The sequence below is a fragment of the Sporosarcina gallistercoris genome (assembly GCF_014836415.1).
Taxonomy (GTDB): domain Bacteria; phylum Bacillota; class Bacilli; order Bacillales_A; family Planococcaceae; genus Sporosarcina; species Sporosarcina gallistercoris.
Window position 1 is genome coordinate 114384 of record NZ_JACSQY010000006.1, and the last position, 57671, is coordinate 172054.

Consider the following 57671-nt stretch of genomic DNA (forward strand, 5'->3'; position numbering starts at 1 on the left):
GCTGTTTTTCTGCTGTCTTCATGTGTGCCTGATGAGCAAGACGGGAATACGGAAACAAGACGAGGAGGAGATTTGATGACGACTGAACTATTGGAAGCTGCCAGTCAGCAAGATACAGAGAAAGTGAAGGAACTGATTGAACAGCATGCAGATTTGAACATACAAGACAGCGAGGGACGAACAGCGCTAATGATTGCGACGTACAATCATGACCCTCATACAGCGAAAGCATTGATTGACGCGGGAGCGGATCTGAATATCCAAGACAACATGCAGAACAACTGCTTCCTCTATTCTGGAGCGGAAGGCTATTTGGATATTTTACGATTTGCGATTGAAGGGGGAGCGGACACAACCATTACGAACCGGTATGGGGGAACTGCACTCATTCCAGCTGCGGAGCGTGGACATGTCGAAGTCGTGGAAGAGTTGTTGAACGAAACGGACGTTGACGTGAACCATGTGAATCGACTCGGATGGACCGCGCTTATGGAAGCGGTGATTTTGAGCGATGGTGGCGTACAGCATCAAGAGATTATCAAGATTCTGCTAAACCATGGAGCAGATCAGTCGATTACGGACAAGGATGGCGTGACTCCATTGCAGCATGCGAAGGACAAAGGCTATTTGGAAATCGTGGATATTTTGGAGTCAGCCCAATAATAGATTCGCCAACCCGTTGCTCCTTGGCATTTCAGGAGGAGCGGGTTTTTACGTTCATTGCGAATAGTGCTTCTGCAAAAAAATCACGATCCTCTATCATTCATGTCTATTCTTATTTGTAATAAATGTTACAATTGAGTGAGAGATACGTGCAACCACTTGAACTCTCATTTTCAGATGGGTGCCCATGGAGGGATAGACCATGCCATGCTCAGCAAGGCTTCCATGGATAAACAACAATAATTGGGCGATTTCTAACGGGTGTCTTCAAGGAACGAGCAAAATAGAATATCTATAAAGACAAGAAAAGGAGGCGGATAAAGTGGGGAAATATCAATTGGATTACAAAGGATTGAAGGCTGTGTCGAAGTATCATGAAAAACGCAAGCCCGAAGTTTTCGATAAAAAGCAGCAACTGGAGAAAATCAGGATGGAGTATTTAGAAAGAAAGCAAAAACGAACAGATCAATCCCCTGAATGACAATCGGATCTTTATGAACGTGTAATTTTGAAAGTTTGTGCATAATGGTATTCTGGAACTAAACGTGTTCATCGTATTATGGGGGTTCGAACCATGGGGTCTTATTTACTCAAGCTGCCGTTTTGCCTATCCATCAGCTCACTTCTATTTACATATATCGTATACCTTTTTCAATTATTCACTTTTGGGGATGCCCATATGGGGTGGTTACTCATCAGTGTCTTGATGAGTTCCGCACTCCTTTTCAGCTCAACGCATCCCGAAAATCGGATGCATCGGCGCTGTGTAAAGAATATCCTTCTGGTGATTCATGCAATGCTTGCCGGCTATGGCACGTTTCTTGCACTTGGTATGCCGCGACCTTATTCATCTATTCTGTCGAATGCCGGTCTATTGTTATTGTTGGGAATCGTCGCTGGGATCTATCAAACAAGTCTGATTCCTAAACGGGCAGCCAGCGTAAACGTGCTGCACGCTCTCAATATTACAATTGGCATCGTTTTAGCAATCGGTACGTGGTACTTCGTCTATCTGTTCTATTTGTATAGTGAAGATGGAAACGGTGATCTATGGAAACTATTCGTACCTTTCGTGTTCTATGGAATTGCCTATATCGTTCAAATGAAGGTAATGGGAACACAGCAAAAAAGAATTGCGTATAGTGTTGCGGTCATTCAGCTCGTGATACCTATTGTGCTTTTGCAAATATGGAAGGCGCTCGCTGCTGGGGAGGGAATGCTGTGAGGAAAACCATTTTGTTCGCAGGTGTCATTGTACTCGTTACAGGGGCCTGTTTGCTGCTTGGCTTCACGTATAGTATTCCAGACGAAGAAAAACAGCAAGGACTGAATGGCCTGTTTGACGTTTCGAAACAAGGGGAGATTGCGTATGTCCAATACGAAAAAGGGCAACCGACAGTGTACGTGAAATCGGATCGCGTTAGGCAAGTCGTCCAGCTTTCTGCGGACCAATCCATCTTAGATCTCACAATCATGCCTGATAGGAAAACGGTCCTCTATGTAACTTCGGACAAAGAGCTGAACGAAGACAGCAACAGCGCACTCCATCAAGTGAATATCGAAACAGGTGAGGATGAAGTTCTTTTTACTAGAGAGGCAATCGTAATGGAAATCGTCATTGATCCGAAAGATGAAAACCAGCTATTTTATATCCAAGCAGACCGATTCTCTCCCTATTCACCTGGAGCAAGTTTGTATCCATACGACTTCGACGTACATAGCTACCAATTGAAGAGCGGCGAGCATCAGCAGCATACGGACCTGAACAAATACAGTATGGCATCCCTCCAAGTATCCAGTGAAGACGACTCGATTTATATTCAAATGGATGACGATGCAGATAGTGAAACAGAAGACCAATTCTTGGAAACAAAGGGGCGCGTTTTTAAAATCCCCGTAGCCAATCCGGATCGGCAAATGGTCATCAGTATTCCAGAAGACACCCAGGATCTATATGATTTTGTACTTATTCCTGACCGTTCTGAACTTGTTTATCAAGCCGTAGCAGGGACTGATTCAGAAGGCACCTATGAATACGAATTGTTTTCGTATAATTGGGATTCACAAAGTATTGACCAGCTAACAGAACTGCACGCTTATGCGGGTTACCCCATCTATGGAGCAGACGGTAAAGTCTATTTCATGGTCGATCAACAGTTTGGAGAAAGACGTCCGGATCATGCTTTGTATAAGATGAATCCTGATGGAAGTGATGTGGAAGAGATTTCGCTTGAAGAGTCGCAATAAGAGTGAAATGAGGTCAATAATAAAGCAGAGCCCACACGGTTACCACGTGGGTTCTGCTTTTTTGTGGAGTTAGTTGGATTGAACTCTTCCCATATATTCACCTGTTTCAGGATTATAATAGATCTCTGCTTGCTTGCCGTTGATCAGTCCATCCACGGAGATGAATATATTTTCAGCATCCCTTATTAGACGGTAATGAAAACCATTGGAAAACGAATCATTCTTAGGACTAGGTTCCAGATGGAATTCCTTGATAGCGGATTTCACGATTAAACTGCTATCGATTTTAATGGAAGAAGGTTTGATCGTCTTCTCATAGGAGATATCCCCAACCCTATAGCTAATTAACTTACCCTTTTCGATAGCGAAAATTAAACTTTTTTTGGTTTCTGTGAGCGAGATATACCCTTGCCAATTCCCGCGTTTCCCATCTCTTCCACTCACTTCACCATCATTTACACTATTCATAAAGACGAGTTCAGGATTCGGATCGAAATCCTTCGCTTTCTCCATACCAATAAAATAAGCATCCAGCAAGGTGATGTCTGTCTTTTCAAAGGCAGAAGGAAAGCATAATCCATGTAAGGATTTATCCGATACTAGCATGTTATAGCCGATGCATCCTGTAACAACCAGAACAGAAACGATGATTAGTTTCCATTTCAACGGCAATTCCTCACTCTCTAAAAGAAGTGATAACCAATGAAGCTTTAGAGAGCTTATGCTAGATGGAATTGAAATAGAAATTTCATGAAGATACAGAAGCAGGTATTTTTAAGTGGATGCCGTATCGAGTCTCTCTTCAGGATTCGCACCCGTCACTTGTCGGATGACAGAAGCTCTCAGAAGGATGAACACCGTCAAGATCAGTAATGCACTGGAACTGATGAGTATCCAGGGTGCCGGAAGAACATCGTACAAAAATCCAAATAGCACCATTCCGAGTGGCATGAGCGCCATTGCCATCGTTTCCAAGATGGAAAATACACGGCCTTTATAGTCGTCGTCGATCCGTTTCATCATGAACACTTGGATAGGCGTGTTAACGAGTGGCCCTAAGGCTCCGCTGACGAAAGAAAGCGTTAAGTAAAAAGTGAATATGCCGCCGTATGGCAGGGAAAATAACAGCGGCACTGCGATTAGACCCATCGACAGACCCATTGATGCAATTCCCCATTTGGATACAGACAAAGGTGAGGAAAACGATTTGCGTGCTGCAAGATAGATGGACATTAAAAGTATCCCGACCGCCATTCCCCCTTCAATCAGGCCGAAATGAGCGGGAAGTATCTTCAATTTTTCAATGAGGATGAACGAATAGCCGACTTGGACTGCACCGAACAGGAAGTTGACAAGCAGTGCTACCCAGATCACCGCCATCAATAATGGCTGCAGACGGGCATATGCTAACCCGGCTTTCATACTGTCGAACATCTTCTCTTTCGGTGTTCCTTCTTCCTTTACTTGACGCTTTGCAAATAAGTTGAAATCCATCGTCGACTCAAGTACTACAGCAAGAATTGAAGCACTCGCATATAGGATGAGAAATACCGGCATGGAAACTGCACCATAGAGCAGGCCGCCGACTGCCGGACTGCCAATCGCTGCAAAAGAGACAGACATTTGGTTCAGTGACATCGCTTTTTGGATCCGCTCTTCATCGACAAGACCTGTGATGGAAGATGTGAAAGCGATGCCTGAAAATGTGGACGCTAATGATAGGACCACGGTTGTTGCGTAAATGGCAGGCAATGATAATCCATTTGTCAAGCTAATGATAAGGAGGCCAATGATAGCGATGGTTGAGACGATCTGAGCAAGAATAACGATCCTTTTTCGAGAATACGTATCCGCAACGTAGCCTGCGAATGGCGCCATCAGGGTGCGAGGCAAGATGCTGCAAATGAGATTGGCTGCAAAACTCGTGGCAGAACCGGTCAGCTGCAAAATGTAAAAGCTGATGGCAAATGCGTAAATCTGCGCACCGAATGCACTGATCATCTTACTCGCAGTGAACGTCCACAAGTGATAGGTGGCGCGCTTTAGCTTCATACCGTTTACATCCGAAATAATCACTCCATTCAGAAAGTTTAATGATATTAAACAAAGAATACCACGACCACTCTTCCATTTCAAGAGAAAGTTTAATATAATTAAACTGAACGATGAGAGTAGGAGTGAGACGCGATGAAAACATTAGGAGAGCGGATCCGCATGCTCAGAAAAGAACGTAAAATGACATTGGAATCATGCGCAGGCGAGCAGATGACCAAAGGGATGCTCAGTCTGATAGAAAACAATAAAGCAAATCCTTCAATGGAGAATCTCAATTACTTAGCGGAGCGGCTTGGGGTCGAAGTTTCTGAACTGCTGGAAGAGGTGAGCGGCAGTGAGCTCGGGTCATTGCTGGATGAAGCTGAAGTCCTATACAAATCGGATATAGAAGCAAATTATGAGAAAGCGGTAGAGCTCATACGTCCATTCATATCGAAACTGAACCGAGGATATGAATCCGCCCGGTTGCTGGAAATTTACAGCCGCCTTTCGTTCCACTTGAAGTATCCGGATTGGAAACCGGCGGAAGAAAAAGCATGCGAACTGTATGAAGCCCTCAATATCCTCCCTCGGCGGGCGGCACTCGGCATTTTCCGTGCGATGGTTCTGTTCACGGAACACCGGTATGAAGAAGCTCTCACGCGACTGCTGGAGGAGAAAGCTGAAGTGGAACGCCGGAGTGGCTATATCGATCCTCTGACACGTCTGGATTTATACACCTATGAAGTGATTCTTCGTTTTGCGGTTAACGATACAGAACAAGCAACCCGGTTAATGGATGAAGCGATTAGGTATTCGAAAGACAAAACAATTTTCTACCAAGTCGACCAGTTATACAGGATGGCAGCTTATCGAGCGGTAATAGACAATGATGAAGACAAACTCAATTATTATGAGCAGAAACTTCTCCAATACGGGGACTTTGCAGAAGATAATCATGCAGTCTGGTACACGAAACTGATTCGTATCCATCAGTTGAATTCGTTCCATCAAGACTATGAAACGGCACTTGTAAAGCTAGCAAAACTGACGGGGCCGATGCCGGAACATGAATTTTTCCCGAATTTCTTTGCACTGGAGCGCGGAAAGGCCCTCTACGGAGTGGGCCGCTATAGGGATGCAATGCATTTGTTGCAACAAGTTGCAATCAGTGAGCATGTGCACCATCCTTTCGATCTTTCCATTTACTATGAAAAGGATGCCTACGCTGCATTGTGTGCAGAGCAGCTTGGTGAAGTAGCACACGCGCGCGAGCTTGCAGAACGTGCAGTTTCCAATATGACGCAGATGCCAGAGTCACCGTATACACAGTTTGTCAGGGAGACTGCTAAACATATAGCAGCACAATAAGTGCGAAAAAAGAGAATGCATCGACTGTCGATGCATTCTCTTTGGTGAGTCTGGATTTATTTGAATACATGCAACCGTTCTTCAATCGGCTGGAATTCCTTTTCGCCTGCAGGAGCGACAACTTTACCAAATGGCATTTGCGACATCAGTTTCCAAGAAGAAGGAAGATTCCATTCCGATTTCACTGCATCATCGATCAAAGGGTTGTAATGTTGCAGACTTGCGCCGTATCCTTCATCAGAAAGTGCTGTCCAGATAACATATTGCACCATACCGGAAGATTGTTGTGACCACGTCGGGAAATTCTCTTTATATTCCTGGAACTGTTCTTGTAACGACTCGACGACTTGCATATCTTCAAAGAAAAGAATCGTTCCATAGCCACTTCCGAACATCGTCATACGTTGTGCAGTCGATTCGAAATTCTCCTCAGGTACGATTTTCTTTAGAGTATCACTTGTTATATCCCAGAGTCGCTTGCTTTGTTCACTGAAAAGGACAACAACGCGTGCTGTTTGTGAATTGAAAGCAGATGGAGTGTGCTTTACAGCTTGCTGGATAAGTTCTTCAAGTTTTTCATCGGAAAGGATCGGTTCGTTAGTAATGGCATAAATGGAACGCCGGTTTTTTACAGATTCCAAAAATGATTGAGACACGATGAATTCCCCCTTATTTTTGCGTGAAGAGTCAATATAATACCTCTTCACTTCTCTGCTAGTATAGTCAGCTGATGACTTATATGGAAGTACGCACTTGAAAGTGCTATAGTATCCGAAAAGATACCATAGGAGGAGTTCATGTGGAAAGTGAAGTTTCACAGTGCAGAGTGGAAGAGGCACTCGGGATAGTTGTAGGGAAATGGAAGCCTGTCATCATCCTGTATCTGCTCCATGAAGGGACAAAACGGTTCAGTGAATTGAAGCGCAGCATGCCGGGGATTACTCAAAAAATGCTGACGAAACAGCTCCGGGAGTTGGAAGAGGAAGACATCATCAAGCGTGTCGTATACCCTCAAGTCCCTCCGAAAGTGGAATATTCGATGACAGATTACGGAAGAACGCTGAGTCCGATTTTAGAAGCGATGCACGAGTGGGGAACCAACCATGTTATTCACAAACAGACCATTAAGGTGGTTGAGAAAGAAGCATAAGAGATTTGTGATAGAAGCACATCATTCAATTTGTGTTGCTTAAGAAGGTGGCGGTGGCTTGCTGTTTTTAGTATGATAGCGAGTAGATGTGAAGTAGTGAAATATCCACTTCACTTGAATCTGGGAAGAAAGAATAGGTGTACATCATGAGTTTATTAACTGTAACGAATTTGAGTCATGGTTTTGGTGATCGTGCGATTTTTGAAGACGTATCGTTCCGACTGTTGGCGGGCGAGCATATTGGGCTTATCGGTGCAAACGGAGAAGGTAAGTCGACATTCATGAATATTATTACGCGCAAACTTGAACCCGATGCGGGAACGGTTTCTTGGGCGAAACGTGTCCGTGTCGGTTATTTGGATCAGCATGCTGCGCTTAAGCAAGGAATGACGATCCGCGATGTGTTACGGACCGCATTTCAGTATTTATACGATATGGAAAGTGAAATGAATGAGTTGTTTGCGAAGATGGCGGATGTAGATCCAGACGAATTGGAAGCCATTTTGGAAGAGACGGGCCAAATCCAAGACGACCTTGAGCAACAGGACTTTTACATTTTGGACGCTAAAGTGGAAGAAGTCGCAAACGGTCTTGGGCTGGATGAGTTCGGGCTGGACCGCGATGTGAACGATTTAAGCGGTGGTCAGCGTACGAAAGTGCTGCTTGGTAAATTGCTGTTGGAGAAGCCGGATATTCTGCTATTGGATGAGCCGACGAACTATTTGGATGTGGAGCATATTGAGTGGTTGCGGACGTATTTGCAAAACTATCCAAGCGCATTCATCCTCATTTCACATGATATTCCATTTTTGAATAGTGTCGTAAACTTGATTTATCATATGGAAAACCAAGAGATCACACGTTATGCCGGGGATTATGATGAATTCCTACGTGTGCATGAAATGAAAAAACAGCAAGTGGAGGCTGCGTTTAAAAAGCAACAAAAAGAGATTGCAGGGTTGAAAGATTTCGTGGCCCGCAATAAAGCGAACGCTGCGACAAGCGGAATGGCGAAATCACGCCAGAAAAAACTCGATCGGATGGAAGTGATTGAGCTTGATTCTGAAAAACCGAAACCACGATTTGACTTCAAGGTGGCGCGAACACCAAGTAAATATCTGTTTGAAACGAATCAGCTCGTGATTGGATACGATGAACCGCTATCCAGTCCTCTCGATCTGCAGATGGAACGAGGCCAGAAAATCGCGCTGTCTGGTGCGAACGGTATCGGTAAAACGACATTGTTGAAAAGTTTACTTGGAGAAATCCCAGCATTGTCTGGTACGGTTGAACGTGGCGAACATTTGGCAATCGGTTATTTTGAACAAGAGATGAAGTCAGATAGTGATAAAACATGCTTGGAAGAAATATGGAGTGAATTTCCTCACTTTACACAATATGAAGTGCGCGCAGCCCTTGCTCGTGTAGGTCTGACTACGAAGCATATTGAAAGTAAAGTGAAAGTATTGAGCGGTGGGGAACGTGCGAAAGTCCGTTTGTGTAAGCTTGTCAATCAGGAAACGAATTTACTTGTGCTGGATGAGCCGACGAATCACTTGGATGTCGACGCGAAAGCTGAACTGAAGCGCGCGCTGACAGAGTTCAAAGGAAGCGTTCTGCTCATTTCCCATGAGCCGGATTTTTATGAAGGTGTCGTAAACAAAATGTGGAACGGAGAAACATGGACGACAAAGATGTTTTAATAGGAAAAACTGTGAGTGTACCAACGGATGTTGGTATGCTCACAGTTTTTTTATGGACGTGTGAGTAGAGGGGTGACTTTCTTCCAGAAACTCCTTGAATCCTATGGAATTGTTTCCCGTGGCCGATACTTCCTCGGATTTGGCCGATTCAACGCTCCATCTGGCCGATTCTAGACTTCATACGGCTGATTCCATTTAGCGTGTGGCGATTCAGGATTCCATATGGCTGATTCCGTAACCGGAAACTAATGAAATGATAGTAAACAATCACTAAATATGTAGCAGGTTCCCAAACAAAGGGAATCTGCTACATGTTTGTCCGCAAAATGAGAAACTCTTCATTTATCAAATGAATGATTAAAAAGTATAGGTGTGGAAATACTTAGAAGCAGCGTCGGACAAATTAGGATAGACGACGCGCATTTTTAATCATTGAAGGAGGAACTCATTTGAGAAAGATTGTACAAGCAACTGTTTTCCTGTTGGCATTCATATCGCTGACAGCTCCCGTTACTGCTGAGTCGGAGGGATCTGTTTCAACAGACAAATCTGAAGTGGCCGAGGGTCGAGAAGTGTATCCATTTACACCAGCAGTTGGATCGGAACTTATTGCTGATAACCCTCTATTGGAAGAGAAGCCCTCACTTACGTACACCGTACAACCTGGAGACAATTTATACCGAATTGCGATAGCGCACGCTGTACCTTTGCAATCATTAATTGAGTGGAACGGGCTCGCAAGCGAACTCATACACCCGGGAGATGTGCTGAATGTCTCCGTAGAGGCGGCGGGTTCAACGACGAACATGAAGAAGATGAAACAGGCTGTCGCGGCTGCACCGGTAACGAAACAGAAATCGAATGCTGCACCTGCAGCTAAGCAAGTGGTGTCAACCAAAACTGCATCTGTTCCTAAGACGGTTCCGGCTTCAGCGGAAACAGGAAGAGAACTTACCATGACTGCAACTGCATATACCGCATATTGCAACGGATGTTCCGGAACGACCAAAATCGGCATAAACTTGCGTGCAAATCCGAACCAAAAAGTCATTGCGGTAGATCCATCCATCATTCCTCTTGGCTCCCGAGTATGGGTGGAAGGGTATGGTGAAGCAGTTGCTGGTGATACAGGCGGAGCGATTAAAGGACATAAAATTGATGTGTTCATACCAGGGCTGGATTCTGCCATGGCTTGGGGCGTTAAAAAAGTTCGAGTCAAAATTTTACATTAACCACTTAACCGGAGAGGAGACTCTCCGGTTTTTTCTGCAAAGAATGCGGTTCTGATGTAAACTATATAGTGGTGAAGCATGTACATATCAGAACGGGATGGGAGTATGAAAAAATGATGGATTGGAATAAGGAATTGAATCTTTATTTAATGGACAATATTACAACGATAACAGATGAATGGCTTGACCTCCGGGACTCAGGTAAGAAATCCATATACTCCAGTGATGCAGGAACTGCCACTGAGGAAACATTAAGAGAGCAAAATAATTTGACGAATCGAACGATTGCCAGCAGTTTGTTAGGTCCAAGTGGAAACTTTGAAGAACAAAAAGAGGAATGGGCGGAACTGATTGCGAAGAGCCGTCTTGCATCCAATACATCGATAGCTGAAGTGGTCGATGCCCTCAGTCGTGTACGAAAGGTATTTTGGCGACAAGTGGAACGATTTGTCGGACAGCAAACTGAAACAGTTCCTGTTACGGTTGTCTTGCAGTGGGGTGAGACAATCCATGTAGCTTTCGACGAATTACTGACAGCATTCTCTGCTATGTACTTCAAATTAATGACAACGCGTTTAAATGCCCAACAAAGTCTAATTGTTGAGCTGAGTTCCCCCATTATAAAAATAAATGAGACGATCGGGATTTTACCACTAGTTGGAGATATAGATACCGAACGAGCAAAAGCGATTTTAGAAGTTGTTCCTGCTAGATGTATGGAAGCGGGAATCATAAAATTATTTATCGACTTATCAGGTGTTTCAATTATCGATACAATGGTTGCCAACCAACTATTCGAAGTCATCCAAGTGCTTAACTTGCTTGGTGTTAAGTCGACCATCACTGGAATTCGTCCTGAAATTGCCCAGACTTCCATCCAATTAGGATTGGATTTCTCAACGATTGACACGCATAGTTCGTTGCAACAAGCGTTGAAAGACAAGTATATTGTGGAGAAAGTGGACTGAAGCATGTGCAAAATGAGCTTGGATGAACCTTGATCTTTTTCAGTTCATAATAGCTAGGAGGAATCGAAATGACCAATAAAAAAATCGTGTTTTTTGACTTGGATGGGACGTTGATGAGTCACGATAAAACCATCTTACCGTCAACAAAAGAGGCATTGCACGCACTTCGGAAAAAAGGAATTATTACTGTTATCTGTACAGGACGGGCACCTAGAATGTTCCAGGAACTGATTACAGAACTAGAATTCGATTCGTACATTTCGATGAATGGACAGCATGTAGTCTATGAGGGGAAAGAATTGTTCTCTAATCCGATGGATAAGGAAATCCTTACTGAATTGAGTAAGCATGCGAAAGAGAGAGGACATGGGATCACGTACTCCAATTCCGAAGTATTTGCTGTAAACGAGGCAGAGCATCCCCTTGTTGCGGGAAGTTTAGGACGTTTGAAACTGGATTACCCGAGTGTGGATGAAGCCATCTACTCACATTCCCCTGTTCACCAGATCCAGCTATATGGAAATGTGGAGGACATACAGCCCTATATGGACCGCTATCAAAATGATTATGAATTTATCCGTTGGGATGAAAACGCGGTGGACATGCTTCCTAAAGGGGCATCTAAAGCGGTCGGTATCCTGAAAGTGATGGAGCATCTTAACATCACCGTTGAAAACAGTTATGCTTTCGGAGATGGGCCGAACGATTTTGAGATGATTGAATGTGTTGGAACAGGAATCGCGATGGGGAATGCCATACCGGAACTGAAGGAAAAAGCGGACCTTGTGACAGATACGTGTTCCAATGACGGCATTATGAAAGGGTTACTAGCCTGTGGGCTGTTAGAAGAAGTTGATGTTCCTTTGTATCTTAAATCACTCATGTATCCTTCATAAGCTTTCGTTGTAAATGTATTCTAATAGAAAATGCACCTGCTATGCTTCGGCTCCAATAGCAGGTTTTTTTGCGTCCAATTCATCCTGTTTTCGATAAATACGAAGAACTGTTACCGTTCAATTCAAGGGCGTTCGAGAAGCAGTATGCGTTTTCACTCATTATTTGTATAACAGATCCGTGAGCCATAAAAGCTGGAAGGATACAAAAATAGTTTGACAGGTTACATTGAGAATGGTTATCATTGATATTGAAATTCATTCTCAATTAGAATCTGAGGATGCCAAGGAAACACAACAATACATATGTAGGGGGAACTGAATTGAGAAAGATTTTAATTGGATTATCCATTGGTTTGCTTGCAGTGTTAACTGCGTGTGGACCAACAGAGAAAGAGGAAGTTGAAAAAGAAACACCTGTAACGGGCGAAAATGAGCAAGTAGAGAAGACGGATGCGAATACAGCTGACGGTGTGGATGAAAAGGAACTGAAAGATACACTTGCCGAATTCCCGGAAGGTTCACCTGAACGGATTATCACCACATCTGTGCCTTTAGCAGAGATGCTTGATTTGCTGGATGTCACACCAGTGGGAGTGCCAACTTCGACAAACCCGCTACCGGCGAACTTTGAAAAGATCGATCAAATCGGATCTCCAATGCAGCCGGATCTTGAAGTGGTTACGAGTTTGACGCCGGATTTAATCTTAGGGGCGGAATCATTACGTAGCACGCTGGATAAAAGCCTAGAAGGCATGGATCTACCAACGGCTTATCTGCCAACTGATTCGTTCGATGATCTGAAACTCAGTTTCAAAGCACTCGGAACATACTTCGATAAGACGGAGGAAATGGACAAAGTACTTAACCAATTAGCTTCTAAAGAGAATGAATTAACAGAGCAAGGAAAAGGGAAAGAACTGCCTAGTGCATTGCTCGTTATCGGTACTGCAGATTCGTTCATGGTCATGAATGATGAATCTTATGTTGGGAGCTTGGTAAAAAAACTGGGTGCAGACAATATCGCGACGTCGGTCTTGAAAGTGAAAGATCGTTATTCACCGATTAATATGGAAGACGTTGTCGTTGCAGACCCAGACATTATCCTCGTACTAGCTTCAGGAGATCATGGTGCTTCAGAAGACGCTTTCAAAAAAGAAGTAGAAAGCAATGATACATGGACAAAACTGTCTGCTTATCAAAACGACAAAATCGAAGTATTGGACTACGGAGTATTTGGTGTCACGTCTATTAAAAATGCAGAAAAGGCGCTTACCGATATCTCAACTTATTTTTATGAATGAAGAGAGGTGAGCGTCGCATGACTAAATCTCGAAGCGGAATCATTGTTGTCATTACGTTTCTTCTAGCAATTGCGGCAGCGGTGATCGCGATCGGATTAGGAAGTGTTCGAATCTCAGTACCTGATATTTTAGAGACACTCCTTCACTCAACGGCGGGCAATGTAAATGACACGATTATTTTCAATATTCGATTGCCACGTGTGATTTTGGCATTGATTATCGGGGCGAATATCGCGATTTCCGGGGCAATCTTGCAAGCTGTCATGGGAAATCCACTCGCAGATCCAGGTCTAACGGGAGTAACGAGTGGTGCGGCTGTTTTTGTCCTAGTCATTATGCTTGCGAAGCCTGAGTACACCCACTTCATGCCGCTCGCTGCACTTATTGGTGGGTTGCTGGCAGCGACGATTGTCTATGCGCTAGCATGGCGAAGAAACGGGATATCTCCTATTTCAATTATCTTGGCGGGAGTTGCGGTCAATGCACTGTGTGGAGGGGTGGTTGGTTATTTATCGATTATTTACAGTGACCGCCTTCCTTCTGCCGTCCAATGGATGAATGGAAGTTTAGCAGCAAAGGGGAATTCAGTCGTTACCATGATACTTCCCTATGCAATCGTTGGTTGGATTTTATCCTTCTTTGCGATCAGAAAAGCAAATGTGATTCGAATGGGAGACCAAGTTGCCGCCAACCTAGGCGAAAGCGTCAATCGTATCCGAATTCTGCTTTCAATATTGGCTGTGTTTTTAGCAGCCATTTCTGTTGCGGCAATTGGAATGATTGGATTTGTCGGGCTCATCGTACCTCATATGGCTAGATTTTTAGTTGGCTCCAACTACAAGTATATGATGCCGATGAGTATGGCACTTGGTGCATTGGTATTGTTAGTTGCAGATACTGGTGGAAGAACATTATTTTCACCGCTTGAAATTCCTGCGGGGATCCTTATGGCGGTAATTGGAGGACCTTATTTCCTGTATTTGATGAGAAGGAGTGTGTTCTAAGATGTTGACGGTAAACTCAATTTCCATTCAATATGAACAGAAAAAGGTTATCAACGATTTCTCCTTTAATGTGGATGAAGGAGAAGTGGTATCGATTATCGGGCCGAATGGGTCAGGGAAGTCGACATTACTCAAATCGATTTCCCGTCAGCTGCCGTACGAATCTGGTTCAGTGGAACTGGACGGAATGAACATCAAGGCGATGAATCCGAAACAGATTGCCCGAAAGCTGTGCATGCTTAGTCAAAAAAATCAGGCACCAAGTGATATGACGGTATACGATCTTGTATCGTACGGGAGATATCCTCATAAGCGTTGGTTTGAAAAACTGACCAACGATGACCGGGACATTATCGAGTGGGCCATTAAAAAAACACATTTAACGGATTATCTAGAACGAACTGTCGTGTCCCTTTCAGGGGGTGAGTCCCAGCGTGCGTGGATTGCGATGGCACTCGCACAACGACCGCAAATCCTTCTTTTGGATGAACCCACGACATATCTGGACATCTCACATCAGCACGAAGTCCTTGAACTTGTTCGAGAACTGAATGAAGAGATGGGTATGACAGTCGTCATGGTGCTGCATGATCTAAACCAGGCATCGCATTATAGCGATCGAGTTATCGTCGTACATAGTGGTAAGAAGGCGATGTGTGGTACGCCCGATGAGGTCATGACAACGGAGATGATCCGGGAAGTGTATAGAATGGATTCTGAAGTGATATATAGCCATGCAGAACGAAAACCACGTATTCATTTATTACGGACAGCACGATAATTACTTTATTGGAGGGATGCCACATGGCGAAAGCAATCGATCTTGAAAAATACAAAAATTCTTATTTGGAATTTATGGAGACGCGTAAAAGTCTTGTCCTATCTATGTTAGATGGAGAAGGAAAACCGTTTACAAGTTGTGCTCCATTTGTGAAGAAGCATGGCAACCTGTACATTTACATAAGCCAAGTTGCAGAACATTATTACCATATGGAGAATAGTGAGTGGATCGATGCAATGCTGATTGCGGATGAATCTACAACGAAAAATCCATTTGCAACAGAGCGTATACGATTACGCTGCACACCAAAAAATATTGGAAACGATGGACACGATGACATTTTCGACTTGTTCAATGAACAGTTCGATTCGAAATTGCTGGATGTGCTCCGTGGGCTCGACTTTTCACTATTCGAACTGACACCATCAATGGGGCGTTATGTTGTTGGATTTGGAATGGCATTCGATGTGAACATCTCTGGAGATGTATTCACACACGTTGTTGTGGACAAAAAGAACAAAGCCAACGTCTAATTCTAACCTAGAGGAGAATGTCCAAATGTCTTATTCGACTGTACTCCCACTATGGGAGGCACTGCGACAACGATTTACGCATACAACTTCAGCGTTGCCGGAATCGGATCTTAATTTGACGCTAGGAAAGTCTTCGATCCGCGCGCTTCTCTATCATACGGCTGAAGTTGAATATATGTTTGCAGAGTGGTTCTTCGGAAAAACGAAACCTGAATATCCTGCTCAAACGTCATCCGATTCGATACAGCAACTTGTGGAGTTACTGGCAGCTTCTAATGCTCATTTCGTAGCTGCAATGAAAGAACTACCTGAAGAAGATTGGAGGGCTCCTATAGAATCGCCTATGGGAGTCTCTTCACCGCTAGAAGCAGTAGGACGTCTGATGTACCATACCGGCATGCACGCTGGACAGATTTCATTGATCCAGCAAAATGGCTCATGTGAATAGGATAGAAATACAATATAAAACACACCTTCTTTACGGAAGGTGTGTGAGACTGTAGACAAACTCCAGAAATCACGGGGATTGCCTACAGTCTTTTTCTTTTACAATAGTATTAACTAGGAAAAGTTGATTTCCGCTACGAGCGGACGCTTTCCGAGGGGCTTGCCCTCAGCCGCTTCCCTCGCTTTGCTCAGTCCAGGGTCTTCGAGCTTCGCTGATCCCTACGGAGTCGCCGCTCTCCGCTACAATCAACAGAATCTCCCAACAATCAAATGAGGTGATGGAAATGATGACGAAGAATCAAGTTAATGAACGGGAACAGATGGAAATGCTTACAATCGAACAGTTAGTTCCACAAGACCATTTGGTTCGTAAATTAGATGCAGCAATTGATTTTTCTTTCATTTATCCATTGGTTGAAAGACTGTATTCGGTATAGGGAAGATCTAGCATAAATATTGTTGTACTCAATAAAATGATAAACATTCAATACATTAAGTGCGTTCTGGGTTGTCCATCGCCAACTATGCTTCCTCTTTGCACCAGCAAAGACGCGTCCAACGGTCTCTTTACATTTCCATAGACTTTCTCTGATTTCATATCAGTTTCTCAAGTCTTCGGTTACATCTAGTTAGACTTGCTAGGTGGACAAGGAGTCCACCAACTGCATTCTTTGCTTGAAAGATATGAATGTCTCCTAAGAAATTCAGTTGATTGAAGTGCAGGACGGCGACTCCTGGGGATCAGCGCAGCGCGAAGACCCCGCAGAAGCGAAGCGACGAGGAGGCTGAGGGCAAGCCCCCGGAAAGCGCCCGTCCGGAACGGAGATCAACGGCCAGTTATCCTTCATTTTCAGAGTCAACTATGCAAAAAGACAAAAGGGCTGGAAATCAAATTGATTCCCAGCCCTTTTGTCTACAGTCTGACACCTCTTTTCCGGAAGGTGTGTTTTGTTGGTGAAACTTATTATCATAGACGTTTATCAAGAATACGAAAAATTTTCAATGCGATTTGAATTCGGAGTACGTCTTCGGAATGCTTAATATCGAGACCTAGGATTTCTTGGATACGCTCGATTCGGTAGATGAGTGTATTACGATGAATGAACATCGCTTTCGACGTTTCTGTGACGTTGGCGTTATTAGCGAAATAGTATTCGAATGTTTCAATATACGCTGTGCCGTTTTCCTGATCGTGCGCCAGCAACGGACCTAAACATTTTTCGAAAAAATCTTCAAGCGCTTGTTCTTTAATGTTCGAGTCCAGTAAATGGTAGACCGCATAGTCTTCGAAATGGGCGACGTCGCTTTTTTCATTCAGCTGTTGTGTGAGCCGTATCATTTCATTCGCTTCGGAAAAGCTCTTATGTAAAGAGGAGATTCCTTTAACTTGTCGTCCGATCCCAATCATGCACCGTTCTTTTATTTTCTCGGATAGTGAGTGGTGAAGCCCGTGCGCAAAGGCTTTAATCGTTGCAATAGAGTCTGCAGGGCTATCCTCTTTTTGACCGATCAGTACAATAATCCGGTTGCTTCTGAAAAAACACGTGATTTCCCCTTTCGCTTTATAGGATTGGCTATTTACGACATCCACACATTTTTTAGCGATTTTCTCCATTTTATATTTCCAAATAATCATATCCTCATATTGTTCCACTTCACTTGGTTTGATATTGATCACCATACAGTAGTATCGATATTGTGCATTCATACCATGTAAGTCACAAAGTGTTTGAAGTGTAGTCTCTGATTTGATTTTTCCAGCAAGTAAATCATCGAAAAAATCTTGTCTGATTTCCAATTTCACTTCCTCGATTTCTTTTGCTTTGATGCGCTCGAGTGCCATGATGGTGGAAGCTTGTTCCAAAACAATATAATCGAATTCAAGTAGATCACGCATCGTTTGCCAGACAATAATATAGCCATATACATTATTGGAAACAGCAATAGGCAAAATTCTGCAGACAATCGATGTTTCGTCTGTTGTAAAACTCCGCTTAATGGAGCGTTTCATCGTGCTAAAGTTTTTTGGGATTTGTCGAATGAACGACTCGTCAAATAGCGGAGCACTCTTCGATAAAAATAAGTAGTCTGCCATGGGGACTGGGTTGCCACCGGCTTCGGCGCTCGTCAAATATCTCCAATCCTGATCTACAATGAGTATTGGGTTTTCTATGGCTTCGGCAAGTGTAGAGGCGATTAAAGATAGACCGCCACCTTCTAATGAGGTTTTGAAAAAAAGATTATGGATATCCAGTGTCTTCCGATTCAACAAGTCATAGCGACCAGATGCTTTTTCGTTAATAATTGAAATGACATTGGACAGCGTATAGCTATACGGCAACTCCAGAAGAGGCAGTCCGAATTCATTCGCCTTTTCAATCATATTATCAGGCAGTTTGTCGAAGTAACGTTTTGTTTTCACAATGAGTCCTGAGCAATTGATTTCTGAGAGTTCCTGAATAATCCGGTTTTGAAGTTCAACGTTGTCTTTGAAAATATAACCGGTAGACAGCAATAGCTCATTGGGCGAGAGCCAGTCGAAGCCGTCTGGATTCTCCATGATATTCACGAGTGAAATTTGATTATCAAGGCCCGCATGACCTGCCACTACTTGCAGACCGTCAATTGCCTTGATTGTAAGTAAGTCTTTGACTTTCAACATATGTTATTCACTCCTGCCCGCTCATGCTGATTGTGCAATATGCACAATCAGCATGAGCGTTTTTTGGTTTCAGTAAACGATGACCGATTGTCAGCTTAGGAATATAGTGAGTATTGTAAGATTCAGTATAGGTTAAAGAGTTTTAAAAAGATATTCTTTTGTAGGTTTACCTAAACGGGGCTTCGAGAACGTGTTAGCGTCCGAAAAACCAAAAGGAGGCGGGGCATTGATAAAACTTAGTACTGTTTGTAGTGCTTCAATCAGTGAAACGTCATGAACCAATCCTCAGGAATGGAGTGACCGTCATGATCTTTGCGCTAACCGGAGATCGTCATTTCCTTCAGCACTTGAAGGAAGGGAGAATGACAGGATACGTCCACAGTATATTTAAAAGAACGATTAATATGGTGTGTTTGAATGATGGTCACTTATATACGTTCGCTAGTGAGGTAATTGACAACGCTCCGAATACATTGGTTCTGAATTGCACAACTATGGAGAACTTATCGGTTGCGGTCAATGATCGAATTCACTCGGACGGGCGAGTCGTTTGGATTGGAACTGCTCAAGGGATCTCATTCTCTGAAGCACAGCCTTGGGACACTGGACTGCCAGACTATCCACAAAACACGAATGGCATCAGCAAGAACTTGACGTATGTAAAGCAGAGAATTCGTGAAGTCGGTACAGCGGGGGGCATAAAACCCGGAGTGAACCAAACAACACCATTTGAACAAGAAGTACGTATGATGCTGTCAAAAAATACAGCATCTCTTGTTGATCATCTCGCAGCAGGTGACGTAGCAGGAGCATTGAGAGATGCACAATCCCTTCTTGGATTAGGCCCAGGGCTGACTCCATCAGGAGATGATTATTTAACAGGGATGATTGCGGTCTTCATGGTTCACAATCATCCGATACCCGAGCTGCAGCAATTCGGGAAGGAAGTCGCAGTGATTGCAAAAAAAGCAACCAACATCATCAGTTTTAGCGCGATTGAACAGGCATCCAATGGGAAGGTAAGAGAATCCATTGCCCAACTGATCTCGTATTTGCTGACAGGTGAAGAAGAATTCTTGTTTGCAGTGGACGATGTACTGCAGATCGGCTCCTCATCAGGAACAGACATTGCTTTAGGTATTGTTGCAGGAATTGAACTTACTATGAAAATCGGAGGTAACTTATGACTATTCAAGTACTTGTAAAATCCAATACGTATATCGATTCGGTATCTCTTATGTCCTTATCTACTAAGGCAAACGAAATTGCGGGAATCGAGCAAGCGATCATAGCAATGGGAACTGAAATGAATAAAGAAGTGATTGAAAATGTAGGTCTTATGACGTCAGAAGTGAAAGACGCTAAAACAAGTGATCTGATGATCATTGTGAAAGCAGCAGACGATGAAGCTTGTGAGAACGCTTTTAAAGAAATTGAAGAGCTGATGAATAAGAAAAAAGACGCAAGTGTAGGGAACAGTGAAATCACCTATTCCAGTATCTCTGCTGCAGCTGAGAATATCCCGGAAGCGAATTTAGCGGTCATCGCTGTAAACGGTGCATATGCTCCGCGTGAAGCTAGAAAAGCATTGGAGCAAAATCTCCATGTCATGATGTTCAGCGACAATGTCAGCGTTGAAGATGAAATTGCACTTAAACAATTGGCTCACGAAAAAGGGCTGCTCATGATGGGACCTGACTGCGGAACAGCAATCATTGGAAATGTCGCTTTGTGTTTTGCAAATACGGTTCGTAAAGGGAACATCGGGATTGTCGGGGCTTCTGGTACAGGAAGTCAGGAAATCAGTGTCCGTATTCATGAGTTCGGTGGCGGTATCACCCAGCTGATTGGTACGGGTGGACGTGATTTAAGCGAAGCGGTTGGCGGAATTATGATGATCGATGGCATTCGGGCGCTTGAGGAAGATGACTCTACTGAAGTGATTGTCGTTGTGTCAAAACCACCTGCTCCAAGTGTTGAAGAAAAAGTCCTTGCACAAATTAAGCAATGTAAGAAACCAGTAGTGGTTTGGTTTATTGGCGGGGATGAGGAGAAAGTGAAAGAGGCAGGTGGCCACTTCGCTAAAATGTCGAAGGAAGCTGCATTGAAAGCGGTCGTTCTTGCGGGTGCCAATGAGGATGAGTTGAACAAACGTGCGTTGAATCTTCCATTGATAGAGGAAGTCCGTGGGAAGTTAAAGCCAGAACAAAAGTACATCCGCGGATTGTTCAGTGGCGGAACGTTATGTGACGAAGCGATGCATATCGCAATGGAAAAGTTTGACGATGTCTACAGCAACATACAAAGAGATCCTGAATACCGTTTGAAAGATGTCTCGGTTAGCGAAGCACATACGTTCATCGACTTCGGAGACGATCAGTTCACTCAAGGGAAGCCACATCCGATGATTGATCCATCTACACGTATAGAACGGTTCAAACAAGAGGCGAAGGATCCTTCAGTCGGAGTCATCGTGATGGATTTCGTCCTTGGATTTGGGTCACACGAAGATCCGGTTGGGGTCATGCTTCCAAGTATCATCGATGCAAAACAAGCAGCTGAAGCAGAAGGACGTCATTTAGAAATCATCGGTTACATTCTTGGAACAGAATTGGATAGTCAGAACTTGGAAGGTCAAATTAGCAAGCTGGTGGCTTCTGGTGCCACACATGCAAGCAGCAGTCAGAACGCTGGTTTGTTAGCAAGAGAATTCGTCGTGAAAGGAGAACAATTATGAGCAGAATTCAAGAATTGTTTAACGAGCAATTAAATGTCATCAACGTAGGGATCGAGTCGTTTAGTGAGGATCTCAAGCAGCAAAATACACCTGTCAGCCACTTACAATGGGCACCTCCTGGAGGCGGGAACCAAGAGCTGATTGCGGCCCTTGATAAGTTGGAGGAAGCTGGGATTGCTGAGAAAATTGAAGCAGCGAATGCTGAAGCGGTTCAACGAATTATTCAATCACAACCGATTCTCATCGGATTTGACCAAGCCATCAATGTCGTACCAGGTATGACGAAGACAACCATTCTTCATGCAGGACCGCCAATCACTTGGGATAAGATGAATGGACCGATGAAAGGCGCAGTAACAGGTGCCCTCGTGTTTGAAGGATTAGCGAGTGATTTAGTAGAAGCTGCGGAACTTGCAGCATCTGGTGAGATTACGTTCTCCCCTTGCCATGAACACAATTGTGTCGGCTCAATGGCTGGAGTCACATCTGCATCGATGTACATGCACATTGTCGAGAACAAAACATATGGAAATATCGCGTATACCAATTTGAGTGAGCAAATGTCCAAAATCCTTCGGATGGGTGCTAACGATGAAAGTGTAATTGAGCGCTTAGTTTGGATGAGAGACCTGTTCGGTCCGATGTTGCGCGATGCGATGAAACTTCATCCTGAAGGGATCGACTTACGCTTGATGCTTGCTCAGGCATTGCATATGGGAGATGAGTGTCATAACCGGAATGTTGCAGGCACTACGCTTCTCATTCAAGCATTGACACCCTATATCATTCAAACGGATTACACAGTCCAACAGCAAAAAGAAGTATTCGACTTCGTGCTGAGCAGTGATTACTTCTCGGGACCTACGTGGATGGCGATGGCGAAATGTGCACTCGACGCAGCGCATGGCATTGAGCACAGTACAATCGTTACAACGATGGCGCGTAATGGCGTTGAGTTCGGAATTCGGGTAAGCGGTGCAGAAGGAAACACTTGGTTCACTGGCCCTGCCCAAAAAGTGGTTGGCCCGATGTTTGCAGGATACAAGCCGGAAGACGCTGGTTTGGACATCGGAGACAGTGCGATTACTGAAACGTACGGAGTGGGTGGTTTTGCAATGGCTACAGCTCCAGCAATCGTTGCCCTAGTTGGCGGTACGGTAGACGACGCGATCGGTTACTCGACAAAAATGAAAGAAATTACTACAGCTGAAAACCCGAACGTCACAATACCTATGCTCGACTTCATGGGAATCCCATCTGGAATCGACGTTCGTAAAGTGATTCAATCAGGCGTCCTGCCAATTATCAATACAGCGATCGCCCACAAAGATGCAGGAATCGGAATGATCGGTGCGGGGATTACACATCCACCAATGGAGTCATTCGAAAAAGCGTTGCTCGAATTGGCACAACGCGCATAACATCTTTTACTTCGTTTTACTGCTACATGCTCCATTTCGAATGGAAGACGAACTGGAGCATGTAGCCTCATAAGTACGAAAGGAGAGTCAATAATGGAGAATGATAACCTGCTCAGAAGTTGTGAAAAAGGCGATCTGACATCCTTCGAACGGGCATTGACTTCTGGTGCGGAACTGGAAGCCCGGGATGCACAAGGTCGAACAGCACTCATGATAGCCACTCAGAAAAATCACAAAGAGATGGTAGCGAAATTGATCGCTGCAGGAAGTGATGTGAATGCGCGTGATATTACACAACTTACTCCATTCATATGCGCCGCTGCGAATGGGTTCGATGAACTGATTCCTTTGATGGTTGAAGGGGGAGCGGAGTTAGCGAGTGTCAATCGCTTTGGAGGAACTGCTCTTTTGCCCTCTAGTGAAAAAGGATATTTGAAAACAGTTGAATTGTGTATTAAAGCAGGCGTTCCTGTTAATCACGTAAATGACTTAGGCTGGTCTGCATTGCTGGAAGCCGTGATTTTAGGTGATGGCGGCTATTTATACACCGATGTGATCAAGGCGCTCGTGAGTGCAGGCGCGGATCCTCACATTCAGGATCGCGATGGTGTGTCGTCACTACAACATGCAAAGGCTAAAAAACAATCACGGATTCTTTCCATATTCGAAAATGGACGTTTAGCACAAAGTGACGCCATTCTTCAAGCGAAACTATTTGCAAGCGAGTCCCAACTTTCTCAGGCGTTGACAGTAATAGAAAAGGCGCTGCAAGATAACACCCAGGACACGACAGAATTGCTCTATTATAAAGGGTATTTCCTTCAACTTATGAAGCAATTCCCTGCTGCAATCGATGCGTACAACCAAGCGGTGCAAAGCGACCATCAGGAGTTGCAGTTCCATTTCTATATGGCAAACTGCTATCGTCTGCAGAAACAACAAGATTCAGCATTAGCTGAGTTTGATAAAGCGATTGCGCTTGCACCAAAGGACACGTTTTTCTTGTATCACAAATCGAATTACTTACGGGAATTCGGTCGACACGAAGTAGCGGTGGAAGTGATGGATCAGTTACTTATGCTTGAACCGTCACGCTATGATTTTTCTTTCCACAAAGCAAACAGTCTTCGGTCACTCGGCCGGCATCAGGAAGCGATTGACGCAATTGAAAATGCGATTGCCAATGATCCGTCGAATCCGTTATATACGACACACAAAGAAAAGTCTATTGAATTACTTCAAGGAGAGTAAACTGGACGACGCATTTCCATTTTATTTCGACGAGTACAAGATACCTATTCTATATGGCTCTTCCATATTATAAGAAGCAGGGAGTGTAGGTCATGTCGCAAGCAAAAGAAGTTCAACATTATCAAACATACGAGTCCTATGGCTATTCTGAAGATTTGCTGCCTAAAACTCCGGAACAACGTGACTGGGGAATGACGAACTATGTGACGTTGTGGATGGGGGCTGTTCATAATATCCTATCGTACTTAACCGTTGCAGGATTCTTCGTTCTTGGGTTAACGACAAAACAAGTGTTACTTGCTGTTATGCTATCCGCTGTCATTGTTTCTGTTTTCTATGTATTAAATGGCTATTCTGCATCCCTTTACGGTTTGCCGTTCGCCATGTTGCTTCGTGACTCATTCGGTGTCAAAGGTGCCATTATCCCGTCGCTTGTCAGAGGGCTTATCGCAGGAGTCGTATTCTTCGGGACGACTACCGTTGTAGGTGCTGAATCCCTCAACGTCATATTCGCGCGTTTCATACCTGATTACATGTCAATCGGGAACGGTTTCTCTCTGTTAGGATTATCTGCACCTACAATGATTTCCTACGCAGTTCTCTGGACTGTGACCGTCATCCTGTTCCTAGTGGGGATGAACGTGTTAGGGAAGTTCGGAAACTGGTCATCACCTGTCGTGTACGTATTCATAACAGGTGCCGCAATATGGGGGATCAATATCGCAGGTGGTTTTGGACCGATTTTAGACTACGTTCCTGCAAACCCGAATCCAAGCATTTGGGTGTTCATCGCTTGTGTAAGTGCGCTCGTTTCAAACTGGGTTGGGCCTGTTGTCAACATGTCTGACTTCACGCATCGGGCAAAGCGCCCGCGAGATATGATCATCGGTTTGCCTTTAGGCTTCATCCTATCGTACATTCTTTTTGCGATTACGTGTGTGGCATTGATCGCGGGAACAGAAATTGCTTTTGGTGATGCGATCTTCAACATTGTCTTTGCGATTGATAAAATTGAAAACACATTTTCAGTCGTTGTATTGATATTGGCATTGAATGTGGGAGCAATTGCGTTTTGTGTATACGGGAACCTATTCCCGGCAGGTATGCAAATGGCTTCATTGTTCCCGAAAATCTTCACTGTGAAAACAGCAGGAGTGCTGACTGCGATTATCGGAACACTCATCTTGCCTTGGAAGTTAGTTGAAAGTACAAGTACACTGTTTTACTTCTACAGCTTTATCGGATCCATGTTTGGTCCGATTGCAGGAATTATGCTTTCCAGTTTCTACATTCAACGTAAACGGAAATTGGATTTGGATACGATTTACGTAGCACCTGGTAACAATGGAGAGTACAAAAATGGCTACAATCCTGTTGCTATGACCGTTCTTGCCATCAGTTTCATCATTCCAATGTCTGGTGCGTTTTTAAAGAGTGTTCCATTCTTAGTATCCATAAATCAGTTTGCATTTTTCGCAGGTTTAATCGTCTCATTCATCCTATATACAGTGTTAAGTAAAGTTTGGAAACCTACAGTTAACTAACGGATATCATTTGAAAAATTGGGAGGTCATCTTATGGATTACATGAAGCTCGCAGTAGACGCTACAATTGAAGGGATGGACAAGAAGTACGGAGGCCCATTCGGAGCGACGATAGTTCGCGGAGACGAAGTGATTGCGGCAGTGAGTAATACGATGATGAAAGATACGGATCCTTCTGCACATGCAGAAATGGTCGCAATCCGAGTGGCATGTGAAAAATTGGAGACGATGGATTTGTCCGACTGCGTAATCTACGCAACGTGTGAACCATGTCCGATGTGCATGGGTGCGATCATCTGGGCGGGTGTGAAGGAAGTCCACTATTGCAGCACAAGGGAAGATGCTGCTGAACATGGTTTTTCGGATATGCACTTACGTGAGTATTTAAAAGGTGAAGACGATAGTGTCGTTCAGATGATTAAAGTCGACGACCGTGAAGATTGCGATCATCTTTGGGCACATTTTGAAAAAGTGAACGGTTCAGCGGAATAACTTTAGTTTCTAGTTTCAAAAGCAAAACACCTGTCATCTCGACAGGTGTTTTGCTTTTTGGGATGATTAGCGAGATAGTTGTTCTGACAAAAATTCAATCACCTGTTGGAGGGCATTCTGTACAATCGGTGCTTGGAAGTCTTTTTCAAATACATGATCCCCATTCGGGATTGTAATCAGTTTGGCAGGGACACCTTTTTGTAAAAGTGCTGCTCTCATGAAGACAGACTGCTCATAAGGGACATCGGCGTCTTTGGTGCCGTGTAAAAACAAGGTGGGCGGATAGGAGTCATCAATCTGAGTGATTGGACTGAGAGATCGAAGTGCGGACTCGCTTGTTGCGGTTTGCCGATCCGTCACTTCTTGGATCCAGTTTCCGGTTTGCCGGCAATAGAGGTAGAACAGAAAACGTTCGTGTACACTTCCTGAAGTAGGTATCCTCGAAGTCACTTGCGCACGGGCGATCGCTTCAGGAACACGATCTTTTTGTAAGTAATGTACACTTGGTGTCTTCGCCCAAGGAGAGAAGAGATCACCATATCCGTAAAAAGAAACGATAGCTTTAGGTTTTACTGGAAGAGTTCCGGTGCAAAGGGCTAAAAACCCGCCAGCCGAGCTGCCAATCACAGCAATCTCATCAACATTCACCGAAAACTGTTCACGCCCTTCTAGCGCGAGCCATTGTAAGGCATCTTGAACGTCGTCAAGTATGTCTTTCAGATGAGATTCGGGCGCTAAACGATAGTCAATGGAAAATAGTGCAAAGCCAGCCTCTGTATAAAGTTTCCGAAGATCTTCGCTGAGGTCATTACGGTCGCCCCATATGAAGCCTCCTCCATGGATGTACAATATGACAGGTGCATTAGCGCGATCAGTTGGATAAAAGTCAGCCAATAGTTCATATGCAGATGTTTTTTTATAACAGACAGTTTTTTTCATATGCAGCCACATCCAATCTTTTCGGAAAAGTTAGTAGTACGCGATTATATGTCAGGTAAAAGAACCTTCAATATATTGATTTTATCATAAAAAAACGCACCTTCCACATGGGAGGGTGCGTTTTCGTTATGGCCGCCTTTGCCGTACTACGATTCATAGAAAGTTTTAAACCACCACTCCTCAAAGTGGGTGTTCGCAGAACTGTTCCTGTCTGTCCAACCATAAATGATTGGCGTGTCATTTCCAGCCTATATAAAACTCCCTTTTACAGCTTAAAGGTTAAAACTTTATGGGAATACGAACAATGCAGCTTATGTACTTATCTTACTGCTGCGTGCGCAAAAATGCAATGGTAATGTTTGCGTATGGAAGTGAGCTTATCTTTATTACGATTTTACAATGCTAAAGCATGTAATTAGGTAACAAACGAAATGAATGATGGAAAACGTTGTAGTTAGGCCGGATAATGTGCCTCTTCTCATGGAAGGATTGTTATTGTATGCATGAAACCGGCGACTGTACATTCACAGTCGCTTGTTTTGTGTTCAATAACTGTAGTTAATAAGATCTTTCACTTTCTGATTTGTCCCGCTGGTTCGGAGTCATCGGCTCGTGTTTCGGTTTCAGATTTCCGAGTTCGGACAACTCCAGTGAAATTTCTTCCTTCATTTTTCGAACAGTTTTGTCCGATTTTTCTTCTGCCGCAGAAAGCGTTTGAAAGTTGCTGTTTGCACCTTTACGGTTATCTTTGTTCATACTAAAACCTCCTAAGATGTAGTGGCACTGTTCGTGGTTAGTATGGCTTCGTCCGCATGTTTTATGTATTCTTCTTTATGTTATTTGTCCAATATACTGTTCACGAGATGGACACTAAATAGTAAGATAACTTAGTGTCTTTTTATAATAAAACTCCCTATAATGGAGATATCTTAAATAAGGAGCTGGGGAATTTGAAGTTTGGCAAGTTGTTTACTTCAAAGGCAATGATCGTCCTGTCCCTCCTAGTCATTGGCACGGCATCTTTTTTGTTTTGGTTTACTAGTGATGCCCATCGAGCAACTCCGCTGTCTTATGCCGCATTAGAGCAGAAACTAGCAAACGTAACAGATACTGCAACATTAAAAGAAACATCATCTGGCGCACTCTATTTGAAAACAGGAAACAATATATATGTAACGAATGTACGCCCTGAGAGCGAATTGGCAGAACAGCTCGTGAAAACATACAATGTTTCTTATACGTATTCCGGCGGAAACACATCAGGTTATCTCGTTGCTGGTTTATTGTTAGCTGGGGTTTTTACATTTTTCATCCTCCAGAAAAAAGGGAAAATGGGCGTGGGAGCTGCGTCCATGAAACATAGCGCATCTAAAGAATCTCCACTCCCTGACATTACCCTCAATGATATTGGCGGGCTGTCACAAGAGATGAAAGACGAGATCCACCAAACATTGGATATCATAAAAGATCCGAAACGATCGCAAGCACTTGGTGTAAAAGCTCCGAAAGGGATTTTGCTTGAAGGGCCTCCTGGAACGGGTAAGACATTACTTGCCCAGGCGATTGCTCATGAAATCGGTGCTGCGTTCTATTCGTCAAGTGGTGCTGCATTCACGGAACTCTTTGTCGGTGTGGGTGCATCCCGTATCCGTACGATGTTCCAAAATGCACGCAAGCAAGAAATGGCGGTAATCTTCATTGACGAAGTGGATGCGCTTGCTGGAAAACGGAAAGCGCATGGCGGAGAAGAATCTGAGAAAACGTTGACTGAACTTCTTGTACAACTGGATGGCGGGGCGGATAATGAGGGAGTTTTGTTCATTGCTGCAACGAATCGGAAAGACATGTTGGACGAAGCCTTTTTACGTCCTGGACGCATCGATTATTCTTTCCAAGTTCCTCTTCCTGATACGCAAGGGCGTCGTGAGATAATGGACATCCATACTAAAGGGAAGGCATTGGCCCCTAATGTGGCGTCATCGCTGGACATGCTGGCGGAAAGCACATCAGGCTTTTCAGGTGCACAGATCAGTGCGCTGTTCACAACAGCAAGTAAACGGGCGATTCGAGAAGGACGCTCTGAAATCGATAAGGACGACATGGATTTTGCAATTGACAGAACCATTCTAGGCAATACGTCCAGAAGCATGAATGATCCGTTGACGAAACGTCGAGTTGCGATTCACGAATCGGGTCATGCATTGATAGCTGCGATCACGAAGCCGCATTCTGTTCGAAAAGCGACCATTATCCCTAGAGGACAGGCATTAGGCTATGTAGCTCCTATTCAAAAAGAGCTTCATCTGCAAACGGCAAGTGAACTTCTTGACCAAGTCAGTATGATTCTTGGCGGGGGGATTGCTGAGAGAATCTATTTGGGTGAGCATAGTATTGGTGTGAGCGGGGACGTTCAACAGGCAAAAGATATTATTGAGCGTATGGTCGATACGGGATTACTGCAAGATGGCTTTACGTTAACGTTCAGTAAGACTGAAAAAGACATCAAGATGCAGGAACTTTTCAAAGTCGCTGTTGAGCGTACGGAAGAATTGATCCGCGGGCATGCGACTCAGTTCGAGAACTTAGTGAATGAATTGTATACAAAAGAAACTTTGGACGGTTCTGAAGTACATGCGATTGTATGCGGTGCGAAAAAAGAATTCGTTCCAATTTCCCAATAAAGAAGAGGGCAGCCGACAACATGGCTTGCCCTCTTTTTATTATCTGCGTTTAGGAATCGTTCCGTTCTGTTTTTTGCCATTCACGAATTTCATCACGAACGGTAAAATTATCGGACCGTATTTAATAGCAGTTTTAACGACTTTGGTTAGTTTCATAATTTTTAGCTCCTTAGAAGAAGTTATAGTATTCCATTCCCTCTTCGTATGCAAAGTTAAACCTATTCCTCATTATCAGCAGATATTATCCGCGCAATAAACTGTAGATTTCTCGCTTTAGTGCAAGAAAAGGGTCACTCAGCAATAACTCTTCAGAGCGGGGTCTGCTGAATGGAACGATAATCTCTTCTTTAACAACTGCAGGTTTTTCGGATAGTACGAGGATCCTGTCGGATAGGAATAGCGCTTCGTCAATATCGTGAGTAATGAAAAGGATCGACTTTCTGTTAGTTTCCCAAATCGACAAGAGCCATTGTTGCATTTCCAGCCTTGTGAATTCATCTAATGCGGAGAATGGCTCGTCCAGACAGATGATCGATTGCGGAGCATTCAGGCTGCGGATGAAAGAAACACGCTGTTTCATCCCTCCGGATAGTTCACTGGGATAGGCACCTTCGTAACCGGACAAACCTGCGTTTTTAATGAGCTCAAGCGTTTTAGTACGGTCAATTTTAGTACCTGCAATCTCCGCACTAACTTCAACATTTTGCACAACTGTCCTCCAAGGAAAAAGAGCAGGACTTTGTGGCATATAACTGATGTGTCCGCGGGAGTTATTCAGAACTGATCCGTCAAGAGAAATCTTGCCCTCGTCCGGTGAGTAGAGCCCACCAATGAGCTGGAAGATCGTACTTTTCCCGCTGCCTGAAGGTCCGACAATGGAAACGAACTCGCCTTCTTCCACAGACAATGTAATGTCTTGAAGCACGTGATTAGCGCCATATGATTTCGTTACATTTTCAAGAGTGAGTTGACCCATTCGACTCATTCCCTCCTTGTTTGCGCCAACGCAGGACGCTTTTTTCAGCAGCTGAAATAATTCCGAAATACGTTAAACTCAAAATCACGATTAGTACGATGGCAACGAAAACACGGTCGGTTTTGAACGAAGAGGAGGCGAGTGTCATATAGACACCGATTCCTTTGTTCGCACCGAGCCATTCAGAAATCACGGCACCCATGACGCTGTATGTTGCTGCAATTTTTAATCCTGAAAACAGCGAAGGTAAGGAATGGGGCCATTGCAATTTCCAGAAAATCTGGTGATTGCTTGCACCAATCATCTTCAAGTAGTGCAGCATATCACGATCCGTTTGTCTGAATCCATCCAGTGCAGCAATCGTTACTGGGAAAAAGCAAACAAGAACGATGACGATGACTTTCGGAAGCATGCCGAATCCGAACCAAATGACAAGAAGGGGAGCAAGTACGATCACCGGAATATTTTGCGATACAATCAGGAGCGGGTAAAACGCTTGCTGAAGGAACGGAATCCTGAATAGAAGAATGGCAACACCAATCCCCACAGTGATCCCTACAACATAGCCAGTTGCTGAAAGAGCGATTGTGGAAATGATATGGGAAGCGTACAGCGAATAGCCGGTGACTGCCTCTTCAGCGATTTGAGTAGGTAAAGGAAGCAGCCATGCTGGCACATTGAAGATCCGTGCAGCGCTTTCCCAGATCACGAGTAAAAGGATGAAGACCAGAAGCGGTCGCCATCCTTTGTTCACTGCTGATTTCATCTGTACTTCTCCGTTAGCTTTTCCATGGAAGCCCCTTGGGGATTGCTGTAGATCTTCACTTGTGAAATGACGCTAGGTGCTCCTAATTCCGTCATGCGGACATTCATCTTTTCGATAATGCTGAGCAAGTTCCCGAGTTCGCCTTCCATCGTTGTTTCAAGCGGTGCGACCCGATAAGGTACCCCGGATTGTTTAATCACTTCAATTGCTGCATCTACATACGGAATAACATCTTCGCCATTCGGGGTTTTGGGTATGATTTGAATACTTACAAGTGCATTAGCCATAATATTTTCCTCCTTAGTTCGGTAAAAACTCGTTTGTGAACGCTTCTTTTGCGTTGAATTCACCTTCGAGCAAGCCATTTTCATCCATCCATTCAGCATAAGCTTCCCAAGTTTCAAGTTGCTGTTCGCCGAAACGCGGGGCATCGTCTTGGTACTTAGGGGAGAGCCATAGCTGACTCTTCTTGACAAGCTCAGGATCGAGATCGGGCACTGCTTCAATCAGGATATCCGCAGCTTCTTCGGGATGGTCAATTGCAAACTGATAGCCTTTCGATACTGCAGCCACAAACGCTTTCACTTTTTCAGGATCTTTTGCAATGAGCTTTTCATTGGTCGTGATCACGGGTGTATAGTAGTCCAGTTTGTCAGAGTAGTCCTTCAAATATTGCATATTCAGGTCCATTCCACGCTGTTCAGCTTCAATACCTGTCCAGCCGTAGTATACCCAAGCGAGGTCGATATCACGTTGAATGGCCGTGAAGAAATCTGAGGAACCCATATTGATGAAGTTCACTTTACTAATGTCTGCCTGATCTTTTTCCATCAGCGATTTGACGACAGCTCGCTCAACAGGAGCTCCCCAGCCGCCATAATTTTTCCCTTCGAAGTCTTTCGGAGACTCGATGCCTTTTTCTTTTAGTGAAGCGAATCCAGAAGTGTTGTGTTGAATGATTGCGGCGATGGAAACGATTGGAATCCCTCCTGCACGTGCTTCTGTAAGAGCTTCTTGTGCACCGATACCAAACTCGGCTTTTCCGGAAGCGACGAGCTGATCGGCACCTGCTTCACCTGGAAGCATGATCTCCACATCGAGACCTTCGTCTTTGAAATATCCTTTTTGTTGAGCTACGTACAAACCGGTATGATTCGTATTTGGCGTCCAATCGAGAGCGAAATGGACTTTTTGAGCGGTTACACTCTCGTCACCGCTTTCCGTACTTGGTTGTTTGTCTGTGCCGCAAGCGCTCAAAAGTGATGCAGCAAACAGAACTGTGAGTATTCGTTTCAATGAAATTCCCCTCCTGGAGTTTCACACTGCAACAAAAAACGCGTACTCCCGATTTTCGGAAGTACGCGTCACATAATCATAATGAAATGAATATGTTCCCTCCGCTGGCGTTACCCAGATCAGGTTCAAAGGGTCTGCATGTCGCATGCATCTCAACCGGTTCTCCGGTACCCCTACATATTGTCAGTGATGAAGTTGTATGGTGTTCACCTATTACTTTGCCATACTTTTCTGTAAGTAGCAAGTCTCGTAGTTTCAGCCTTTTTTACTTTCCGCAATGAATTTACTCATGATATACTAAGAAAAGGATTTTACACTCTGATTCATCCAAACAGAAAGTGAGTGGTCACAATGGGCCGTAAGTGGAATAATATCAAAGAAAAGAAAGCGTCAAAAGATGCCAACACGAGCCGGATCTATGCAAAATTCGGTCGCGAAATATATGTAGCAGCAAAGCAAGGGGAGCCGGATCCGGAATCCAACCAAGCCCTTAAGATTGTTTTGGAACGTGCAAAGACGTACAGTGTTCCGAAAACCATCATTGAACGTGCAATCGAAAAAGCGAAAGGTGGCGGCGAAGAAAGTTACGATGAGCTTCGTTATGAAGGATTCGGACCGAATGGCTCGATGGTCATTGTGGATGCGTTAACGAACAACGTCAACCGGACGGCTTCGGAAGTACGTGCCGCATTTGGTAAAAACGGAGGGAACATGGGTGTGAGCGGCTCTGTTGCCTACATGTTCGATCATACTGCTGTTTTCGGAATCGAAGGGAAGTCAGCTGATGACGTCCTTGAATTGATGATGGAACACGATGTGGACGTCAATGATATTAGCGAAGAAGACGGGCAAGTATTCGTATATGCGGACCCGACAGCATTCCACGAAGTTCAAGAAGCATTCAAAGCTGAAGGGATCACAGATTTCACAGTCGCTGAACTGACAATGCTTGCACAAAATGACGTTGAGCTGGACTCGGCATCAGCAGAGCAGTTCGAAAAGATGATCGACGCAATCGAAGACCTCGAAGACGTTCAACAAGTCTACCATAACGTAGATCTTGGAGAATAATACAAAAAAGCGGCAAGAGCAATCCTACGCTCTCGTCGCTTTTTTGATGTCACCAATTATTATTTCTATACTTTTTATAATAATTCACTTGACGAAGGAACAAATAAAGCTTCCGCTTCAAATGCGTATCCCCTTTATAAAACAACGGATTTACATACTGCTTCTGTTTCAATAACCGCTTAATATCTCTCTTGACCGCTTTGTTCGTCACGAATTTCTTAAGTACAATCTTAGGTACCACTGTAAATAGGAAAGGCTTGTTGAGTAAGACAAGTGGCTTCTGCTTGTTATAAATCAGATCATCCACTAAATAACTCGCCATATTATGTCCAAGTGCAGTTGTATAGTAGCTGGAACGGCCTTGTCGGATATTCACTTCAAATACTTTGAACTTCTTATCACGAGGATCGTACTTCAAGTCGAAGTTGGCAAACCCTCTATATCCTACTGCTTCTAAGAAGTTTTTCAGCTTGTACATCATTTCTTCATTGTATCGTGTAATGACTGCTGTGTAGTTTCCGATTGCCGTCACGGTATGTTCTTGCAAAACAACTTGTGCAAATGTGACGAGCTGAGTTTGTCCATCTGAATTTGAATAGATGACGGAATCCCACATATACGTATCATCACCTGGGATGAAATCTTGAATGATGAGCTCCTCGTTATATCCACTCATCTTTACCGTTTCAATGACTTTATTCAACTCATCAAGGGAGTTCACTTTGTACACTTTCTGTTGACCTGCAAACTTATTTTGATTGTATACGACTGTATCGCTCGGCTTCACGATTACTGGATAATTCATATCTTCTTGGAAAGGTCCATCCACTTCGCAATCGTAGAAAAATGTTAATGGTGTATCAATACCATGTTCTTTACACAACTTATAGAAATGGGATTTAATCTGCAAATTATCCATGAGCTCACGATCGATATAGTTGAAAGTGAAGTGCTCTCTCAGCTGGTCGGCATGTTCAATGATGAGCCGGACATATAAATCATTCGTCCCGACAAGCAATAGTTCACGCCCGTCCGCTTTGTACTTATCTGCAATTTTAATCAGAATATCAGCAAACTTATTCTCATCAGAAAGCTCAGGATTGAGTTCAATTTTGTAAGGGATCGTACTGAGCTGAGTAAATGATAAAGGCTCTTTTCCGATCAATACAGGATTAATGCGATAAGCTTCGTGAAAAGATATCGCCATGTTGTATGCGTTCATATCTGTACCAACAATGATTGGTAAGAACGGAAGTTTTTTTGAATTCATTGTGTCCTCCTATATTGCAATGGAATTGTCGTTGTTAAAAGACCTACCCTCTATATTACATGGAATATGCTTTGGTATACAACAGTTAGCCTAGGAAAGAATATACTTAACAGGTTTACATTTTGAACCAAAAAGGAATAGAAAAATAGTTCCATTTCATAGGAGCATTTCAAGGAGGAACAAGCACCATGTTGAAAATCGAAGAAACAAAAATGGATATGAAGCGTGAGGATGTCATCCAGCGTTTGGTGGCACGAGGTATTTTCAAGATTGAAGGAAAACAACTTTATGAACTACCATTACTTCTATTAATGAAAGAATATTATAAGTACGTGTAATGTCGATTGCCGGTTGAGGAGATTTTCCTTAGCCGGTTTTGTAATAGTATTCAATTAGTGAGGAGAGAAATAGACATGGATGATAGTCAATCAATTCGCAGCCGAATCGAATGGGTGATCGAATCCGACATACCGACCATTCAACAAGCACTTGAGGAAGGGACACTCACCTCTGAAGAATTGGTATTGTTTTACTTGGATCGGATTGCAAGAGAAGGGCAGCAAACGAACGCCATTCTGGAGATCAACCCCCATGCCTTACAAATCGCCCAAGCACTTGACTTGGAAAGAAAGACAGCAGGAAAACGTTCTATGCTGCACGGTATCCCCATTTTGCTGAAGGATAATATGGATACAGGCGATGCCATGCATACGAGTGCAGGCAGTTTAGCATTGGAAAATCACTACGCTTCCCAAGATGCTTTTCTTGTCAAACAGCTTCGCAAGGCAGGAGTCATCATCCTCGGGAAAACCAATATGACAGAGTGGGCCAACTTCATGTCGGATGATATGCCGAACGGCTGGAGTTCTAGAGGAGGTCAAGTGCTTAATCCATATGGACAGTTCGAAGTGGGGGGATCCAGTTCAGGCTCTGCGGTAGCAATAAGTACTAATTTGGCAGTTGCATCAATTGGCACTGAAACAACCGGATCGATTATTCACCCAGCCGCGCAAAATGGAATCGTCGGACTGAAACCGACAGTTGGGGCAATCAGTCGAAGCGGTATCATCCCATTATCAGTGACTCAAGACACTGCAGGTCCGATGACACGAACAGTGACGGATGCTGCACTCGTTTTTGAAGCGTTAATCGGAAAAGATTTGGATGACCCGATAACGATCCACTCAGAAAAATATGAGTCTATAAATTGGCTGGATCTGTTGGACAAGGAAGCCTTAAAAGGAGTACGCATAGGTATCCCGAGTTCAATATTCAGAAATGAAGTGACTGAGGAGCGGATGCAATTATTCAAAGATTCATTAACTTCTTTAGAAAAAACCGGTGCACGGATCATTCCCGATATCGATCTAGGTACAAAAGAAAGCGAGTTAGGGTATGATGTCCTGTTACATGAGTGTAAAGCTTCCCTAAATCATTACTTAGGAAAAACAGCGGAAACAAATCCTATCCGATCCATAGAGGATGTAATAAAGTTTAACAACGACCATCCCGACCTGACATTACGATATGGACAAGAACTGCTCAAAAATATTAATGATCGAAGCGGTACACTGACCGAACTAGCTTACATTGAAGCATTGCTGCGCAATCGACACTTGGCAAAGAAAGTGGCACTCGGGGAGGCATTGGAACAAAATGGCGTCGATATTTTGGCGTTTCCTCAAGATCACGGCTGCAGTTTTGAAGCGGCTGCTGGTTATCCGGCCATAACTGTTCCTGCAGGAGTGACAAAAGCGGGTGAGCCATTCGGTTTGACGTTTACAGGGCCTGCCTTTTCGGAACCTTCGTTACTTGGGTACGCTTACGCTTTTGAACAACAAGTGCAAGCACGTCGGGAGCCAAGAGCAGCGCAGAAGAAATAAGCAAGCTGATCACAATCTGTGGTAAACTGAGAGGAAGAGAGCGAAAGTGGGGATGGAAATGTCCTTTTTAGAAGGAATGAGTCAAGAAGTTAAAGAAAAATGGAATTTTGAAAACGTGATGCCGATACAGGAACAAATGATACCTGAAATGTTGAACGGTCGTGATGTTGTAGCGGAGTCTCCCACAGGTTCAGGGAAAACGCTTGCGTATGTCTTGCCATTGCTCGAACTAGCGGATGGAACGAAACAGCAAACTCAAGTTCTTATCATGACCCCCTCTCAGGAATTGTCCATGCAGATTGTAAATGTGATTCGTGAGTGGACGGCTGGGACTCAAATTACAGTCACGCAACTGATTGGCGGCGCAAATATGCAACGCCAAATCGAAAAGTTGAAAAAGAAACCAACGATTGTCGTCGGAACGCCAGGACGACTCGCAGAGTTGATCAAAAACAAGAAACTGAAAATGGGAGAAATCCGTCATATCATTCTCGATGAAGGCGATCAGCTGCTATCACGTGAAAATCGTGTAGCAGTGAAAAATATGATTGAGTCTGCACATTCAACACGGCAAGTAGCCGTTGTATCCGCAACGATTACTGAAGAAATTGAGGACGTTGCAATTCGATTCATGAACGACCCGGTTCGTTTGAAGGTGACTGCAGAGGAAATGCCTGAATCAGGAAAAGTCGTTCACTCTTATGTAAAGACGGAAGTACGTGATAAGACGGACCTATTACGCGGTTTGTCCCACGTTCAGGGTCTCCGAGCATTGGCATTCATTAACAATGTGGATCAGTTGCGGATGAAAGAAATGAAACTTCAATATGAAGATGCCCCTGTTGCTGTGCTCTATTCGGATATGAATAAGTTCGAGCGACAAGAAACGCTGGATAAGTTCCGTAAAGGAGATATCCGAATCCTTATTGCAACTGACCTGGCAGCGCGCGGTTTGGATATTGATGGTCTCACGCATGTCATCCACGTCAACGTTCCACATACTGTCGAACAATATGTGCACCGATCTGGAAGAACAGGACGTGCAGGATCTGACGGAGAAGTTCTTACATTATTGTCCTACCCTGAAGAACGGGATTACCGGAAGCTTGCCAAAGGGTACAAGCCTGTTCAAAAAGTATGGCATGGCGGTAAGCTGATTGAAGGGAACTCTAAGACGGTAAGCGGTCAAAAATCGTCACCCCCTAAAAAGAAGAAAAAATAAAAAACGTACGCCATGACTCTCATGGCGTACGTCAGACTGTAGACAAAAGGGTTGGGAATCAATTTGATTCCCCCCTTTTGTCTTTTTTGCATCGTTGACTCTGAAAATGAAAGCTAACAGGCCGTTGATCTCCGTTCCGGACGGGCGCTTTCCGGGGGCTTGCCCTCAGCCAATCGAACGACGAAGAGTTCGATTTGCCGTATTTTAGTGAACTTCGCTAAAATTAAGGCATCATTAATCCTCCTCGCTTTGCTCAGTCCGGTTTTTTTTGAAAACACGTGCTCCTAACGCTTCGCTTTTACTCGCAAAAGCCGTTCTTCGTTACGGCTTTCGCTGATCCCCAGGAGTCGCCGTCCTGCACTTCAATCAACTGAATTTCCCATGAGACATTTACATCTTTCAAGCAAAGAATGCAGTTTGCGGACTCCTTGTCCATCTATCAAGACTAACTAGATGTAACTGAAGACTTGAGAAACCGATATGAAATCAAAGAAGTCTATGGAAATGTAAAGAGACGGTTGAACGCGTCCTCGCCGATGCTAAGGAGAAGCATAGTACGCGATGGACAACCCCAAATGCGCTTAGTGTATTGAATTTATTGAGTACAACAGTATCTATACTAGGTCTCCCGTATATCGAATACAGTCTTTCAACCAATGGATAAGTGAAGGGAAAATCAATCGCTGCATTTAATTTACGAACGAGATGTTCTTGCGGAACTAACTGTTCAATCGTAAGCACTTCCATCTGTTCCTGTTAATTAACTTGATTCTTCCTCAACACTTCCATCACCTCATTTGATAGTTGGGAGATTCTGTTGATTGTAGCGGAGAGCGGCGACTCCGGAGGGATCAGCGAAGCTCGAAGACCCTGGACTGAGCAACGCGAGGGAAGCGGCTGAGAGCAAGCCCCTCGGAAAGCGTCCGCTCGCAGCGGAAATCAACTTTTCATTGTTAATTCCATTGAAAAAGAAAAAAGACTGTAGGCAAGCCCCATCATTTCTGGAGTTTGTCTACAGTCTGGCGCCATGACTCTTACGGCGTACGTTTTTATGGTTAAAGTTCTGTCAAAATGATTGGCTGGTCTTTCGTGACGATAATCGTATGTTCGATTTGTGCCACGAGTGACTTATCAGGAGTGATGAATGTCCAACCGTCGCCTTCTTCAATAATGTGCTCAGCTTTCTCCGAGATGAAAGGCTCAACAGCGATGACCATACCTTCCTTCATGATGGTAGGTTCCCAAGCATCGTAATAATTCAGCACATGCTGGGGTTCTTCATGTAGAGAAGTCCCGATGCCATGACCTGTAAGGTTCTTGATCACGTATAGTCCATTGTCTTTCGCTTCGCGTTCTACGGCTTTACCGATTTGGTTGAGACGTGAACCGGCTTTCACTTTTGTCATTGCCCGATCAAATGCATTTTTTGCAGTGTCACATAACTTCTGCTTCGCTTCATCAGCGGTCCCAAGAACAAATGAAATACCAGTATCCGCAAAGTAACCCCCACAAGAACCCGAGACATCAATATTGATGAGATCTCCATCTTTGAGGACTCGTTTGCCTGGAATTCCGTGAGCCACTTCATGATTGACACTGATGCACGTATAACCAGGGAAATCATATTGGTCGATCGGTGCAGAAACCGCCCCTTTTTCAGCGAAAAGTTTCCCTCCGAGTTCGTCAAGCTCCTTTGTCGTCATACCAGGCGCTGCTGCAGCTTTCATTTCTTCACGAATTTCGGCTACAATTTTGCCGATTTTTCGCAACGCAGCAATTTCTTCTTCTGTGTTTGCAATCATGTGAAATCCTTCTTTCTGTACTTTCTTTGTCATGTTTAACTATACCACATTTAAAGATGACGACCCGAGAAGACGATTTGAGGTTATTTAAAAACTTTTACACCTTGCACCACATTCCAGACAAGGACTATCACAAACAAAAAGCTATACAACATCATGAAAAGTATAGGGGCCGCTCCCCAAAATCCTATGGAGTTAAAAGGAGCTGACATACTTGTAGTACGCAGAAATTCGTTTGAAGTTTGGCGGATTGAAAAGAACTGGAAAAAAGAGATCAGACTTGCAGCAACCAAGAGAACAGTCGGAATGAGATGTGAGATGAGAGCGCGTTTGGAATGGTGTTTGACATCTTGATTATCAGCTACCATCCAAACGATAAAAGGCAATAACAAAGGCGCGAAGAACACACTGAAGTAACTGAGTGAAGATAATAATTTAGAGTTATCCAAAATAAAGTCCCCTTCTAAAAAAGTCATTATACACAGTATTGCCAAATGGAAGCCTAAAAGCACAACAAGTTTAACTCATCACGAAAAACGTCGTTTTAGCAACCGTAGATGCTAAAACGACGTCTCTTTCATTTTTCTTTCAGAAGTTGATGGTGCAAATATGAACATGCCCAAGATCATAATGACGATTAAAAAGAGCGTGGATAAAGTTACGAACAGTTCTTCAAAACGAATATTCACAATGATTCCTAAAAATACCCAAATGAAGATCGTGCTAATGATCCAATCACGATAATGATAGTTGAAGTGCAATGCAATGGCTGTAAGAATTGTTAAATTAATAATCGTCCATAGAACGGAACTGAGACCCAAACGGTTCCATTCATCCAATACAAGTAAGTAGTTGGCATTCATGACAAAACTGACAACGGTCCACGAAAACAGCAATGCGATTGGAACACGCTCTCCCCAATCGTTTTCCTTCTTTGGGTAAGAACGGTACAACGCAAAGAGCGAGAACGCCGCAACCAGCGTTGAAAGACAAGCCCATCCAAAGTAGCCATAATGCCAAAATGGAAACCATGCAGCATTTGTTACGCAAGCGATGATGAAAAAGACAATTCGTTTTACTGAATGTGAATGGTTGGAATGGAATTGAACAATCCAGTAAGCGAGAAATAGAAAAATAACGGGTCTTACTAAAAAAGTGAAATCTGCAGGCATAAGGAGAATCGGAAGTTTATGGGCTATTTCTATTGTAGTCATCCCGTTAAGCAGTGTTGAGTTTGAAATTGTAAGTGCAGTTGCTAGTAGAAGAAAAACAAAAGCTAAAATCATTTTTTTCATGAAATATCCTCCTGATAACAGTATACTAGTAAATAGGAAGCTATAAAAAAGCAATTATGAAGTTTTCGCAACAATTCTTCTGTTTTTTGTAGGTATAGAGCAGTTGTTTCAGGGAAGAACATGGTATACTATTCAAAATGATTACATAAACATGTACGTACGATTAAGAAAATGGAATGGCTAACGACCCGTACAAAGGTGGAATTGAGCGTGATACTACTTGAAGGAACAACATGCTATTTACGCATATTAACTGAAGAAGACGCTGTGATTTTCACAGAAATGGTTTCGCGGAACAAAGAGTATTGGACGGTTTTCGAACCACGCCACGATGCCAGCTATTATACAGTACCTATGCAAAGGGAGAAAATACGGGAATCGCTTTATCAAATGAGGGACCGCCGTGAGTATAATTTCGGTATTTTTGATAGCGAAACGAGCAAATTGGTTGGACAAATTTCGCTCTACAGCATAAAACGGCTTCCTTTTTCAAGTGGTTTTGTAGGATATTCAATTGACCATACTTTTGCTGGGAAAGGGTACGGGACGGAAGCCCTTGAAATTGTGACCAAATTCGCATTCGAAACCGCTGGCTTGCACCGAGTGGAAGCGTATGTATCCCCTCGGAACGTTGCCTCCATCCGAGTACTTGAAAAATCGAAGTTTGACTGTGAAGGGCTGCATCGGAAATTATTATACATTAATGGTGTTTGGGAAGATCATTATATGTATGCCCAACTTGAAGACGATTATTGAAAGGGTAAGACCGCATGGCGATTTTTGAAAAGTCGCTTTCGGATTTGGCTTCACTAATAAAAAACACATTTCCACGTGCTTCTGCAAGCACAATGGAAATGTGTTTTTTATTGTCTATTTCCCGGGAAATAAAACGGAATCAGTCGTTTTTTGCAGAAACTTTCGAATAACCATCTTCGATAATATCTAGTTTTCCGGTCTCGGGATGTATGACAAGACCATGCACAGGAACGGTTTTATCCATTAACGGATGGTGACGAACTGCATCGACACTCTGTTTAACACTAGCAGTCACATCTTTGAATCCATGTAACCAACCTTTAAGGTCAACTCCTGAATAAGCAAGTGTGTCAAAGAGGTCACGGTCAATCCCTCGATCAACCATTTTGTTGATAATTGAGTCTGTATCAATGGAGCTCATTCCGCAATCATAGTGACCGATAATGTATACTTCATCCGCCTGTAACTCATAGACAGCGATAAGCAGACTGCGCATGATACTACCGAAAGGATGAGCAACGAGTGCACCAGCACTTTTAACAATTTTCGCGTCTCCGTTTTTCAGGTTCATAGCACTTGGCAGGAGTTCTGTAAGACGGGTATCCATACAAGTCAGGATTACAATTCGTTTGTTCGGGAATTTTGTTGTTGCATATTTTTCATACTGTTGCTCTTTTACAAATTGTTCGTTATGTTCCAATATAGTTGAAAGAATTGTCATGTAAAATCCCCCGTTATGAATAGTGTATAGAGAAAAAGGGCGCCAGTTGGCAGCCCTTTTAATACTCTCAAGAATCCTTTGCAGGATAAAGGTCAGTAGGTGACATCCGGTTTCGGATCAATCACTTCAGAATCGTGCGACACTAAAGAATCATTCATGTAATGAATCATGAACATCGCAGCTGCACCGAAGGTAACTGCAAAACCGAGGATAGTAACGATAAGTAAGGCCATTATTAGTCTCCTCTCTATTGATAATCAGTGACTGCCACCATTATACCTCATTTACATGAAAAGATTAAGAGCTTACATGAACTTTATAAAGAATTCAAAGTTAGAATGCCCAAGTCCCTTTTCGGAAGACGGGTTCAACTGTTCCATCGGCAAGGATTCCGTCAATGTCCATCTCACCGGACCCGACCATGAAATCGACGTGAGTGATACTTTGGTTCAAACCATTTTGTTCGAGTTCTTTGCGGCTCATTTCTTTTCCGCCATCTAGGTTAAATGCATACGCGCTGCCGATTGCTAAGTGATTCGACGCATTTTCATCAAAAAGTGTGTTATAGAATAATAGTCCTGATGCTGAAATAGGGGACTCGTGTGGGACAAGGGCAACTTCACCCAAATATTTTGCACCTTCATCCGCTTCAATCATATTTTTCAACACGTCTTGCCCTTGACCAGCAACGATATCTATAATCTTTCCATCTTTGAAAGTGATCTTGAAATCATCGATGATTGTTCCGCCATAACTCAATGGCTTTGTACTTGAAACCACGCCGTTCACGCCCGTTTTTAACGGAGCTGTAAACACTTCTTCAGTTGGCATATTGGCCATGAACGTTGCGCCGTCTGCGTTGACACTGCCAGCGCCGCACCACGTATGCTTTTCCGGTAATTCAATCGTCAGGTCAGTGCCTGGAGCTGTATAGTGCAGTTTGTGGTAATGCTTGTTATTCAGATAATCCACTTTTTCATGTAACTTCTGATTATGCTGTTCCCATTCGGTTACAGGATCGGTAGTGTTTGCCCGTACAGCTTTGAAAATAGCATTCCAAAGGGCAGGCACTTGTTCCGCTTCTGGTAAGTCCGGGAAGACGAGGGAAGCCCAATCAGCTGAAGGGGCGGCAACGACTGTCCAACTGAATTTGTCTGCCTGCATCATTTGACGGAACCCGTCGAGAGCTTGTCCGCTCGCTTTTTGAGCATCACGGATTCGTGAAGGATCAACATTTTTGAATAAGTCAGGACTTTGAGAAACAATGCTCATAAAGGCAGTTCCTTTTTTTGCAAGTTCCTCACGCTCTGCAACTTTCCAAGAAGGGAATTCCGTGAACGAATCTGCTGGTGCTTGTTCGTAACGGATCCGTGATACAACATCGTCGCTCCAGTCGACAAATACTTGTCGGGCACCTGCTGCATAAGCCTTTTCGACGATGATTCGGACAAATTCAAGAACGTCTGTAGAAGCACTTATAAAAAGACTTTGGTCCGGTTGGATATTTACGCCGACCTTCACAGCAAGTTCAGCGTAATGTTGTAATTGTTGCTCAAATGTATTCAATAGATTCATTCCCCTTTCACAATGTAAACTAATAGTACCAATTCCGATTTGAAAAGTGCAAAAAGAAAGACTTGAATCCGCTTACAAGGAAGAAAGAAAAGATTACCGAGATTTCTCGACCGGATTCTCTAAAGAAAACTCAATTTATGACGAAATAAATAGAAGAATGAAAGACATGGAGGTCTTTGCATGGATTTATCAACGGTGTTTGGTTTAATAATCGGTGTCGTAGCATTAGTGGTCGGCATGTTTTTAAAAGGTGCGGCACTCTCAAGCCTGATTAACCCCGCGGCTATTTTGATTATTATATTTGGTACGATAGCTTCGGTTGTCATCGCATTTCCGATGAATGAAATTAAACGTGTCCCTAGACTTTTCGGGGTGATCTTTAAAGAGCAGAAATTATCTTCTGATGCAGATATTATTCGAATGTTTTCTTCATGGGCTGATGTCGCAAGAAGAGAAGGACTTCTTTCACTCGAAGCACAAACAGATTCAATCGAGGATCCTTTCTTGAAAAATGGACTTGGTCTTGCGATCGATGGTCAAAATGCGGATTATATTCGAGATGTTCTCGGTGAAGAAGTGGACGCGATGGCAGATAGGCATAGTGCAGGTTCTCTGATTTTCTCTCAAGCGGGTACGTATGCACCTACGCTCGGTGTACTCGGAGCGGTTATTGGTCTGATTGCTGCACTAGGGGATATGAATGATATCGAAAAACTGGGACATGCCATTTCGGCAGCGTTCATCGCTACCTTACTAGGTATTTTTACAGGATATGTGCTTTGGCATCCATTTGCAAACAAACTGAAGCGCAAGTCCGCAGAAGAGGTACGACAGAAGAATATGATGATCGAGGGCATCCTTTCTGTATTGGAAGGAGAAGCTCCTCGCGTCATAGAACAGAAGTTATCTTCTTATCTATCCATGGAGGAACGTCGCAAGCTTGCTAATGCAGATCCGAAAGGCAAGGAGGCGGGAGAAGTTGCCGAAGAAGCGTAAGCGCAAAAGAGATGATGGTCACGTCGACGAATCCTGGCTTTTACCCTATTCCGACTTGTTAACATTGCTACTTGCCCTGTTCATCGTGTTGTTTGCTTCGAGCTCTATTGATGAGGCGAAGTTCAGTCAAATCTCATCAGTGTTTAGTGAGGTTTTTGATGGAGGTAAAGGGGTGATGGATAGTTCTTCTCCAACTACTGTCCCTGTACCGCAAGAAGATGCAGGTGCAGGGAATGAAAATTCATCCTATTTAGAGGACCAGCGATCTCTTGGTGAGATTCAAGAAAATCTTGAGAACTATATAGCTGAGAATGAACTGGAAGGCCAGTTTGACACAAAACTCACTGAAGAAGGATTACTGGTCACTATACGTGACAGTGTTCTGTTCAACACAGGCAGTGCCGAGATTGACACGCAATATCGTTCGGTTGCAGCGGATATTGCGAAGTTACTTGTATTTGAAAAGCCTAGGCAAATCGTAATTGCAGGTCATACGGATAACGTACCTATGGTGAGCGGCCAGTATAAATCGAACTGGGAGCTCAGCGTCATGCGGGCGGTCAATTTCCTATCGATCATCGCTGAAAATGACAAAGTGGATCCGATGACGTTCAGTGCAAAAGGGTACGGTGAATTCCGTCCGATTGCCCCGAATGATACAGAAGCTAACCGAGCTAAAAACAGACGGGTTGAAGTCTTGATCCAACCGCTTGTATTAAAAGACGGGTCAGCATTTGAATAATTCCCATACAAAAAGCGACTCCCGTTACAAAGGGGTCGCTTTTTGTATGTTTCCTTATCGTAATCATCCGCGAAGCGAACCGAGTTCTGCCACAATGGCCTGCATCTCGTTCGGAGTAATCGTATCACGCTTCATGACCATTTCATAAATGTAATGGAGATCTTCGTATTTTGATGTGCTGAAGTTCTCGGACTTCATCGCATCCACATTCACCATGCGAAGTTTTTCTTTGATTTGATTAATCATATACGCAACATTTTCAGGAGTTGGTTGAGTTAAGTCCATAGTTTTTCCGCCTTTCGCAATCTAGGACTTAATCATTCCATTATTTAGACTTACTGTCAACAGGAAGACCTGTTTTCAGACGTTTCTCTTCCTGGATTTTTGCTTGGAAACGTTTAGACTCCATTACAATGACACCAGACAAGCCGAGAAGGCCGATAAGGTTCGGAATTGCCATTAGACCGTTGAGAACGTCCGCAAGTGTCCACACAACGTCGAGGGAAGCTGTAGCTCCAACGAAAATGAAAAGTACGAAAATGACGCGGTAACCGAATACAGCCTTTGGATTCGGGAATAAGTATTGGAAGCATTTCTCTCCATAATAACTCCATCCTAAAATGGTGGAGGAAGCAAAGAAGATGAGTCCGATTGTAACAATGATCGGTCCGGCTCCGCCGAGGAATGTGCCGAACGCTTCACCAGTCAAAGCGCCTTTGTCGATGCCTTTGTTCCATTGACCAGACATGACAATCGTTACACCAGTGATTGAACAGATGATCAATGTATCAAAGAGTACTTGCGTCATGGAAATAAGCGCTTGACGTCCCGGCATATCTGTCTTTGCTGCTGCTGCAGCAATTGGTGCAGATCCGAGACCAGCTTCGTTTGAGAAAAGTCCGCGTGCTACTCCAAAACGGATGACTGTACCAATTGCTCCACCTGCAAGTGCTTGACCAGAAAATGCATCGCTGAAAATGAGACCGAATGCAGCCGGAACCAAGTCGAAGTTCAGAATAATGATAATAGCACCAGCAATGAAATAGAAAAGTGCCATAATCGGTACAAAGAATGCTGTGACTCGCCCGATTGACTTGATACCGCCTAATATGACAAGGGCTCCAAAAATGACGAGCGCGATTCCTGTAACCCAGAAAGGTACGTTGAACGAGCTGTTCATAGCGTCTGCAATGGCTTTGGATTGCGTTCCGTTACCAATACCGAACGCTGCAAATGCGCCAAAGATAGCAAAGAGGACACCTAGCCATTTTTGTTTAAGGCCGTGTTCCAAATAATACATCGGTCCGCCGGCCATTTGGCCATTGGCATCTTTCACACGGTATTTAACTGCCAAAATCGCTTCTCCATATTTTGTTGCCATTCCGAATAATCCTGCAACCCACATCCAGAATATGGCGCCTGGACCACCAGTAGCAACAGCACTGGCAACCCCTACGATGTTACCGACACCGACAGTTGCAGCCATAGCTGTCATCAGCGCCTGGAATTGAGAGATGTCGCCATCAGCTTTTTTATCATGATTCCTGGAAAACACTTGTTTCAAAGAATAAGGCAATAATCGGATCTGAATGAAAGTAAGTCGGAAAGTTAAAAATATCCCCGTTCCGACAAGTAAGATCAGCAATGGCGGTCCCCAAATGATATCGCTCATCTTTCCTAAAATTGCTTGTACTTGTTCCATCCCAATTCCCCCCTTGTTGTTTGACCAACTATATGTTTGTAAGTACGTAGAAAGAAGTAGTCACCTCCTATGAGAAGAAAGATTCAAACTAATGTAACTAGTTCGTGTTATTAAGTACTAATATTGCGAAACTTCTGTGCATACGTCAAGTACTTTTTTTAGCCAGACAGATTTGTTTGTTTTTTACTTACTCGGGTATAATACGGTAAGCAATTAAGTAATTTAAATGGAGGTAATTTTAATGGGGAATAGTAAACTTGGTAAATTCATATTTCTAGGCGCTTTGCTTGGTGGCGCAGCTGCACTGCTCGATCGTTCCACGCGTGATTCTTTGATGGGCACTTCGAAAAAGGCGGCAAATGAAATTTCGTATTACGCAAAGAATCCGGAAAACTTGAAACAAAAATTGGTAGATCAGAAAGACAAATTCCAAGCTGCTTATGAACAATTATCCGGTGATGTATCTTACATCAAGGAACAAGTTGAAGAACTTAAAGCGCTGACACCACAGGTGAAGGAATTGGTAACGGACACGAAGGAGACGTTCGCAGATTCGAAGGAAGAGTATGAAACCATTATTAAGGATTCGCAAACAGCCACCTCATAAGGCATGAAGTGAGAGGAGTGAAACGTTTTGAAAGAAGACAAAAACAACTTGTCCGATGGGTCGCCTTCACTTAAAAAGGCCCATCAGGACAAACCGTACATAAACGAACTATCGCATCGTTCCAATGAGGATGGTAACAAATTTTCGGATTCGAAAGTAGGCAGTTTTGTCACAGATATCCAAGAAGGGGACATACATACATTCGACGTGACTACAAAAGAAGGTTTTTTGAAAGAATTGATCTTGCGCATTAAAACAGTCGATGTATCGGGGCTTGGTGCTGAACTCTCCTACTTCTTCCTGCTTTCCATGTTTCCGATGCTCATTTTCCTTTTCACATTATTGCCGTATTTGAATTTGGATCAGGATCAGGTCATGCTCTTTATAAGGGATTACGCACCGGCAGAAGTGGCATCCATGATCAGTGATGTACTTGACCAAGTGCTGACGAATAAAAATGGAGGACTGTTGTCTGTTGGTATTCTAGCAACTCTTTGGTCAGCTTCCAAAGGGATGAATGCACTGACAAAAGCGTTGAACCGTTCCTATTTTAAAGAGGACTCCCGATCATTTGTTGTCCAGCGGGGAATGTCGATTGTCTTTACGGTCATGCTTGTGCTTGTAGTAGTAGTGGCTCTCGCTTTACCTGTCTTTGGAGAACAGATCGGTTCAGTCGTCTTTTCCTATCTAGGATTTGAAGATGGTTTCAATACGTTGTGGAATCAGTTGCGTTTCATCATACCGCCTGTGTTAATTGCAGTCGTTTTCACACTCATTTATTGGTTAGTGCCTGATGTGAAGCTACCGTTTAAAACGGCACTCCCTGGAGCTTTGTTTGCAACGATAGGTTGGATAATTACTACTCTCGGATTCTCATTTTACGTTTCCAATTTCGGAAACTATGCAAATACGTATGGCAGTATCGGAACGATCATCATTCTTATGTTATGGCTCTATTTCTCAGCCATCATTCTCATGATTGGCGGGCAAATCAATGCCGTCATGAAAGAGCGGGCAGAACGGATTAAACAAATAAAAAGCAATGCCACGGTGTAATCCGCAGCATTGCTTTTTACTTTGTTGTATTGAGCATTCGTAATCCATTTAAGATGACAAGAATCGTGCTTCCTTCATGACCGATTACCCCTAGCGGTAAATCCACGACTTGCATGAAGTTGGATATGATGAGCATCGCGATGACGAGAATCGAGAAGAATACATTCTGTTTTACAATACGCTGCATTTTTCTCGATAATTTGATTGTGTAGGGGAGCTTCGTCAAGTCATTTTTCATGAGAACCACATCTGCTGTTTCCAATGCGACGTCTGTTCCTTCACCCATCGAAATTCCACTTGTTGCTGTAGCGAGCGCAGGTGCATCATTAATGCCGTCTCCCACCATACCGACCGCTCCGTATTGCTCCATCAATTCCTTCACTTTCTTCACTTTCATATCTGGAAGACAGTTGGCTGTATAAGAATCGATCCCGGCTTGGGAAGCAATCGCTTTTGCAGTTTTTTCATTATCTCCCGTCAGCATAATTGTTTTCAAACCAGCCTTTTTAAGCTCTTGGATCGCTTCTATCGCCTCAGGTCGGAGGACGTCTTGTAGTGCGGCCGCGGCTAGAATCCCTTCCTGATCTTTAATGAATAGAATCGTTTTACCTTCTTCAGCAAAAGCAAAGGCGGATCCATTATGAAATGCTTTAGCTTCTTCGATTCCGACAAATCGCGGACTACCAACGATCACTTCGCCTTCAGGCGGAAATGCCCGCAAGCCGTTACCTGGAACTTCTTCAATATCGAAGTCACGTCGCATCGGAACTTCTTGAGTGAGGGCGTATGCTGTAATGGCAGTCGCTAATGGATGATTCGAACGAGACTCGATACCTGCTAAAAGGGACAATGCGTCTGCGACAGAAGCACCTTCACGTACGATGAAATCCGTCACTACAGGTTTGCCCGTCGTTAACGTCCCGGTTTTATCAAACACAATGGCCTTTAGTGAGCTTAAATGTTCCAGATGAATGCCGCCTTTGAATAAGACGCCGCGCTTTGCTCCATTAGAGACAGCAGCGAGAGTAGCAGGCATGATGGATGCTACAAGAGCGCATGGAGAGGCAACAACGAGAAGGACGATAGCCCGATAGAATGTTGTTGTCCAGTCCCAACCGAATACAAAGTGAGGTAAGAACATCATAAGGGCAACAGTAAGGAGTACAACCTTGACGTAGCTGCCTTCGAATCGTTCGATGAACTGCTGAGAAGGAGACTTTTCACTTTGTGCGTTTTGCACCATCGTAATAATCTTTTGAAACAACGACTCACTGCTTGGCTTTGTCATTTCCATTTCGATGACACCGCTAATATTTACCGTACCTGCAAATAATTCATCATCCGCACGCTTATCAGCAGGAACGGATTCGCCGTTAATGGCGGACATATCGACAGACGTACTGCCTTTTCGTACAATCCCATCGACTGGAATCCGTTCACCCGGTTTAACGAGCAAGCGGTCACCAACTGTCAGGGAGGCAGTCGGCACATTCACTTCAGAACCGTCGTCCTGAATGAGCCAGGCTTCTTCAGGCTGCAACTCCATGAGGGAAGAAATTTCTTTATGGCTTTTATTCATTGTATACGTTTCAAGCGCACCGCTTAACGCGAAGATGAAAATCAGGATGGCCCCTTCAGCCCAATAACCGATAATAGCTGAACCGACCGCTGCAAGGATCATTAGCATTTCCACATTCAATTCTTTGTTTTTAATGGTTTCTTCGATTCCTTCTTTTGCTTTGGCATACCCTCCAATCAAAAAAGCCGTTACATACAAACCGATTGAAAAGAGTTCAGCCCCGTTTTTACCGCTTAACCAAGCTGCTAAAATGAGGATTCCCGAGAGAATAGCTAATGCGAGTTCAATATGTTCTTTCCAGTCCGCTGATTTTGGCAGTTCACTGTTTGCATGCGTTGTCATAATACCCCTCCTAATTGAGAATGAATTTCACTTTCATTTACCTTATAAAAGTCACAAAGTCGGATTCCATGGGGGAATCCGACTTAAATAATATCTGTTACTACTTTATAATAACTATTAATAGTAGTATATCATAGTTGAGAATAAAGTGTTAGAGTATGTTTTGTTTTTAAAGAAGAATAATTTTTATGTATACAAAAAAGTAGAGGCTTTTAAACCTCTGCTCAGACTGTAAACAAACTTCAGTAATCAGGGGGTTGCCTACAGTCTTTTCTCTTTTACAATAGTATTAACTAGAAAAAGTTGATTTCCGCTGCGAGCGGACGCTTTCCGAGGGGCTTGCTCTCAGCCGCTTCCCTCGCTTTGCTCAGTCCAGGGTCTTCGAGCTTCGCTGATCCCTCAGGAGTCGCCGCTCTCCGCTACAATCAACGGAATCTCCCAACTATCGAATGAGGTGATGGAATTGATGACGAAGAATCAAGTGAATGAACGGGAACAGATGGAAATGCTTACAATCGAACAGTTAGTTCCACAAGACCATCTGGTTCGTAAATTAGATGCAGCAATTGATTTTTCTTTCATTTATCCATTAGTTGAAGATCTCTATTCATTATTTGGGAGACCCAGCATAGATCCAGTTGTACTCATTAAAATGACATTCATGAAATCAAAAAAATATACGGAAAACGCAAAGAGACGGTTGAACAAGTCTTTGCCGACGCCGAGGAGAAGCATGGTATGCGATGGACAACCCTGAGAGGACTTAAAAAAATGTCTATGCAGGCGATGCTAACTTTCGCTGCCCAAAATCTGAAGAAACTTGCCAGCTGGACATGGATCCCATCTGTAAGGGAAAATGCACATGCATATGGAATGTCCTATGGGATATCGAGTTGATTGGAGAGCAGGTCGGCGACTCCTGGGGGATCAGCGCAGCGCGAAGACCCCGCAGGAGCAAAGCGACGAGGAGGCTGAGGGCAAGCCCCCTGGAAAGCGTCCGACCGGAACGGAGATCAACGGCTCTTGACCAGTTGCAGATTTATACGAACAAAAACTAAAAGGGTTGGAAATCATTTCGATTTCCAACCCTTTTGTCTACAGTCTGAGCAGAGGCTTTTAAACCTCTGCTAGAGAAACGTTTTCGATTTCAGGAATGTCATTTCAACTTACCCATACGGACTTCTAAATCGTCAACGAGACTAATGAGACGATCGATTTCTTCAAGATCAGCTGTTTCAGGCTCAATTGTATCGAGCGTTTCCAAAAACTGATTGAGTCGGATCTTTAAATCATCAACTTGGTTAGATGGTGAGTTTTGCATCATGTTCACCTCTTTCTGTAAGCTTATTTTAACGGAAATAGACGATCAGCACAATTGGTTGAAAAGAAAATTCAATTTAACTATTCACAATTGAAAGTTAATATGATATGATAGATTTATTCAAACGAAGGAGGGCAGTTGAACAAGTTCTGAAAATAGAAGGAGGCGATTCGAAGACGTCTGGAAAAGGAAATTCTATTGGCGAATTCGCAGTAAATCTATGAACAATTTAATCCCAACATAAAGCCCGGCTCTCATTGGAACACAAGAGGCCGGGTCTTTTAATGTGCAATGGATCAGTTCAACAGTTCATATGTTTTTCTTACATCGATGCAATTCGCCACCGATTGGTACATCGAACAGTTTTTATCGGTTAACTCGAGAATTTTCGGCATCTTCTCATCCGTCAGCCCATCTGCTTGCACTGTAATGTGGAAGTGGATTTTTTCAAGTCGACTCGCGTCATCCTGTGACCGAATCACTTCTTTCACTTCGATGTGAATCGATTGAGCAGGCATTCTTTTCTTCTCCAAGATTTTACGCATGACTCCACCTGTGCAGGCAGCAATGGAAGCGACCATCAACTGATAAGGACGGAATCCTTTTTCTTCATTGGAAGAGATTTCAAGCTTCCCGAATTCTGTTTCTGTTTCAAAGCCGTTTTCTGTCATTTCGAATTTCATTAAAATTCCCTCCTTTGTATGCTATCATTATAAGGGTTTTTGCTGAATAAGGGGTGTATGACGAATGGCTATCACAAAGAATCAGCAGCAGCATCGTTTTTGGGTGCTGGTCATAATTGTTTCGATTTCAGGTTTTTCACAGGGGATGCTACTCACGCTCATTTCTTCGATTTTTGAGCAAGATGGTATTTCAGGAACTTTAAATGGTCTGAATGCCACTGGATTATACATAGGAACACTTTTAGTCTCTCCATTCATGGAAGCACCGCTGCGCAAGTTCGGATACAAACCAGTGATTATTGCGGGTGGTGTGATTGTTATCATTTCGCTACTTTCGTTCCCATTATGGAAGAGTGTAATCTTTTGGTTTGTACTCCGTCTGTTTATCGGAATTGGAGACCATGCTCTCCATTTTGCCACTCAGACTTGGATAACAAGCACTGTCTCGCCAGACCGTCTCGGAAGAAGTATTTCCATTTACGGGTTATCAGTAGGTATTGGGTTCGCAATCGGGCCGATGTTTGTGCCCCTTGTATCGATTTTTGAAGGATTGCCTTTCATTGTCTCCGCCTTGTTGACATGTTGTGCATGGGGACTTGTTTTCACATTGAAGAATGACCTTCCGGAAGTGATGGCAGGGACCGCTGCTGCGGGTCATTTCGGAAAACGGGTTAAAGCGACAGTGGTGGTTGCTTGGATTGCCCTTCTTGGCCCATTTGGTTACGGTTTTTTGGAGTCTTCATTGAATGCGATGTTCCCTGTTTACGCTTTACGAAACGGAATCCCGTTAAGTATGGTTGCTATCATAATTCCTGCGTTTGCATTCGGAGGAATCATTTCTCAAGTTCCGCTTGGTATATTGTCTGACAAAATGGGTCGTCGTCCAGTTCTGCTTATTGGATTAGGAGGCGGGATGCTTGCGTTTACGGGCGCTGCATTGTTAAGTTCATCTGCCATTTCAATAATGATCATGTTTTTCATCGGCGGGATATTTTCAGGCTCTCTCTTTTCCCTCGGCGTTGCGTACATGTCTGATCTTACTCCGAACCATCTATTACCAACGGGGAATTTGCTGTGCGGAATCTTTTTCAGTTTCGGCAGCTTGACCGGACCGATTCTCGGAGGATACGTGTTGGAAGTGTCGCAGCAAAACTATTTGTACCTGTTTTGCCTGTTTCTTGGAATTTTGTTTTTGCTGACATTAGCAGGAAAGAAAAATATGAAGCGAGAAGTGCTATAAAACCAAAAACAGAGACACCGTTCAACGAATCGGTGTCTCTGTTTTTGGTTTAAATTATTTCACTGAGCATATCCCAATTGAATATCTTCATACTCCATCACAAGGTCATCCAGTGAACCGAACGTATAGCCTTGTTTCTTAGCATCTCTGATGAAGTCCGGCAGTGCTTGAGAGTTATCGGAAGAAACGGTGTGCATGAGGATGACAGCACCAGGGTGCAGCTGATTCATAAGTTCGTTGTAAGCGAAATCGCGACCTTTGGGTTTATCCGCATACCAGTCGATAAAGGCGACTGACCAAAAAATATGTCGATACCCGAGTGAATTCCCTACAGCTAACACTTGTTCATTGAAAATACCTTCTGGTGGTCTTGCGTAAACCGTCCGTTTAATGCCCGTCGTCTCCTCAAGCAATGCATCGAATTTTTCCCATTCGTCTTGCATCTTTTCTGGACTCAGCTTAGCCATATTCGGATGATCATATGAGTGGTTTCCAATTCCATGTCCATCCTTGACCATCCGTTTTACAAGCGGCGCTGCGCTTTTCAAGTAATGTCCAGTTAGAAAGAAAGTAGCGGGTGCATCTTCTTTCTCAAGGGTATCCAAAATGCTTTCCGTCTCCCCGTTTTCGTACCCATTATCAAAAGTTAAATAGACGATCTTTTCGTCCGGTTTGCCTTTGTAAATGGCTCCGTACTCATTCAGCATCGATTCGAGTGCTGCTCCAGCGTTGGGAGGCTCTCCATTGATCGCTTTCTTAAAGCCCCAATGGAATTCGTCTGCGTGGGCGGCGAACGGGTTGAAAGCGAGACCAACGACAATCACGAATGCTGCCATTAAGATACCTGGACCATGTTGTTCCATCATTTCGAGCACACTCCTTTTTTCATAGCGTGTGCCGAAGTGAAGGTTCTATACATCCGTTACTCAAGAATGTTTGCGAGTGCTGGACGAATCGCAGGATACTTAAAAGTAAACTCACTTTCAATAAGTTTTTCCGGTAATACGTGTTGACCTTCCAACACTAATTTACTCTTTTTACCTAGTGCGAGTTTCATAGCTATACCGGGAACAGGCAGCCAGTGTGGTCGGTGGGTGACGGAACCGATTGCTTTCCCTAAATCAGACATCCTGACAGGGGCTGGAGCAGTTACGTTAACGGGTCCTTCTAGTGAAGGTGTCGAAATGACAAAGCTTATTGCGCGTGCCACATCCTCAACATGGACCCAAGAAATCCATTGTTGTCCGGAGCCGATCGGGCCGCCTGCAAACAATTTGTATGGAAGTGCAATGAGAGGCAGAGCACCGCCGCCTTTTCCGAAAACTGTTCCAAAACGTGTATAGACGACACGCGTACCGAATTCTTTCATTTTGGATGCTTTCTTTTCCCACTCATGAACGGTTTCCCCGAGAAAGTCATGAGCGATTTCTGGTGAATTTTCCGTGTACACATGGGTTTCGGAAGTAGGATAAATTCCAATTGCGCTAGCGTTTACAAAGACATCCGGCTTACCATTTAAGACCTCAAGTATACGCAGGAGTTCGTCGGTCGCTTCCATACGACTCTCGTAGATTTTCTTTTGGTGTTCTTCTGACCAGTTGCCTTCATTTATGGAAACCCCTGCTAAGTTTACGACTGCATCCGGAGGCGTAAGCTCTTCTTCGGGTTTTGCATTGTTATGCAGCCATTGGACATAGCGAACGCCATCCTTTTCTTTCGACTCACTTCTTGATAAAACTGTAATAGAATGACCTTCTGCTTTCAGATTTTCAATGAGTTGGGAACCGATGAAACCCGTTCCGCCAGTAATTAATAGATTCATGAATTAGGCTCCTTTCAAAGATGACAAACGAATCAGCTGACCGGCCAAATGAGAACAGGTATACTGATAGTAAGCGGGAGGTGATGGACATGCCAGTGATCACGAAGATATCACAGCAGAAAAAGGACAAGGAACGATATAATATTTTCTTGGACGAAGTATATGAGTTTAGCGTACATGAGTCGAATCTCGTCAAGTTCGGATTAACAAAAGGGATGCAGCTCGATAGCTGGGAAAAAGAAAACCTGCTTTATGAAGAAGAAATTCAGCGAGCCGTTAACCGAGCACTCCACTTCCTAGGATTCAGAATGAGAAGTGAATTTGAAGTGAAGGAGAAACTGCTGCAAGCGGAGTTCGGTGAATCAGTGATTCAGGAGGCCATTATAAAATTAAAAAAGCTGGGCTTCCTGGATGATCATGCTTTTTCAGAAGCTCTTCTTCGCACTCAAAAAAACACATCAGGGAAGGGACCGAATGCTATCAAACAGGAAATGAATAACAAAGGGATAGATCCGTCCGTCCAAGAAGCGGTTCTAGAAGAATACGACCCACAGGAACAGCTTGCAACAGCGACAAAATTAGTGGAGAAAGCAGCACGTAAGCACGCTTCGATTGCACCGGCTCAGCTAAAACAGCGAATACAAAATGCGCTTCAACGGAAAGGTTTCAGGTTTGAAATCATCAAAGAAGCAATGGATGCAGTTGAGTTCGAACCGGATGAAGACGAATGGACTTCCATAACCGAAACAACCGGTGAAAAAGCATGGCGCCGAGTGAGTATCAAATATAAAGGGTATGATCGCAAAAGACGGGTGAAACAAGCGATGTATCAAAAAGGGATTCCGTTTGATCGAATCGATGCTTTCATCGAGAAAAAGGAGCTTGAAGAAG

Annotated in this window: 57 protein-coding genes, 4 pseudogenes and 1 riboswitch (1 of these 62 only partly in view); of the genes and pseudogenes, 36 read left to right on the forward strand and 25 right to left on the reverse strand. The window is 43.7% G+C overall.

Annotation, left to right across the window (positions count from 1 at the left end; all coding sequences use genetic code 11):
* Positions 1 to 75 precede the first annotated feature (75 nt).
* The 4 genes from H9659_RS09560 to H9659_RS09575 all read left to right on the forward strand — a co-directional run bounded on the left by H9659_RS09560 (position 76) and on the right by H9659_RS09575 (position 2910).
* Positions 76 to 663 (forward strand): ankyrin repeat domain-containing protein, encoded by a 588-nt coding sequence (locus H9659_RS09560; protein ID WP_191689858.1) that lies wholly within the window; start codon positions 76 to 78, stop codon positions 661 to 663.
* A gap of 322 nt (positions 664 to 985) precedes the next feature.
* Positions 986 to 1144 (forward strand): hypothetical protein, encoded by a 159-nt coding sequence (locus tag H9659_RS09565; protein WP_191689860.1) that lies wholly within the window; start codon positions 986 to 988, stop codon positions 1142 to 1144.
* 93 nt (positions 1145 to 1237) lie between these two features.
* Positions 1238 to 1888 carry a hypothetical protein gene (locus H9659_RS09570; protein ID WP_191689861.1) on the forward strand — a complete coding sequence of 217 codons (651 nt, stop codon included), beginning with the start codon at positions 1238 to 1240 and terminating at the stop codon, positions 1886 to 1888.
* A complete protein-coding gene (locus tag H9659_RS09575; protein WP_191689863.1) occupies positions 1885 to 2910 on the forward strand; it encodes a TolB-like translocation protein in 1026 nt (341 codons plus the stop codon). The genes H9659_RS09570 and H9659_RS09575 overlap by 4 nt, the downstream gene beginning before the upstream one ends.
* 69 nt (positions 2911 to 2979) lie before the next feature.
* On the opposite strand, the gene H9659_RS09580 is transcribed toward H9659_RS09575, so the two are convergent.
* Entirely contained in the window at positions 2980 to 3576 is a 597-nt protein-coding gene (locus H9659_RS09580) for a hypothetical protein (protein WP_191689865.1), read from the reverse strand.
* 108 nt (positions 3577 to 3684) lie between these two features.
* Positions 3685 to 4962: an MFS transporter gene (locus H9659_RS09585; RefSeq protein WP_191689867.1), complete on the reverse strand. Its 1278-nt coding sequence runs from the start codon at positions 4960 to 4962 to the stop codon at positions 3685 to 3687.
* Positions 4963 to 5097: 135 nt separating this feature from the next.
* Here H9659_RS09585 and H9659_RS09590 point away from each other — a divergent pair, with 135 nt between their 5' ends.
* Positions 5098 to 6315, forward strand: a complete 1218-nt coding sequence (locus tag H9659_RS09590) for a helix-turn-helix domain-containing protein (RefSeq protein WP_191689869.1) — start codon at positions 5098 to 5100, stop codon at positions 6313 to 6315.
* Between the two features lie 56 nt (positions 6316 to 6371).
* Here the strand turns inward: H9659_RS09590 and H9659_RS09595 are convergent, their stop codons facing one another.
* Positions 6372 to 6971 (reverse strand): nitroreductase family protein, encoded by a 600-nt coding sequence (locus H9659_RS09595; RefSeq protein ID WP_191689871.1) that lies wholly within the window; start codon positions 6969 to 6971, stop codon positions 6372 to 6374.
* A gap of 143 nt (positions 6972 to 7114) precedes the next feature.
* Between H9659_RS09595 and H9659_RS09600 the strand changes: the two genes are divergently transcribed.
* From H9659_RS09600 to H9659_RS09650, 11 genes and pseudogenes are all read left to right on the forward strand, one after another.
* Complete coding sequence (locus H9659_RS09600) at positions 7115 to 7465, forward strand: winged helix-turn-helix transcriptional regulator (RefSeq protein ID WP_191689873.1); 351 nt, start codon at positions 7115 to 7117, stop codon at positions 7463 to 7465.
* Between the two features lie 146 nt (positions 7466 to 7611).
* Complete coding sequence (locus H9659_RS09605; protein ID WP_191689875.1) at positions 7612 to 9168, forward strand: ABC-F family ATP-binding cassette domain-containing protein; 1557 nt, start codon at positions 7612 to 7614, stop codon at positions 9166 to 9168.
* 449 nt (positions 9169 to 9617) lie between these two features.
* On the forward strand, positions 9618 to 10400 hold the full coding sequence (locus H9659_RS15675; protein ID WP_318240715.1) for a 3D domain-containing protein: 783 nt from the start codon (positions 9618 to 9620) through the stop codon (positions 10398 to 10400).
* A 113-nt stretch (positions 10401 to 10513) separates the two neighbouring features.
* Entirely contained in the window at positions 10514 to 11368 is an 855-nt protein-coding gene (locus H9659_RS09615) for an STAS domain-containing protein (RefSeq protein WP_191689877.1), read from the forward strand.
* A 68-nt stretch (positions 11369 to 11436) separates the two neighbouring features.
* Positions 11437 to 12264, forward strand: a complete 828-nt coding sequence (locus tag H9659_RS09620; protein ID WP_191689879.1) for a Cof-type HAD-IIB family hydrolase — start codon at positions 11437 to 11439, stop codon at positions 12262 to 12264.
* Positions 12265 to 12584: 320 nt separating this feature from the next.
* On the forward strand, positions 12585 to 13565 hold the full coding sequence (locus tag H9659_RS09625; protein WP_191689881.1) for an ABC transporter substrate-binding protein: 981 nt from the start codon (positions 12585 to 12587) through the stop codon (positions 13563 to 13565).
* Between the two features lie 17 nt (positions 13566 to 13582).
* Complete coding sequence (locus H9659_RS09630; protein WP_191689883.1) at positions 13583 to 14569, forward strand: FecCD family ABC transporter permease; 987 nt, start codon at positions 13583 to 13585, stop codon at positions 14567 to 14569.
* A gap of 1 nt (position 14570) precedes the next feature.
* Positions 14571 to 15350 carry an ABC transporter ATP-binding protein gene (locus tag H9659_RS09635; RefSeq protein ID WP_191689885.1) on the forward strand — a complete coding sequence of 260 codons (780 nt, stop codon included), beginning with the start codon at positions 14571 to 14573 and terminating at the stop codon, positions 15348 to 15350.
* A gap of 23 nt (positions 15351 to 15373) precedes the next feature.
* Positions 15374 to 15883, forward strand: coding sequence for a heme iron utilization protein (locus H9659_RS09640; RefSeq protein ID WP_191689887.1), 510 nt, complete (start codon positions 15374 to 15376; stop codon positions 15881 to 15883).
* A 25-nt stretch (positions 15884 to 15908) separates the two neighbouring features.
* Entirely contained in the window at positions 15909 to 16331 is a 423-nt protein-coding gene (locus tag H9659_RS09645) for a DinB family protein (RefSeq protein WP_191689889.1), read from the forward strand.
* Between the two features lie 283 nt (positions 16332 to 16614).
* Positions 16615 to 16764: pseudogene (locus tag H9659_RS09650) on the forward strand (IS5/IS1182 family transposase); the annotation flags it as partial.
* 533 nt (positions 16765 to 17297) lie between these two features.
* On the opposite strand, the gene H9659_RS09655 reads toward H9659_RS09650, so the two are convergent.
* The gene (locus H9659_RS09655) at positions 17298 to 18992 is read right to left on the reverse strand and encodes a PucR family transcriptional regulator (RefSeq protein ID WP_191689891.1); all 1695 of its coding nucleotides are present in this window, start codon (positions 18990 to 18992) and stop codon (positions 17298 to 17300) included.
* A gap of 305 nt (positions 18993 to 19297) precedes the next feature.
* Here H9659_RS09655 and H9659_RS09660 point away from each other — a divergent pair, with 305 nt between their 5' ends.
* The 6 genes from H9659_RS09660 (at position 19298) to H9659_RS09685 (ending at position 26437) form a co-directional block, all read left to right on the forward strand.
* Positions 19298 to 20179, forward strand: a complete 882-nt coding sequence (locus H9659_RS09660; protein ID WP_191689893.1) for a DUF2877 domain-containing protein — start codon at positions 19298 to 19300, stop codon at positions 20177 to 20179.
* The gene (fdrA, locus tag H9659_RS09665; RefSeq protein WP_191689895.1) at positions 20176 to 21729 is read left to right on the forward strand and encodes an acyl-CoA synthetase FdrA; all 1554 of its coding nucleotides are present in this window, start codon (positions 20176 to 20178) and stop codon (positions 21727 to 21729) included. Before H9659_RS09660 ends, fdrA begins: the two co-directional genes overlap by 4 nt.
* Entirely contained in the window at positions 21726 to 23150 is a 1425-nt protein-coding gene (locus H9659_RS09670; RefSeq protein ID WP_191689897.1) for a YlbE family protein, read from the forward strand. Before fdrA ends, H9659_RS09670 begins: the two co-directional genes overlap by 4 nt.
* 93 nt (positions 23151 to 23243) lie before the next feature.
* On the forward strand, positions 23244 to 24401 hold the full coding sequence (locus H9659_RS09675; RefSeq protein ID WP_191689899.1) for an ankyrin repeat domain-containing protein: 1158 nt from the start codon (positions 23244 to 23246) through the stop codon (positions 24399 to 24401).
* A gap of 92 nt (positions 24402 to 24493) precedes the next feature.
* Positions 24494 to 25945, forward strand: coding sequence for a cytosine permease (locus tag H9659_RS09680; RefSeq protein ID WP_191689901.1), 1452 nt, complete (start codon positions 24494 to 24496; stop codon positions 25943 to 25945).
* A 33-nt stretch (positions 25946 to 25978) separates the two neighbouring features.
* The gene (locus H9659_RS09685; protein WP_191689903.1) at positions 25979 to 26437 is read left to right on the forward strand and encodes a nucleoside deaminase; all 459 of its coding nucleotides are present in this window, start codon (positions 25979 to 25981) and stop codon (positions 26435 to 26437) included.
* 66 nt (positions 26438 to 26503) lie between these two features.
* On the opposite strand, the gene H9659_RS09690 is transcribed toward H9659_RS09685, so the two are convergent.
* Positions 26504 to 27376 carry an alpha/beta hydrolase gene (locus H9659_RS09690; protein ID WP_191689905.1) on the reverse strand — a complete coding sequence of 291 codons (873 nt, stop codon included), beginning with the start codon at positions 27374 to 27376 and terminating at the stop codon, positions 26504 to 26506.
* A 558-nt stretch (positions 27377 to 27934) separates the two neighbouring features.
* Positions 27935 to 28132, reverse strand: coding sequence for a hypothetical protein (locus tag H9659_RS09700; protein ID WP_191689907.1), 198 nt, complete (start codon positions 28130 to 28132; stop codon positions 27935 to 27937).
* Positions 28133 to 28359: 227 nt separating this feature from the next.
* Here H9659_RS09700 and H9659_RS09705 point away from each other — a divergent pair, with 227 nt between their 5' ends.
* The gene (locus H9659_RS09705) at positions 28360 to 30057 is read left to right on the forward strand and encodes an AAA family ATPase (protein WP_191690023.1); all 1698 of its coding nucleotides are present in this window, start codon (positions 28360 to 28362) and stop codon (positions 30055 to 30057) included.
* A gap of 241 nt (positions 30058 to 30298) precedes the next feature.
* Here H9659_RS09705 and H9659_RS09710 read toward each other — a convergent pair whose 3' ends face one another.
* The 4 genes from H9659_RS09710 to H9659_RS09725 are packed head-to-tail and all read right to left on the reverse strand — an operon-like array spanning position 30299 to position 33095.
* Positions 30299 to 31033 carry an ABC transporter ATP-binding protein gene (locus H9659_RS09710; protein ID WP_191689909.1) on the reverse strand — a complete coding sequence of 245 codons (735 nt, stop codon included), beginning with the start codon at positions 31031 to 31033 and terminating at the stop codon, positions 30299 to 30301.
* Entirely contained in the window at positions 31014 to 31799 is a 786-nt protein-coding gene (locus H9659_RS09715) for an ABC transporter permease (protein ID WP_191689911.1), read from the reverse strand. The genes H9659_RS09710 and H9659_RS09715 overlap by 20 nt, the downstream gene beginning before the upstream one ends.
* Positions 31796 to 32086, reverse strand: coding sequence for a thiamine-binding protein (locus H9659_RS09720; protein WP_191689913.1), 291 nt, complete (start codon positions 32084 to 32086; stop codon positions 31796 to 31798). The genes H9659_RS09715 and H9659_RS09720 overlap by 4 nt, the downstream gene beginning before the upstream one ends.
* Positions 32087 to 32099: 13 nt before the next feature.
* Positions 32100 to 33095, reverse strand: coding sequence for an ABC transporter substrate-binding protein (locus H9659_RS09725; protein WP_191689915.1), 996 nt, complete (start codon positions 33093 to 33095; stop codon positions 32100 to 32102).
* 79 nt (positions 33096 to 33174) lie between these two features.
* Positions 33175 to 33280, reverse strand: a riboswitch (TPP riboswitch).
* A 166-nt stretch (positions 33281 to 33446) separates the two neighbouring features.
* Between H9659_RS09725 and H9659_RS09730 the strand changes: the two genes are divergently transcribed.
* Positions 33447 to 34166: a YebC/PmpR family DNA-binding transcriptional regulator gene (locus H9659_RS09730; RefSeq protein WP_191689917.1), complete on the forward strand. Its 720-nt coding sequence runs from the start codon at positions 33447 to 33449 to the stop codon at positions 34164 to 34166.
* A 49-nt stretch (positions 34167 to 34215) separates the two neighbouring features.
* Here H9659_RS09730 and H9659_RS09735 read toward each other — a convergent pair whose 3' ends face one another.
* Positions 34216 to 35436 (reverse strand): carboxylate--amine ligase, encoded by a 1221-nt coding sequence (locus H9659_RS09735; protein WP_191689920.1) that lies wholly within the window; start codon positions 35434 to 35436, stop codon positions 34216 to 34218.
* 188 nt (positions 35437 to 35624) lie between these two features.
* Between H9659_RS09735 and fbpA the strand changes: the two genes are divergently transcribed.
* The 3 genes from fbpA to H9659_RS09750 all read left to right on the forward strand — a co-directional run bounded on the left by fbpA (position 35625) and on the right by H9659_RS09750 (position 38541).
* A complete protein-coding gene (gene fbpA / locus H9659_RS09740) occupies positions 35625 to 35774 on the forward strand; it encodes a Fur-regulated basic protein FbpA (protein WP_191689922.1) in 150 nt (49 codons plus the stop codon).
* A gap of 75 nt (positions 35775 to 35849) precedes the next feature.
* The gene (locus H9659_RS09745; protein ID WP_191689924.1) at positions 35850 to 37319 is read left to right on the forward strand and encodes an amidase family protein; all 1470 of its coding nucleotides are present in this window, start codon (positions 35850 to 35852) and stop codon (positions 37317 to 37319) included.
* Between the two features lie 58 nt (positions 37320 to 37377).
* Positions 37378 to 38541 (forward strand): DEAD/DEAH box helicase, encoded by a 1164-nt coding sequence (locus H9659_RS09750; protein ID WP_191689926.1) that lies wholly within the window; start codon positions 37378 to 37380, stop codon positions 38539 to 38541.
* A gap of 594 nt (positions 38542 to 39135) precedes the next feature.
* Here the strand turns inward: H9659_RS09750 and H9659_RS09755 are convergent.
* From H9659_RS09755 to H9659_RS09770, 4 genes and pseudogenes are all read right to left on the reverse strand, one after another.
* Positions 39136 to 39288 (reverse strand): annotated as a pseudogene (locus H9659_RS09755) (IS5/IS1182 family transposase); the annotation flags it as partial.
* Positions 39289 to 39596: 308 nt separating this feature from the next.
* On the reverse strand, positions 39597 to 40343 hold the full coding sequence (map, locus tag H9659_RS09760) for a type I methionyl aminopeptidase (protein ID WP_191689928.1): 747 nt from the start codon (positions 40341 to 40343) through the stop codon (positions 39597 to 39599).
* Positions 40344 to 40426: 83 nt separating this feature from the next.
* Complete coding sequence (locus tag H9659_RS09765; RefSeq protein WP_191689930.1) at positions 40427 to 40792, reverse strand: DUF4870 domain-containing protein; 366 nt, start codon at positions 40790 to 40792, stop codon at positions 40427 to 40429.
* A 111-nt stretch (positions 40793 to 40903) separates the two neighbouring features.
* Positions 40904 to 41638, reverse strand: coding sequence for a hypothetical protein (locus H9659_RS09770; RefSeq protein ID WP_191689932.1), 735 nt, complete (start codon positions 41636 to 41638; stop codon positions 40904 to 40906).
* A 210-nt stretch (positions 41639 to 41848) separates the two neighbouring features.
* Here H9659_RS09770 and H9659_RS09775 point away from each other — a divergent pair, with 210 nt between their 5' ends.
* A complete protein-coding gene (locus H9659_RS09775; RefSeq protein WP_318240716.1) occupies positions 41849 to 42394 on the forward strand; it encodes a GNAT family N-acetyltransferase in 546 nt (181 codons plus the stop codon).
* 139 nt (positions 42395 to 42533) lie between these two features.
* On the opposite strand, the gene H9659_RS09780 is transcribed toward H9659_RS09775, so the two are convergent.
* The 3 genes from H9659_RS09780 to H9659_RS09790 all read right to left on the reverse strand — a co-directional run bounded on the left by H9659_RS09780 (position 42534) and on the right by H9659_RS09790 (position 44681).
* Positions 42534 to 43115, reverse strand: coding sequence for a beta-class carbonic anhydrase (locus tag H9659_RS09780; RefSeq protein WP_191689936.1), 582 nt, complete (start codon positions 43113 to 43115; stop codon positions 42534 to 42536).
* Positions 43116 to 43207: 92 nt separating this feature from the next.
* Positions 43208 to 43348 carry a hypothetical protein gene (locus H9659_RS09785; protein WP_191689938.1) on the reverse strand — a complete coding sequence of 47 codons (141 nt, stop codon included), beginning with the start codon at positions 43346 to 43348 and terminating at the stop codon, positions 43208 to 43210.
* 100 nt (positions 43349 to 43448) lie between these two features.
* Entirely contained in the window at positions 43449 to 44681 is a 1233-nt protein-coding gene (locus H9659_RS09790) for an aminopeptidase (protein WP_191689940.1), read from the reverse strand.
* A gap of 189 nt (positions 44682 to 44870) precedes the next feature.
* Here H9659_RS09790 and motA point away from each other — a divergent pair, with 189 nt between their 5' ends.
* Entirely contained in the window at positions 44871 to 45686 is an 816-nt protein-coding gene (gene motA / locus H9659_RS09795) for a flagellar motor stator protein MotA (protein ID WP_191689942.1), read from the forward strand.
* Positions 45670 to 46428 (forward strand): flagellar motor protein MotB, encoded by a 759-nt coding sequence (gene motB, locus H9659_RS09800; protein WP_191689944.1) that lies wholly within the window; start codon positions 45670 to 45672, stop codon positions 46426 to 46428. The genes motA and motB overlap by 17 nt, the downstream gene beginning before the upstream one ends.
* Before the next feature lie 63 nt (positions 46429 to 46491).
* Here the strand turns inward: motB and H9659_RS09805 are convergent, their stop codons facing one another.
* Both H9659_RS09805 and H9659_RS09810 read right to left on the reverse strand, forming a co-directional pair.
* Positions 46492 to 46713 (reverse strand): DUF1128 domain-containing protein, encoded by a 222-nt coding sequence (locus tag H9659_RS09805; protein WP_191689947.1) that lies wholly within the window; start codon positions 46711 to 46713, stop codon positions 46492 to 46494.
* Positions 46714 to 46753: 40 nt separating this feature from the next.
* Positions 46754 to 48130, reverse strand: coding sequence for an alanine/glycine:cation symporter family protein (locus H9659_RS09810; RefSeq protein ID WP_191689949.1), 1377 nt, complete (start codon positions 48128 to 48130; stop codon positions 46754 to 46756).
* A 241-nt stretch (positions 48131 to 48371) separates the two neighbouring features.
* Here H9659_RS09810 and H9659_RS09815 point away from each other — a divergent pair, with 241 nt between their 5' ends.
* Together H9659_RS09815 and H9659_RS09820 are read left to right on the forward strand one after the other, a co-directional pair.
* Positions 48372 to 48737 (forward strand): YtxH domain-containing protein, encoded by a 366-nt coding sequence (locus tag H9659_RS09815; RefSeq protein WP_191689951.1) that lies wholly within the window; start codon positions 48372 to 48374, stop codon positions 48735 to 48737.
* A gap of 27 nt (positions 48738 to 48764) precedes the next feature.
* Complete coding sequence (locus tag H9659_RS09820; RefSeq protein ID WP_225217759.1) at positions 48765 to 49793, forward strand: YihY/virulence factor BrkB family protein; 1029 nt, start codon at positions 48765 to 48767, stop codon at positions 49791 to 49793.
* Between the two features lie 16 nt (positions 49794 to 49809).
* Here the strand turns inward: H9659_RS09820 and H9659_RS09825 are convergent, their stop codons facing one another.
* Positions 49810 to 51714, reverse strand: coding sequence for a heavy metal translocating P-type ATPase (locus H9659_RS09825; protein WP_191689953.1), 1905 nt, complete (start codon positions 51712 to 51714; stop codon positions 49810 to 49812).
* 457 nt (positions 51715 to 52171) lie between these two features.
* Between H9659_RS09825 and H9659_RS15565 the strand changes: the two are divergent.
* Together H9659_RS15565 and H9659_RS15570 are read left to right on the forward strand one after the other, a co-directional pair.
* Positions 52172 to 52381, forward strand: a pseudogene (locus tag H9659_RS15565) (IS5/IS1182 family transposase); the annotation flags it as partial.
* Between the two features lie 2 nt (positions 52382 to 52383).
* Positions 52384 to 52611: pseudogene (locus H9659_RS15570) on the forward strand (transposase); the annotation flags it as partial.
* A gap of 259 nt (positions 52612 to 52870) precedes the next feature.
* Here the strand turns inward: H9659_RS15570 and H9659_RS09840 are convergent.
* Positions 52871 to 53038: an SE1561 family protein gene (locus H9659_RS09840; protein WP_191690028.1), complete on the reverse strand. Its 168-nt coding sequence runs from the start codon at positions 53036 to 53038 to the stop codon at positions 52871 to 52873.
* Between the two features lie 293 nt (positions 53039 to 53331).
* Positions 53332 to 53718, reverse strand: coding sequence for an OsmC family protein (locus H9659_RS09845; protein WP_191689957.1), 387 nt, complete (start codon positions 53716 to 53718; stop codon positions 53332 to 53334).
* 64 nt (positions 53719 to 53782) lie between these two features.
* Between H9659_RS09845 and H9659_RS09850 the strand changes: the two genes are divergently transcribed.
* Complete coding sequence (locus H9659_RS09850) at positions 53783 to 54958, forward strand: MFS transporter (RefSeq protein WP_191689959.1); 1176 nt, start codon at positions 53783 to 53785, stop codon at positions 54956 to 54958.
* Positions 54959 to 55017: 59 nt separating this feature from the next.
* Here the strand turns inward: H9659_RS09850 and H9659_RS09855 are convergent, their stop codons facing one another.
* Both H9659_RS09855 and H9659_RS09860 read right to left on the reverse strand, forming a co-directional pair.
* Positions 55018 to 55824 (reverse strand): polysaccharide deacetylase family protein, encoded by an 807-nt coding sequence (locus tag H9659_RS09855; RefSeq protein WP_191689961.1) that lies wholly within the window; start codon positions 55822 to 55824, stop codon positions 55018 to 55020.
* A gap of 56 nt (positions 55825 to 55880) precedes the next feature.
* Positions 55881 to 56780 (reverse strand): TIGR01777 family oxidoreductase, encoded by a 900-nt coding sequence (locus tag H9659_RS09860; protein ID WP_191689963.1) that lies wholly within the window; start codon positions 56778 to 56780, stop codon positions 55881 to 55883.
* Between the two features lie 89 nt (positions 56781 to 56869).
* Between H9659_RS09860 and recX the strand changes: the two genes are divergently transcribed.
* Positions 56870 to 57671, forward strand: the 5' portion of a protein-coding gene (gene recX, locus H9659_RS09865; RefSeq protein WP_191689965.1) for a recombination regulator RecX. The gene runs 11 nt beyond the window's last position; the window shows 802 of its 813 coding nt (coding positions 1–802); the start codon lies at positions 56870 to 56872; its stop codon lies off the right edge, out of view.

Excerpts from the sequence above, each read along its gene's own strand:
- H9659_RS09560 (WP_191689858.1), top strand. The coding sequence starts at position 76 with ATGACGACTGAACTATTGGAAGCTGCCAGTCAGCAAGATACAGAGAAA.
- H9659_RS09570 (WP_191689861.1), top strand. The coding sequence starts at position 1,238 with ATGGGGTCTTATTTACTCAAGCTGCCGTTTTGCCTATCCATCAGCTCA.
- H9659_RS09585 (WP_191689867.1), bottom strand. The coding sequence starts at position 4,962 with ATGAAGCTAAAGCGCGCCACCTATCACTTGTGGACGTTCACTGCGAGT.
- H9659_RS09590 (WP_191689869.1), top strand. The coding sequence starts at position 5,098 with ATGAAAACATTAGGAGAGCGGATCCGCATGCTCAGAAAAGAACGTAAA.
- H9659_RS09605 (WP_191689875.1), top strand. The coding sequence starts at position 7,612 with ATGAGTTTATTAACTGTAACGAATTTGAGTCATGGTTTTGGTGATCGT.
- H9659_RS09615 (WP_191689877.1), top strand. The coding sequence starts at position 10,514 with ATGATGGATTGGAATAAGGAATTGAATCTTTATTTAATGGACAATATT.
- H9659_RS09620 (WP_191689879.1), top strand. The coding sequence starts at position 11,437 with ATGACCAATAAAAAAATCGTGTTTTTTGACTTGGATGGGACGTTGATG.
- H9659_RS09630 (WP_191689883.1), top strand. The coding sequence starts at position 13,583 with ATGACTAAATCTCGAAGCGGAATCATTGTTGTCATTACGTTTCTTCTA.
- H9659_RS09635 (WP_191689885.1), top strand. The coding sequence starts at position 14,571 with ATGTTGACGGTAAACTCAATTTCCATTCAATATGAACAGAAAAAGGTT.
- H9659_RS09640 (WP_191689887.1), top strand. The coding sequence starts at position 15,374 with ATGGCGAAAGCAATCGATCTTGAAAAATACAAAAATTCTTATTTGGAA.
- H9659_RS09645 (WP_191689889.1), top strand. The coding sequence starts at position 15,909 with ATGTCTTATTCGACTGTACTCCCACTATGGGAGGCACTGCGACAACGA.
- H9659_RS09655 (WP_191689891.1), bottom strand. The coding sequence starts at position 18,992 with ATGTTGAAAGTCAAAGACTTACTTACAATCAAGGCAATTGACGGTCTG.
- H9659_RS09660 (WP_191689893.1), top strand. The coding sequence starts at position 19,298 with ATGATCTTTGCGCTAACCGGAGATCGTCATTTCCTTCAGCACTTGAAG.
- fdrA (WP_191689895.1), top strand. The coding sequence starts at position 20,176 with ATGACTATTCAAGTACTTGTAAAATCCAATACGTATATCGATTCGGTA.
- H9659_RS09670 (WP_191689897.1), top strand. The coding sequence starts at position 21,726 with ATGAGCAGAATTCAAGAATTGTTTAACGAGCAATTAAATGTCATCAAC.
- H9659_RS09675 (WP_191689899.1), top strand. The coding sequence starts at position 23,244 with ATGGAGAATGATAACCTGCTCAGAAGTTGTGAAAAAGGCGATCTGACA.
- H9659_RS09680 (WP_191689901.1), top strand. The coding sequence starts at position 24,494 with ATGTCGCAAGCAAAAGAAGTTCAACATTATCAAACATACGAGTCCTAT.
- H9659_RS09685 (WP_191689903.1), top strand. The coding sequence starts at position 25,979 with ATGGATTACATGAAGCTCGCAGTAGACGCTACAATTGAAGGGATGGAC.
- H9659_RS09690 (WP_191689905.1), bottom strand. The coding sequence starts at position 27,376 with ATGAAAAAAACTGTCTGTTATAAAAAAACATCTGCATATGAACTATTG.
- H9659_RS09700 (WP_191689907.1), bottom strand. The coding sequence starts at position 28,132 with ATGAACAAAGATAACCGTAAAGGTGCAAACAGCAACTTTCAAACGCTT.
- H9659_RS09705 (WP_191690023.1), top strand. The coding sequence starts at position 28,360 with ATGATCGTCCTGTCCCTCCTAGTCATTGGCACGGCATCTTTTTTGTTT.
- H9659_RS09710 (WP_191689909.1), bottom strand. The coding sequence starts at position 31,033 with ATGGGTCAACTCACTCTTGAAAATGTAACGAAATCATATGGCGCTAAT.
- H9659_RS09715 (WP_191689911.1), bottom strand. The coding sequence starts at position 31,799 with ATGAAATCAGCAGTGAACAAAGGATGGCGACCGCTTCTGGTCTTCATC.
- H9659_RS09720 (WP_191689913.1), bottom strand. The coding sequence starts at position 32,086 with ATGGCTAATGCACTTGTAAGTATTCAAATCATACCCAAAACCCCGAAT.
- H9659_RS09730 (WP_191689917.1), top strand. The coding sequence starts at position 33,447 with ATGGGCCGTAAGTGGAATAATATCAAAGAAAAGAAAGCGTCAAAAGAT.
- H9659_RS09735 (WP_191689920.1), bottom strand. The coding sequence starts at position 35,436 with ATGAATTCAAAAAAACTTCCGTTCTTACCAATCATTGTTGGTACAGAT.
- fbpA (WP_191689922.1), top strand. The coding sequence starts at position 35,625 with ATGTTGAAAATCGAAGAAACAAAAATGGATATGAAGCGTGAGGATGTC.
- H9659_RS09745 (WP_191689924.1), top strand. The coding sequence starts at position 35,850 with ATGGATGATAGTCAATCAATTCGCAGCCGAATCGAATGGGTGATCGAA.
- H9659_RS09750 (WP_191689926.1), top strand. The coding sequence starts at position 37,378 with ATGTCCTTTTTAGAAGGAATGAGTCAAGAAGTTAAAGAAAAATGGAAT.
- map (WP_191689928.1), bottom strand. The coding sequence starts at position 40,343 with ATGATTGCAAACACAGAAGAAGAAATTGCTGCGTTGCGAAAAATCGGC.
- H9659_RS09770 (WP_191689932.1), bottom strand. The coding sequence starts at position 41,638 with ATGAAAAAAATGATTTTAGCTTTTGTTTTTCTTCTACTAGCAACTGCA.
- H9659_RS09780 (WP_191689936.1), bottom strand. The coding sequence starts at position 43,115 with ATGACAATTCTTTCAACTATATTGGAACATAACGAACAATTTGTAAAA.
- H9659_RS09785 (WP_191689938.1), bottom strand. The coding sequence starts at position 43,348 with ATGGCCTTACTTATCGTTACTATCCTCGGTTTTGCAGTTACCTTCGGT.
- motA (WP_191689942.1), top strand. The coding sequence starts at position 44,871 with ATGGATTTATCAACGGTGTTTGGTTTAATAATCGGTGTCGTAGCATTA.
- H9659_RS09805 (WP_191689947.1), bottom strand. The coding sequence starts at position 46,713 with ATGGACTTAACTCAACCAACTCCTGAAAATGTTGCGTATATGATTAAT.
- H9659_RS09810 (WP_191689949.1), bottom strand. The coding sequence starts at position 48,130 with ATGGAACAAGTACAAGCAATTTTAGGAAAGATGAGCGATATCATTTGG.
- H9659_RS09815 (WP_191689951.1), top strand. The coding sequence starts at position 48,372 with ATGGGGAATAGTAAACTTGGTAAATTCATATTTCTAGGCGCTTTGCTT.
- H9659_RS09825 (WP_191689953.1), bottom strand. The coding sequence starts at position 51,714 with ATGACAACGCATGCAAACAGTGAACTGCCAAAATCAGCGGACTGGAAA.
- H9659_RS09840 (WP_191690028.1), bottom strand. The coding sequence starts at position 53,038 with ATGATGCAAAACTCACCATCTAACCAAGTTGATGATTTAAAGATCCGA.
- H9659_RS09845 (WP_191689957.1), bottom strand. The coding sequence starts at position 53,718 with ATGAAATTCGAAATGACAGAAAACGGCTTTGAAACAGAAACAGAATTC.
- H9659_RS09850 (WP_191689959.1), top strand. The coding sequence starts at position 53,783 with ATGGCTATCACAAAGAATCAGCAGCAGCATCGTTTTTGGGTGCTGGTC.
- H9659_RS09855 (WP_191689961.1), bottom strand. The coding sequence starts at position 55,824 with ATGATGGAACAACATGGTCCAGGTATCTTAATGGCAGCATTCGTGATT.
- H9659_RS09860 (WP_191689963.1), bottom strand. The coding sequence starts at position 56,780 with ATGAATCTATTAATTACTGGCGGAACGGGTTTCATCGGTTCCCAACTC.